Origin of the sequence: Stenotrophomonas sp. GZD-301 (assembly GCF_049310345.1) — a bacterium.
Lineage (GTDB): Bacteria > Pseudomonadota > Gammaproteobacteria > Xanthomonadales > Xanthomonadaceae > Stenotrophomonas.
In genome coordinates, this window is the sequence record NZ_JBMOWY010000058.1 from 1 (window position 1) to 54,715 (window position 54,715).

Genomic DNA, 54,715 nt, shown 5'->3' on the forward strand with positions numbered 1-54,715 from the left:
CCTCACCCCTTCCTTGGCTGGACGGCGGGGGGGGGGGGTGCCGTCCGTGGGCAGCCACCTGCCTCTACTGCCTTACTTCTTCTCGTTGGCCGACTCGACCACCATGTCCAGCACGTACGCGACAGAGGAACCGTCGGCCGGCGGGTTGGCGATCTTGTAGCGCTTCACGCGCACCACGTTGCGCACGCCATCTTCGTGGGTGTAGCCCTCGATGGTGCCGTAGAAGTTCTCGAACTCACCCGGCGTGCCCTGCTTGAGGCCCTTGTCGTCGAAGGCCACTTCGCGGGTCTGCAGGCACTGCATGTTCGGAATCAGCGGGTGCGAGCACGGCTTGGTCTGCGCAGCCACTTCCAGGAACACCGTTTCGCCCGGGCCGCCGTAGCGGGTTTCGGCGGTCGGCTCGGGGGTGAACACCAGCACGTCGCCGCTGGCGGTGCGCAGGGTCAGCTGGCCTTCGCCGGCCAGTTCGGTCTTCAGCGCGCCTTCCAGGCGGCTGCCGATGGCCTGGTCGAGTGCCATCAGCGCCTTGTCGGTGCAGGCCATCATGGTCGAGGCCATCGGCGACACCGTCAGCGTGCCGTCGGCCAGGGTGTAGCTGCCGCCCATGCGGTTGCAGGTGTTGCTCACCGCGATGCGGCCATCCTGGAAGTCCAGCGTGACCGGCTTGTCTTCGCGTGCGAACAGCGCATCCACGCGCTTGCCGCTGGCATCGGTGGCGCTGTCCAGGCGCCAGTGGTTGCCCTGCAGGCGCTGCGCGTCGAGTGCCGCGACGGCCTTCTGATCGGCGGCGGCGGTCGGGGCCGGGGCCAGGTCATCGCCGCCGGTACCGGCGGGGGCGGTGGCGGACGGGTTGCTGCAGGCGGCCAGCAGGGCCAGCGGCAGGATCAGCATCAGGTTGCGGTTGCGGTTCATGCACATCTCCTTGGGAACCAGGGGAAAAACGCCGAGGCGTGAAAAACGGGGTTGTCGCGCGGCGTGCGTGTTCAGTTGCCAGCAGGCAACCACAGCAGCAGCGCAGCGCCCAGCACGATCCGGTACAGCGCGAACGCGGTGAAACGGTGGCCCTTGATGTAGCCAAGCAGCCACTTCACTACGATGAAGCCGGTGATGACCGCGGCAACGAAGGCCACACCCACGTCGGTCCAGTTCTCGGTGGCCAGCTTGCCGTCCTTGGCCAGTTCCAGGAACGCATACGCGCTGGCGGCGAACATGGTGGGGATGCCGACCAGGAACACGAACTCGGTGGCCGCCGCGCGGCGGCTGAGCCCGAACAGCATGGCGATGAAGATCGCCGCGGCCGACCGCGAGGTGCCGGGGAACACGCCGGCCACCACCTGGGCCAGGCCCACCAGGATGGCCACTGTCCAGCTGACCGTAGCGCGGTCGGGCAGGCGCGCGGCACGCGCTTCCACCAGGAGCATCCAGATGCCGCCGATGATCAGCGCCCAGGCCACCGGCGTGACCGTCTCGGGCAGCTCCCAGCCGGCCAGGCGGACCGGCAGGCCGACCACGGCGGTGACCAGAAATGCGGTGCCGAGCTTGAGCACGTAATCGCGGTTGTCGCGTTCGTGCAGGCCAGTGGCCAGCGACCACAGGCGCTGGCGGAACACCAGGGTGATCGCCAGGATCGCACCGGCCTGGATCACGATGTTGAAGAAGTCCGAGCGTGCCCCGAGCCAGTGCTGGGCGATCAGCAGGTGGCCGGTGCTGGAGATCGGCAGGAATTCGGTAAGGCCTTCGAGAATGCCCAACAGGAGGGCGGAGAGCAGGTCGGACATCGGCGGGCTGGGGCTCGGAATGGGTGAAATCGCGGTAGAGCATAGAACATCAAACCGCGCACCAAATGTGTGCGTGGTGCGGCCATTGCACCGTTATGGTGCGCACGGTTCAGCCACCAGCAGGGCGCACGCTCAACGAAATCAGCGACTTACGCCAAGAAAAAAGTTGGCACGCCGATTGCTCTATCCACGTACGCAATCATCCATCCGAGGTTTCACCGATGTCCGTGGAAAATGTTGAGAAGCTGATCAAGGACAACCAGATCGAGTTCGTCGACCTGCGTTTCGTCGATATGCGCGGTATCGAGCAGCACGTCACCTTCCCGGTCGGCATCGTGGAGCCGGCCCTGTTTGAAGAAGGCAAGATGTTCGACGGCAGCTCGATCGCCGGCTGGAAGGGCATCAACGAGTCGGACATGGTCCTGCTGCCGGATCCGGCCAGCGCCTACGTCGACCCGTTCTACGCCGACCCGACCCTGGTCATCAGCTGCGACATTCTCGACCCGGCCACCATGCAGCCGTACGGCCGCTGCCCGCGCGGCATCGCCAAGCGCGCCGAGGCCTACCTGAAGTCCTCCGGCATTGCCGAGCAGGCCTTCTTCGGCCCGGAGCCGGAGTTCTTCATCTTCGACTCGGTGCGCTTCGCCAACGACATGGGCCACACCTTCTTCAAGATCGATTCCGAAGAAGCGGCCTGGAGCACCGGCGACAAGTACGACGGCGCCAACAGCGGCTACCGTCCGGCAGTGAAGGGCGGCTACTTCCCGGTTCCGCCGACCGACTCGCTGCACGACCTGCGCGCTGAAATGTGCAAGACGCTGGAACAGGTCGGCATCGAAGTGGAAGTGCAGCACCACGAAGTGGCCACCGCCGGCCAGTGCGAAATCGGCACCAAGTTCAGCACCCTGGTGCAGAAGGCCGATGAGCTGCTGCGCATGAAGCACGTGATCAAGAACGTCGCCCACCGCAACGGCAAGACCGCCACCTTCATGCCCAAGCCGATCGTCGGCGACAACGGCAGCGGCATGCACGTGCACCAGTCGCTGTCCAAGGGCGGCGTCAACCTGTTCTCCGGCGACGGCTACGGCGGCCTGTCGCAGATGGCGCTGTGGTACATCGGCGGCATCTTCAAGCACGCCAAGGCGATCAACGCCTTCGCCAACTCCGGCACCAACAGCTACAAGCGCCTGGTCCCGGGCTTCGAAGCGCCGGTGATGCTGGCCTATTCGGCCCGCAACCGTTCGGCCTCGTGCCGCATTCCGTGGGTGTCCAACCCGAAGGCGCGCCGCATTGAAATGCGCTTCCCCGATCCGATCCAGTCCGGCTACCTGACCTTCACCGTGCTGATGATGGCCGGCCTGGACGGCATCCGGAACCAGATCGACCCGGGCGCACCGAGCGACAAGGACCTGTACGACCTGCCGCCGGAAGAAGAGAAGCTGATCCCGCAGGTCTGCTCCTCGCTGGACCAGGCCCTGGAAGCGCTGGACAAGGACCGTGAGTTCCTCAAGGCCGGCGGCGTGATGAGCGACGACTTCATCGATGGCTACATCGCGCTGAAGATGCAGGAAGTGACCCGCTTCCGTGCGGCGACCCATCCGCTCGAGTACCAGATGTACTACGCCAACTGAGCACCTGGCGACGATGACGAAGGACTTCCCTCCCACCTTCGTCGTCGTCGCCGCTTTGCAGAACTGCGGCGTGGCTGGGGAGTCACACCGCACGCAACACGTTTCACCAGGGGCAAGAGAGACCGGACGCGCATGGGCCCTTCCTCCCTCCCGCGTCACCGCTGGCGCCGCCCTTCGTGGGTGTCGGCACTGGCGTGGCCCATGCAACGTTCGGCGCAACGACCGGCGGCCATGTGCAAGTGGCCGCCGGTCGACCTGACATCGGCCTGCACGCGCGGGCCGGTTCCATCCACCATCGGGATATGCGCATGAAACTGATCTCCGCCATCATCCGGCCGTTCAAGCTCGACGAGGTCCGCGAGGCCCTCTCCGATGCAGGCGTGTCGGGCATCACCGTGACCGAGGTCAAGGGTTTCGGTCGCCAGAAGGGCCACACCGAGTTGTATCGCGGCGCGGAGTACGTCGTGGATTTCCTGCCGAAGATCAAGATCGAAACCGTGGTCACCGACGACCGGCTGGACGCGGTGGTCGAAGCGATCCAGAACGCGGCCGGCACCGGCAAGATCGGCGACGGCAAGATCTTCGTCACCGCGGTCGAGCAGGTCGTCCGCATCCGCACCGGCGAAATCGGCGCCGACGCGCTCTAACCCCCTTCGGAGCCCACAATGAAGACTTCTCTGTTCACCGGGTGGCAAGCCCGGTTCCATGCCGTGTGCCTGATGATGCTGGTCAGCGCGCTGGCGGTTGGTGCGTTCTCCGGCAACGCGCATGCACAGGCACAGGTCACCCCGGCGCCGTCGGAAACCGTCGCCGTTGAGCCGCTCACGACCGCGCAGGCTGCGCCGGTCGCCGAGGTGGCCGCTGCGGCCGCGCCGGCCTTCGATCACGGCGACGTGGCCTGGATGCTCACCTCCACGCTGCTGGTGCTGCTGATGGTGGTGCCCGGCCTGGCCCTGTTCTACGGCGGCCTGGTGCGGTCCAAGAACGTCCTGTCGATCCTCAGCCAGATCCTGGTGGTGTTCTCGCTGGTGCTGATGCTGTGGGTGGCCTATGGCTACAGCGCGGTGTTCAGCCAGGGCAATGCCTTCTTCGGCTCGTTCACCGAGTTCGCCTTCCTCAAGGGCTTCGCACCGGATTCGGTGGGCAACACGCCGATCAAGGGCTTGCCGGACTATCTGTTCGTCGCCTTCCAGTCCACGTTTGCCGGCATCACCACCGCCCTGATCGTCGGTGCCTTCGCCGAACGCATCAAGTTCAAGGCGGTGCTGCTGTTCTCGGCGCTGTGGTTCACCCTGAGCTACATCCCGATGGCGCACATCGTGTGGGGCGGCGGCTATCTGGGTGAGATGGGCGCGATCGACTTCGCCGGCGGCACCGTGGTGCACATCAATGCCGGCGTGGCGGGCCTGGTCGGCGCGTACTTCGTCGGCAAGCGCATCGGCTACGGCCAGACCGCGTTGAAGCCGCACAACGTGCCGTTCACCTACATCGGCGCGATGCTGCTGTGGGTGGGCTGGTTCGGCTTCAACGCCGGCTCGGCCGCCGCCGCCGATACCGTCGCCTCGCTCGCCTTCATCAACACCATCCTCGCCACGGCCGCCGCAGTGCTCGGCTGGACGCTGGTGGAAGCGGTGAGCAAGGGCAAGCCCTCGGCACTGGGCGCGGCCTCCGGCGCGGTGGCCGGCCTGGTCGGCATCACCCCGGCCTGCGGCACCGTCGGCCCGCTCGGCGCGATCGTGATCGGCCTGGTCGCCGGCGTGGTCTGCGTGTGGGGCGTCACCGGTCTCAAGCGCCTGCTGCGCGTGGACGACACCGCCGACGTGTTCGGCGTGCACGGCATCGGCGGCATCGTCGGCGCCATCCTCACCGGCGTGTTCAGCGCGCAGTCCCTGGGCGGCACCAAGGCCGACCTCGACATCGGCCACCAGGTCTGGGTGCAGGTGGTCAGCGTCGGCTTCACCATCGTCTGGTGCGCGGTGGTGACCGTGGCGATCCTGCTGGTGGTGCGCCTGGTGTTCGGCCTGCGCGTGACCGAGGAGGCAGAACGCACCGGCCTGGACGTCACCTCGCACGGCGAATCCGCATACGAGGCCTGACGTAGTGCCGGGCTCTGCCCGGCAAACGAACCACCCCGTAGTGCCGGGCTCTGCCCGGCAACAACAAACCACCCCGTAGTGCCGGGCTCTGCCCGGCACCGGAAGAAACAAGAAACGAGAGAGAGACGTTGTCTTGGCCGGTGTCCCGAAAGGAACACCGGCCATTTTTCTGCATTCGCGCCCCACGTCCCGATCGGCCACAATCCCCCCATGCACCGAATCCGCCTTCCGCTCGTGCTGCTCGCCGCCCTCCTGCTCGCCGCCTGCGCCAGCACCGACCTGCGCAGCCCGCTCGCCACCTGGGTGCCATCGCCGAACCACAACGCACGCGGCCCGGTCATCATCGTTCTGCACCACACCGACCAGGACAATGTGCAGCAGAGCCTGCACACCCTGCGTACTGCCAACAGCGGCGGCAGGGTCAGTTCGCACTACCTGGTGGGCGCCGACGGCCACATCTACCAGCTCGTCGCCGACAACCGCCGCGCCTGGCATGCCGGCGGTGGACGCTGGGGCGGGCTCACCGACCTCAACTCGACCTCGATCGGCATCGAGATCGACAACGACGGCAGCAGCCCGTTCGCGCCCGACCAGATTGCGGCCCTGATCCGCCTGCTCGACGATCTGTGCACGCGCCTGGACATCCCGCGCAGCCAGATCATCGCGCACGCCGACCTGGCCCCCGCGCGCAAGCAGGACCCGAGCCGCTTCTTCCCGTGGCAGCAGCTGGCCGAGGCCGGTTTCGGCGTGTGGCCGCGCGACGCCGATGGCCCCGCGCCGGCCGGGTTCGATCCGTGGCTGGCGCTGCAGGCCTTCGGTTACCCGCTGGACGATCGCGCCGCAGCGGCGGGGGCATTCCATCGCCGCTTCCGCGGCCGCGACGACCTGCCGCCCACGCTGGATGCCGAGGACGCCCGCATCCTGCATTCGCTGCTGCAGCAGGCGCGGTAGAGCCGGCGCCCGGTCGGCCCTACACTTCACTCTCTGCAGTCGCCACACGAACACCGCCCATGAAGGCCCAGCGCCGCACCGCCGCACGCCTGTGTACCGCCACGATCCTGCTGGCCTCGGTTCTGCTGGGCGGCTGCGCCGTCCAGAACACCCGCCCGGACGCGGCACCCGCCCGCACCTACGCCAACGCGGACTGGAACGCGTTGCCGGCCGTTTCCGACGCCGACCTGCAGGCCGGTTTCGCGGCCTGGCGCAGTGCCTGCCCGCGGCTGAAGAGCGATGCCACCTGGGCGCCCGTCTGCGCTGCGGCGGGCAACGTGGCGGCCACGCCGGCCGCCATCCGTGCGTTCCTGCAGGGCGCCCTCGATGTCTACGCCCTGCGTGCCGCCAGCAACCGCGCCGAGGGCCTGATCACCGGCTACTACGAGCCGATCTATCCCGGCAGCCTGACCCGCACCGCGCGCGCCACGGTGCCGGTGTACGGCGTGCCCGCCGACATGGTCAGCGTGCAGCTGGACAGCGTGTATCCCGAGCTCAAGGGCAAGCGCCTGCGGGGCCGCGTCGAGGGGCGCGTGCTCAAACCCTACGACGACGCGGCGCGCATCGCCGCGCATGGCGTCAACGCGCCGATCCTGGCCTGGCTGACTGATCCGATGGACCTGCAGTTCCTGCAGATCCAGGGCTCCGGCCGGGTCCAGCTCGACGATGGGCGCCACCTGCGCCTGGCCTATGCCGACCAGAACGGCCATCCCTACCGGCCGATCGGCCGCTGGCTGGTAGAGCAGGGCGCGTTGAGCAAAGAGGCGGTCAGCATGGACGCGATCCGCGGCTGGGCCCGGGCGCATCCGGCGCGGGTGCCCGAGCTGCTGGCGAGCAACCCCAGCTACGTGTTCTTCGCCAAGGGCGCCGAGGGCGATGACGGCCCGCGCGGTTCGTTGAACGTGCCCCTCACCGCCGGCTACAGCGTCGCGGTGGACCGCAGCGTGGTGCCGCTGGGCAGCCTGGTGTGGCTGTCCACCACGCGTCCGGACGGGTCGGCGCTGGTGCGGCCGGTGGCCGCGCAGGATACCGGCGGCGCCATCACCGGCGAGGTGCGCGCCGACCTGTTCTGGGGCACCGGTGAGGCGGCCGGCACCCTGGCCGGGCACATGAAGCAGAGCGGCCGCCTGTGGCTGCTGTGGCCCAAGGGCGTGGCGCTTCCTGCGCCTGGCGGCGGCTGATCGCCGCGCCCCTGCGGCGCGGCGGGGTATGCTGGCCAGACAACGCCCACCGTCCCGGATGATCGATGGCCCTTGCCCTGATCGCACTGCTCCTGATCGAAGTCGTCCTTCAGCTTGCGTGGGTTCCCCGGTATTTCGGCTGCGGGATCGTCGCGTTCACCGCACGCGTTCCCGCGCCGGCAGCGCTGCGCTCCCGCCTTGCGCTCAACGCCCTCGAACGTGATGTCGCCAACGGAACGTGGCTGCCGCTGGTCTTCCGCGCGTTGCCCGATGGCCGCATCGCCTTCCGCGAGAGCTTCTTTGTTTCGTTTGCGCGCCGCTACTACCCGGTGATGCGTGGCCTGGTGGCGGTGGACACCCGGCGCAACGAGGTCCGCGTCGTCGGCCTGTACAACTGGAACGCGTTGTTCATCACACTGGCAATTCCGCTGGCGAGCGCCATGATTCCGCGGGCGGCGCCGATGCTGCTGGTGCTGCCGGTGTTCGTGGCGAGCTACCTGATCCAGCGGCGGCGGTTTGCCGCAGTGGCCGATGCGGTGCGCGCGCAGCTGACCGATGTGGAATCGGTGGAGGTGCTCATGGCCCGCCGCATGCCGGCCCGGAGCACGCCATGAAGGTGACCCGCATCGTGGCCAACCTGCCGGCGCCCGACCCTGCGCTGGCCGATACGTTCTATCGCGACATCCTCGGGCTGCACGTGGCGATGGACCACGGATGGATCCGCACCTACGCCGGCGACGGCGAGATGACGGTACAGCTCAGCATCGCGTCAGAGGGAGGCTCGGGCACCGCGGTGCCCGATCTCTCCATCGAAGTGGACGACCTGGACGAAGCGCTGCGCCGGGTGAACCGGGCCGGTATCCCGCTGGCGTACGGCCCGGCCAATGAAGCCTGGGGCGTGCGGCGGTTCCATGTCCGCGATCCGCTGGGGCGGCTGGTCAACATCCTTCAGCACCTGTGAGCACGCGACGCCCGCGTATTCAGCGCGACGGCGTGCGCTCATTGAGCTCGGCCAGGGCGGCCAGGGCGGCCAGCGCGCTCGCGCTGGTCGGCTCGATCGTCAATGCGGTCTGGTAACTGCGGCGCGCGTCGTTCACGCGTCCGGACGCGAGGTAGGCTTCGCCGAGGCTGTCGTGCGCATTGGCCGAGCCCGGGTACCGCGCCACGCCCCATTCGAGGACGCGTACCGCCTCCTCCTTCCGGCCGGCCCGCAGGAACCTGTAGCCCAGCGTGTTGAATGCGCCTTCGCTGTGGTCGTACTCCGCGAGGCGGGTGCCCAGTTGTTGATATGCACGGACCATCGCATCGAACCCATCGCGGTAGGCGATGGGGGTCAACAGATCATCCAGGCTGCGCGCTGCCGGTTGCATCGGCTTGCCGTTGAGCACCTCCATCAGGTCCTTGCCCATCGCCACGACCAGGGCGCCCTGCCAGTAGTTGCTGAGGATGATCACGCTGTCCTGGTGCGGCTCCGAGCGCAGGTAGTAGCTCTGGTAGCCCGGGATGCTGCCGGTATGGGAGACCACCGGCAGCGCGCTGCCATCGGCGAGCGTCCAGCGCTCCACGTTCCAGCCGAAACCGTAGGCCCCCGCCTGCACCTGCAGCATGCGCTGCCGCGACGCCGCGCTGAGCAGCTGCTCGCCGTACAGCGCCCGGTCGAACCGGTAGAGATCCTCGGCCGTGCTGTAGATGCCTGCAGCCGCGTAGGACACGGACGGGTCGATCCGCTGCGGATGCACCAGCGTTCCCTGCGGGGTCCGGGTATACCCGTCGGCCAGTCCGTCCAGCACGGCGGCGTCGGTGAACAGTCCGCTGGCGGTCATGCCGGCCGGCGCGAAGATGCGCGCCTGCAGGTTGTCCGCGAGCGACTGCCCGGTGACGTGTTCGATCAGCAGGCCGAGAAGGAAGTAGCCGTTGTTGTTGTAGCGCCACTGCCCGGCATCGTCCTGCCGGGTCGGCGGGATCCATTCGCGCGCGAAGTCCATCGGCGCGTAGCTGCGGCGGGCGGCGGTGTGCCACCACGGATCGGTGTAGCGGCCAGGCAGGTCGGCAAGGCCGGAGGTATGGCTGAGCAGCTGGGCGACGGTGACGGATGCGGCCGGCGTGTGCGCGTACAGATCCGGCAGGTAGTCGCCCAGGGTCCCGTCCAGCCGCAGCGTTCCCTGCTGCACCAGCTGCATCGTCAGCGTGGCCACCAGCGGCTTGGTCAGTGAGCCGATGCGGTAGCGCGCGTCGGTGCGGCTCGGCACGGACCATTCGACATTGGCCTTTCCATACGCGGCACGCAGCAGCACCTTGCCCTCCCGCGCGACCAGCACCGTGCCGTTGAACCCGCGCCGGTCCGCGTAGCTGTCCACCAGCTGCTGCAGCTCGGCGGTCGTGGCCACGGCGTTGGCCAGGCCGGGGGAACCGCAGAGAAGCACGACAACACCACACAGTAGGGCGAAGGGGCGCATACAGGTCCTGGCAAGGAGGGAGGAAGCGCATCCTTGAACGTGACTACAGGTGTAGTCAAGTGACCGATGGCACGTGTTGCCGCGCCGCGATGACGCCTACCGTGACGCGCCTGCGACGCCATCAACGGCGTGACCACGATCAGGCGCAACGACGCCGTTTTGCACTACATTGGTGCAATGACCGCCGCACTCGTTCCCCCCGCCCTCGACGCTCTCGGCACGCCGGTCGCCTGGGCCGACGCCGACGGCCGCGTGGCCGGCTGCAATCCCGCGTTTTCGCGCTGGCTGGGGGTCAGCGGGCGCCGCCTGGTCGGCCAGCCGCTGGCCTCGCTGGAAGTGCAGGGCGAGGCGCTGGCCCACTTCCTGGCCCGCGACGAGCGCGATGTCCTGCGCCTGCACCGGTTGGCGCTGGCCTTGCCCGGCGACGCGCCCCGTTTCGCCGAGGGCTGGCTCAGCCGCTGGGATGCGGGCGGGTGGCTGCTGGAGGCGCATCCGGTCGACGAGTTTCCCGGGCTGGACCCGACCCAGGCGCTGCCCAGCGCGCTCAGCGCCGCGCTCAAAGGCCTGGCGCACGAGCTGCGCAATCCGCTGGCCGGTCTCAAGGGCGCGGCCCAGCTGCTGGCCCGGCGCAATGCCCAGCGCGACCCCGACGAGCGCGAGCTGATCGACCTGATCAGTTCGGAGATCGAGCGCCTCAACGGCCTGCTCGAACAACTGCTGTCGCCCGCGCCGGCCGCGCCGCACGCCCCGTTGAACATCCACGCCTCGCTGGAGCGCGTGCTGCGCCTGGCCGAGAGCGAGGGCGGCTGGGCGGTGCGCGTACAGCGCGACTACGACCCGAGCATTCCCGAATTCGACGGCGACGCCGACCGCCTGACCCAGGCGGTGTGGAACCTGGTGCGCAACGCGATCCAGGCCGGCGCCGGTACGGTGACGCTGCGTACGCGTGTGGAACATGGCGTGCGCATCACCGACCACCTGCACCCGCTGGCGCTGCGGCTGGAGATCGCCGACGACGGCCGCGGCGTTCCCGAGGAACTGGCCGAGCATCTGTTTCTGCCCCTGGTCAGCGGCCGCGCCGAAGGCACCGGCCTGGGCCTGGCGCTGGCCCAGCAGGTCGCACGCGAACACCGCGGCAGCCTGACCTACCGCTCGCGCCCGGGCCACACCGTATTCACCGTGCTGCTGCCGATCGGCGGCAGCGCGCCTGACGAGGAGGCGGCCACGCATGGCTGATCCAGTACCGTCCACCGGCCAGCGTGTCTGGGTGGTCGACGATGACCGCGCGGTGCGCTTCGTGCTGTGCACCGCGCTGCGCGATGCCGGCTACCAGGTCGACGGCTTCGACGGGGCGGCCGCAGCGCTGTCGGCGCTGGAGGCGCAGGCGGTGCCGGACCTGCTGTTCACCGACGTGCGCATGCCCGGCGATGACGGCCTGGTGCTGCTCGACAAACTCAAGGCCGCGCACCCGCAGCTGCCGGTGATCGTGATGTCGGCCTACACCGATGTGGCCAGCACCGCTGGCGCGTTCCGCGGCGGCGCGCAGGAATTCCTGTCCAAGCCGTTCGACCTGGATGACGCGGTGGCGTTGGCGCAGCGCGTGCTGCCGGCACCGGATGCGGCGCTTGCCGCCCCCAGCGAACCCGCCGCGCCCTCCGCACCGGACCAGCGCCCGCAGCTGGTCGGTGACACCCCGGCGATGCGCGCGCTGTTCCGCGCGATCGGGCGGCTGGCGCAGGCGCCGTTGTCGGTATTGATCAATGGCGAAACCGGCACCGGCAAGGAGCTGGTGGCGCATGCGCTGCACCATGAATCGCCGCGCGCGGCCGGCCCGTTCGTGGCGCTCAACACCGCCGCGATCCCCGCCGAACTGCTGGAGAGCGAACTGTTCGGCCATGAGGCCGGCGCATTCACCGGCGCCCAGCGCCGCCACGTGGGACGCTTCGAACAGGCCCACGGCGGCACGCTGTTCCTGGATGAAATCGGCGACATGCCGTTGCCGCTGCAGACCCGCCTGCTGCGCGTGCTGGCCGAGGGCGAGTTCTTCCGCGTCGGCGGACGCGAACTGATCCGGGTCGATGTGCGCGTGATCGCCGCCACCCACCAGGATCTCGAATCGCTGGTCGCGCAGGGCCGCTTCCGTGCCGATCTGCTGCATCGTCTCGACGTGGTGCGGTTGCGCCTGCCGGCGCTGCGCGAACGCCGCGACGACATCGCCCAGCTCGCCGACACCTTCCTCGCCGCCGCCACGCGCAAGCTCGATACCCCGCCCAAACGCCTCACCGCCGCTGCCGTGCAGGCGCTGCGCGAACACGACTGGCCCGGCAACGTGCGCGAGCTGGAGAACGTGTGCTGGCGCATGGCGGCGCTGGCGGCGTCGGACACCATCGGCGTGGCCGATGTCGACAGCGCGCTGCATCGCGGTGGCAGTCCGCGCGCGCGCGCCTCCGGCGATCCCGGGCAATGGGAAACGCTGCTGTCGGCCTGGGCACGGCAACGCCTGGCCGAGGGCGCCGAAGGCCTGCATGCGCAGGTGCGCGAGCGGGTCGACCAGGCGTTGCTGGAGGCCGCCCTGCAGATCACCCACGGCCGCCGTGCCGAAGCCGCCGCGCGGCTGGGCATGGGCCGCAATACCCTCACCCGCAAGCTCGGCGCCGGCCGCCGCCGTGGCGCATGAACCGCGCGTCGCGGTCGCGTGTGCGGCGCGTGTCCCCTCTTTCATGGCCCGTGGACGACGCCACGGCTAGCTTGGCACCAAGGAGTTTTCCCATGCGCAGTTCCCGTCTCGTCCTGCTCGCGTCCACCACGCTGGTTCTGGCCGCGTGCGGCACCACCCCGCCGCCGCGCCCGAGCGCCCCGCCGGTACCGCTGGTCAGCACCGCCCAGCTGGCCGAAGCCAATCTGGCGCCGGCCTCGGCCAGCCTGGTCAGTGGCCGCCTGGCGCTGGTGCCCGACGCGCGCGGCGTGCACATCACCGGGGTGATCGGTGGCCTGCAGCCGCTGCAGACCGCCGCCTTCCATGTGCACGAGCGCGGCGATTGCAGCGCGGTGGATGCCAGCAGCGCCGGCCCGCACTTCAATCCCACCGGGCAGGCGCATGGCCGCAACAGCGCTGGCGCGCATCATGCCGGCGACATGGACAACCTGCGTGCCGATGCGCAGGGCCGGGTCAATGTGGATGTGCGGCTGCCAGCGGTTACGCTGGGCGGCGGCGCAGCCACCGATATCGCCGGACGTGCACTGGTCGTGCATGCCAATGCCGACGATTACCGCAGCCAGCCCGCCGGCAACGCCGGCGCCCGAATCGCCTGCGGCGTCATCCGCGTCACGCGCTGAGCGCACGACCGGCCGACGTCCGCACTTCCACCGCTACCTGCAAGGAGATCCACATGCGTCTGATCCATACCGCGTTGTTCGCCGCCATCGCCACGCTCGGCCTGAGCGCCTGCAACAAGCCGGCCGATACCACCCCCGAAGCCACCCCGGCTGCCGAAGCCACCGCCGCGCAGCCGACCGCCGAAGCCACCCCGGACGCACCGCCGGCGATGATGAGCAGCGATGCCCATGCCAACCACAGCGCCGTCGCCGATCTGGCGCCGACCCAGGGCAATGCCGTCAAGGGCAACGTCACCTTCAGCGTCATCGACGGCAAGGTCCACGTGAAGGGCGACGTCAGCGGCCTCAAGCCCAACAGCGAACACGGCTTCCATATCCATGAGACGGGCGACTGCAGCGCGCCGGACGGCGCCAGCGCCGGCGGCCACTTCAACCCGGGCAAGGAAGATCACGGCAGCGTGGCCGCCACCCCGCACCACGGTGGCGACATGCCCAACATCAAGGCCGATGCGCAGGGCAACGCCGTGGTCGACGCCGACGTGTCGACCAACGTCAACATCGGCAAGGGCGATGGTTTCGACATCATCGGCCGTGGCCTGATCGTTCATGCCGACGCCGACGACTACAAGACCCAGCCGACCGGCAACGCCGGCGCCCGCCTGGCCTGCGCGGTGATCAAGGCCGCGCCGTAACCGACACGACGCAGAACGAAAACCGCCGGCAAATGCCGGCGTTTTTTTTGGCTGGGCATCACCGGATGCCGGGCGCGGTCAGCCCGCCATCAACCCGCGGGCGTCCTGCCCGGCTTCGCAATGCACGAACAGCACCGGCAGCCCGTGGGCTTCCAGCACCGCGGCCATCTGCCGCTGGCGGATCAGGTACTGGTCGTAGATCCCCTGCAGGCGATCACAGTCGCCACTGCCGTGGTTGTAGTGCGCGCACCAGCCGGCGGGATCGAACAGCGCCATACGCACTTCGCCATCGGCGTATCGAAGCAGCGGTTCCGGGGCGGCATCCACCCATTCCTCGGCCTGCGGCGCCATCAACGCGGTCTCGATCAACGGCCACAGCACCGCCAGGCCCTGGTTGTCGTACTGCATCGACATCATCGCCGCGAGGTCGTTCACGGTGAAGAAGCGGGCGTGCTCGATCTGCGCGCCGAACGCGTTCTGCGCCAGCAGGGCGGTGTCCGGCTGGGCCATGCCCTGGGCCAGCAGCACGTCCTCCAGGGCCTCGGCCACGGCGGCGGTCTGCGCCACGTCGGTGCCGGTCAGCAGGAACGGCACCACCCGCAGCCCACCGCCGGTGAGGCTGGCATCGGCCTGGAACGGCAGCGGCACGTCGCCGTCGGCGCCGGCCCCGAAGGCCAGCAGGCGCGGGCCCTGGCTGCGGCCCGGCGCACGCATCTGCAGTTCTTCCAGGCGGCGGTGGATCGGCCAGCCCGGGCGGAGCACTTCGGCCGGGTCGAAATGGGCGCCGGCGAAGACAAAGTCCAGCGCACTGACGCCAGGCACCAGTTTGGCCAGGTCGCGGCCGATGCGGTCGGCCAGTTCACCGGCCTGTTCGGATGACAGCGCGGCATGGCGCGGCGCGTCGCCGCCGGCCAGTTCCAATGCCAGTACGCCAAGGGCATTCATGCCGTGGTCGGGTTTGCTCATGGTTTCACGGTTGGCCCATCACAGGGCGGCAGCTACACTTGCCCCCATTATGCCTGCTCCTTCGTGCAGGCCATGTTGCAGACACCCCTCCCATGCCAGGTATCTCCATGCCCAACGCCCGTCCCGTCGCCATCCTCGGTGGCGTCCGCATCCCGTTCTGCCGCCAGAACACGGCCTATTCGGACGTCGGCAACCTCGGCATGTCGGTGCGCACGCTCGGGGCGCTGGTGGAGCGCTTCGGCCTGCACGGCCAGCAGCTCGGCGAAGTGGCGATGGGCGCGGTGATCAAGCACTCCAGCGACTGGAACCTGGGCCGCGAGGCCACCCTGTCCTCGGGGCTGTCGCCGCTGACGCCGGGCATCACCATGCAGCGCGCCTGCGGCACCTCGCTGGACACCATCATCGCGGTGGCCAACAAGATCGCACTGGGCCAGATCGAATCGGGCATCGGCGGCGGGTCGGACACCACCTCCGACGTGCCGATCGTGTACGGCAAGAAGCTGCGCGCACGCCTGCTGGCCGCCAACCGCGCCAAGACCACCGGTGACAAGTTCAAGGCGCTTACCCGCGGTTTCAAGCTCAGCGAGCTCAAGCCCGAGTTCCCCGGCGTGGCCGAACCGCGCACCGGCAAGAGCATGGGCGACCACTGCGAGGACATGGCCAAGGAGTGGAACATCTCCCGCGACTCGCAGGACGAATGGGCGGTGTCCTCGCACAAGAAGCTGGCGGCCGCCTATGAGCGCGGTTTCTTCAACGACCTGATCGCCCCGTTCCGCGGCGTCGAGCGCGACAACATCCTGCGCGCCGACACCTCGCTGGAAAAGCTGGCCACGCTCAAGCCGGCGTTCGACAAGGTGTCCGGCCGCGGCACGCTGACCGCCGCCAACTCCACCCCGCTCACCGACGGCGCCTCGGCCGTGCTGCTGGCCAGCGAGGAATGGGCGCGCGCGCATGGCCACGAGCCGCTGGCCTACCTGCGCGATTCGCAGGTGGCCGCGGTCGATTTCGTGCACGGCGAAGGCCTGCTGATGGCGCCCACGATTGCCGTGCCGGAAATGCTCAAGCGCAATGGCCTGACCCTGCAGGATTTCGACATCTACGAAATCCACGAAGCGTTCGCCGCGCAGGTGCTGTGCACGCTGCGCGCGTGGGAAAGCGAAGACTACTGCCGCAACCGCCTGGGCCTGGACGCACCGCTGGGCAGGATCGACCCGGCCCGGATCAATCCGCTGGGCTCCTCGCTGGCCACCGGCCACCCGTTCGCCGCTACCGGCGCGCGCGTGATCGCCACGGCGGCCAAGCAGCTGGCCGAACGCGGCGGTGGCCGCGCGCTGGTGTCGATCTGTACCGCCGGCGGCATGGGCGTGGTGGCGATCGTCGAACGCTGACGGTGCCGATGCGCGCATGAAAAAGGCCGCCCTCGGGCGGCCTTTTTCGTTGCCGGGCAGCGCCCGGCGCTACGGCAGGCGGGGATTGCCGTAGTCGTCGCGCTCGTCGCGAACCACCACCACCGGGTCGACGGGCGTCACCGGCTGCGGCTGCGCCATCAACGACTGCTCCTCCACCGTGGCACGCTCGGTCACGGCGGGGGCCGGCTCGCTGGCGCGGGCCAGCGCCACACTGTCCTCGCCGCGCTGCTGGCGCAGCGCATTGGCGAAGCACTGCGCGGCCAGCGTGGCGTCGCCACGCTCAAGGAACACCTCGCCCAGCGCCTCCCAGGCGGCCGGGCCGGCACCGGCGGCGATCGCGCGGTGCAGGTAATCCTCCGCCGCTGCGTGCTGGCGCTGGCGCACGGCGATGCGGCCCAGCGCCAGCAGCAGTGCCGGGCTGGCCGGGTGGTTGGCCAGCCAGCGCTGCAGGTTGGCCTGGCGCGTGGCCAGCTTGTCCACCGGCATCTGCCCGTACAGCGTCACCAGCGATTCGTCCCAGCGCGTGTCGAGGGCCTGTTCCAGGGTCAGCAGGGCCGGTTCGTCCCAGTCCAGCGCCACCGCGCGCAGGGCGTAGCCGGCCACCACATCGGGATCGCTGCGCAGTGCCTTCGGCGTGGCTTCCCACTGCGCGGCCAGCGCATTGACGTCACCGGCTTCCAGCAGCGACTGCGCGGCCAGGCGGGCTTCCAGTTCGGCCACCGCGTCATCGGGCAGCACCTTCTGCTTGCGCAGCGCGCCGAGCTGCCCATAGGCCTCGTGCGCGCGTTCGGCACGCGCCAGCGCCTCGGTGCGCAGCCACAAACCGCGCGGCGGCAGCGGCTGGATCGCCGCCACGTCGAGCGCATTGATCGCATCCACCGGGCGTTCCTGGCCGAGCAGACGTTCGGCGAGCAGCAGCGCGTGGCTGGTGGCGTCTTCGCCAGCCAGACGCTGCAGGTACTGGTTGGCGGCGGCCTCGTCTTCGCGTGCCTGCGCACTGCGCACCGCCGTGGCCAGCGCCACCGCGCTGACCTCCTTGTCCTCGGCTGCGGCGCCGAGCAGCTTCTCCGCGCGCTGCCAGTGGCCGTACTCGTGCGCCTGCAGGCCTTCAGTCAGGCGCGCACGGCCCTGCTTGCGGCGGTAGCGGCCCCACGCCCGGAACGGCGCGGCCACCAGGCTCCACAGCAGCCACAGCAACAGCAGTGCCACCAGCACCGCCAGCGCCACCTGCGGCACCGTGGATCGGTAGTCGTTGCCGGCGTAGCGGTAGATCACTTCGCCGAACTGGCGCAGCGAGTCGGCGCCGAGCCACTGCGCGGCGATCACGCCGAGCGCAACAGCCAACAGAAGAACCACAAGGGACTGGAATGGCTTCATCGATCATCTCCCATCGCGCATGGCGCGCAGTTGCTGCAGGGTGCTGCCCAGTTCGGGCAGGGTGGGGCGCAGCGTGCGGGTGCGCAGATGCTGCAGTTCACCACGCCGCTCGCGCAGGGCGGGTGAATCCGGCCACAGCCGCGGCAGCCACAGCGCCACCCGGTCCAGTGCCTGTTCATAGCCGGCCTGGTCGCCGCGTTCGATCGCGGCACGGGCCAGGGTCAGTTCCAGCTGCAGGGAATCCCACGCCGCGACGCGCTCGGCATCGGTCAGCGGGCCCTGCGTGCGGGTCGGGGTAATGGTCACGAACGGGGCCAGCACCTGGTGCCACCACGGTGTGGCGGCGGTCGTGGCATCGCCGGCCACCGCGTCGGGCAGGGCGGTCAGCGCGCGGGCGAACGCGGCCAGCGCGGTACTGGCCTGCGCCCGCGCACCGGGGCCCTGCGCATCGAGCGCGTTGCGCTCCTGCATCAGCGCCTGGCGCAGGTTGAGGTAGTCACCGCCCTGGATGTCGCCCAGCGCATTGGCGGCCAGCGCATACAGGCGCCTGGCGCCGTCCACGTCGTCGGCGAAGGCCAGCCGCTGACCGGCCTGGCTCAGCAGCAGTTCGGCCTCTTCCAGCTGCAGCGCCTGCGCGCCATGCCGGGTGCTGTCGGCGAGCTTGGCCAGGTTGTCTTCCAGCAGGGCATTGCGCTGGCTCAGGCCGAGCATCTCATCGCGCAGCACGCGGTTGGTGGCCGCCGCATCCTGGACCCGCTGCGAGGTGGAGCGCTGGTCGCGGCGCAGGGCCTCCACGCTGTCGAGCAGCCCCTGCAACTGCAGGCTGGCGTTCTCGTCGCGCTGCCGGGCCTGCGCCTGCTGCGCCTGCCACTGCGTCCACCCCCAGGCGCCACCGCCGCCGACCACAAGCAGGCCCAGCACCGGAACGATCCAGCGCAGGGGACGACGGGCGGGAGGGGGCGAATCGGCTTCATTCATACAGGCATCCTTGTCGCGCGCGCCGGGCTGTCCGCTGGCTGGCGAGCGACGTGGTGCACAGCATCACCTGCCGCCCGCGCTGCCTGCAAGACCGTGGGAAACGCGGGTTCAGCAAGTTGCGCGTCGTGTGATCGCCGTGTGCGCCGCCTGTACCAGCTGCGCGGGGAGCGGGCCGTCGGCCTGCACCACGCGCATGAAGCCGGCGGCGCCGGCCTGCGTGGCCAGCCGCTCGCTGGCCGCCACCACCCAGGCCTGCCGCAGGGGCGCCTGCAGATCCTCAGGCAGGTGCGCCAGCAATCGCGTCAGCGCATCGGCGCTGCTCAACGCCAGCGCCCACGGTGGCGGCGCATGGCGCAGCCGCTGCAGAGTCCGGGCAGACAGTGTCAGCGGCTGCCGCAGGTAGACGTCGGCGCGCAGCAACTGCGCACCACGGGCCTGCAGCGTGGCGGCGATGATGCCGCGCCCGCCCGGCGCGGTGACCAGGCCGGCGCGCAGGCCGTCCAGGGTCGCCAGGGCCGGCAGTGCCAGCAGCCCTTCGCTGTCCATCCGCGCCGGGGCCTGGATGTCGCGCGCGCCGGCGCGCTGCAGTGCCGCTGCGGTGCCGCTGCCGACCGCCAGCCACTGCCCCGGATGCGGCGCATCGAGCCGGGCCAGGCGTGCGGCGGCCACCACGGCGGCCGGGCTGCTGAAGACCACCCGGTCGGCCCCCAGTGCCGCGTGCAGCGCGGCACGGGTGTCCGCGTCGCTGCGCGCGCGCAGCGCCCACGGCGAAAGCGCGAGAGTGGTGGCGCCCAGCGCCTGGGCGGCGCGCCGCATCGGTGCGTGCTGGCCGCGCGGGCGCAGCGACAGCAGGGTCCAGCGCGGTGGATTTGCTTCGGTGTCCATTGCGGGCATTATGCGAGCCCTTCGACGCCGTTGCCCTCCGATGTCCGTTTCCGATTCCCTGCCCGCGCAGCTGGCTGCGCTGCAACACGTGCTGGACCGCATGCCGCCGGTCGCGGCAATGCAGATCCGCGTCCACGACTACCGTGACGGCGTGTTGCGCCTGCAGGCGCCGCTGGCAGCCAATGTGAACGACAAGGGCAACGCCTTCGGCGGCAGTCTGGCCTCGGCCCTGACGCTGTCCGGCTGGGCACTGGTCACCCTGCGCCTGCGCCTGGCCGGCTTCGATGCCGATGTCTACGTGGCCGACAGCCACGTGCGCTACCTGTCGCCGGTGTACGGCGACCTCCAGGCCGAGGCCCAGGCCGACGCAGAGTCCGACTGGGACGGCTTCCTGGCCACCTTCGCCCAGCGCGGCAAGGCGCGGATCGGTCTCACCGCCCGCCAGCCGGGCAGCGCCGGCAAGCCGGCCGCCGAGCTCAGCGGGCGCTTCGTGGCCTTCGCGAGAGGGTAGGATGGGCGCCTTGCCTATTGGGGAATTCGCATGCGCCGCCTGGTCCAGATCCTGCTCCTGACATCGTTGCTGCTGACCGGCGTGGGGACGCTGGCCGCCGCCGATCTGAGCCGCAAGCAACGTACCGCGCTGGAGGAAGTCCAGAACCAGTACGGCTCCACCATCCGCTGGGGCAGCGCCGAAGATGCGCTGGGCTACCTGGACCCGGACTACCGCAAGGCCCACCCGCTGACCGACCTGCAGCTGCGCCGCTACGAGCAGATCCGGGTGTCGTCCTACCGCGAGCGCAGTACCGCAGCGCTGCCCGACGGCACCGTGGAGCGCCGGGTCGAGATTGGCGTGATCAACGTCAACACCCAGGCCGAGCGCACCGTGGTGGTCAAGGAACTCTGGCGCTGGGACCCGCAGGTCAAGCGCTGGTGGCAGGCCGGCGGCCTGCCGGACCTCTGGCAGGGCCAGTAATCCCGGCCCTCGTGGCCGCTGGACGCCGCTTCGCCCGCATGTGCGACAATCGGCGCCCGCTTATCGACCCGTGATCTGAGTGAATTACGAAGAGTTGCTGGCCTTTGCCGGCCGAAACCCGATGTTGTCGATGGCCCTGGTCGGCCTGACCGTGGCCATCATCGTGACCGAAGTGCGGCGTCTGTTCCGCGGCTACAGGTCGCTCAAGCCGGCCGAACTGACCCAGCTGATGAACGCCGGAAACGCGCTGGTGGTCGACCTGTCGTCCAGCAGCGACTTCGAAAAGGGCCACATCGCGGGCAGCCGCAATGCGCAGCCGAGCCAGTTTGGTCCCGAGCACAAGCTGGTGGCCAACGCCAAACAGCGCCCGGTGGTGCTGGTGTGCCGTACCGGCAATGCCTCGGAAACCGCGGCCAAGGCACTGAAGAAGGCCGGCTTTGAACAGGTCAACGTGCTCGATGGCGGCATCCCGTCGTGGCAGCAGGCCGACCTGCCGCTGGTCAAGGGTCGCAACTGATTCCACGTTGATGGCGTTGCCCGCCTTGTGCGCGGCGCCACACGCCCCCATCGCTGGGGATGCAACAATCCGTTTTTACAGCATTCATTCTGGAGCTACAGGAAATGTCCGAACAGAACACCAACGGCGCCATCGCGCCGGCCGACGCCGCCACCGGCCCCGCGTTCACCGTCGAGAAGATCTACGTCAAGGACGTTTCGTTCGAATCGCCGAATGCGCCGGCCGTCTTCAACGAAGCCGTGCAGCCGGAACTGCAGCTCAACCTGAACCAGCGCGTGCAGCGCCTGGGCGAGAACGCCTTTGAAGTCGTGCTGGCCGTCACCCTGACCTGCAAGGCCGGCGACAAGACCGCCTACGTGGCCGAAGTTCAGCAGGCCGGCGTGTTCGGCCTGATCGGCCTGGAGCCGCAGGCGATCGACGTGCTGCTCGGCACCCAGTGCCCGAACATCCTGTTCCCGTACGTGCGTTCGCTGGTCAGCGAGCTGATCCAGGCCGGCGGCTTCCCGCCGTTCTTCCTGCAGCCGATCAACTTCGAAGGCCTGTACGCCGAAACCCTGCGTCAGCGTCAGGAGCAGGGCGAAACCTCGCTGGCCGATTCCGAGCCGGCCGGCAACGCCTGATCGGCGCTGCGGTCGTTCCGATGAGCAGCCACGCAGACAAGATCGCCGTTCTCGGTGCCGGTTCCTGGGGCACCGCGCTGGCGAGCCTGCTGGCCCGGCACGGTCATCCGACCGTGCTGTGGGGCCGCGATGCCGGCATGGTCGAGGCCATCGACCAGCGCCACGAGAACACCCGTTACCTGCCGGGCATTCCCTTGCCCGCGTCGCTGCGCGCGACCACCGACCTGGCCGCTGCCGTGGACGGCGCCGCCTGGATCCTGGTGGTGGTGCCCTCGCACGCCTTCGGTGAAACGGTGCGCGCGCTGGCGCCGCTGCGTCCCGCTGCGGCGGGCGTGGCGTGGGCCACCAAGGGCTTTGAGCCCGGGTCCGGACGCTTCCTGCACGAAGTGGCGCGCGAGGTCCTCGGGCCGGACGTGCCGCTGGCGGTAGTGACCGGTCCGTCGTTCGCCAAGGAAGTCACCCAGGGCCTGCCCACCGCGATCACCGTGCACGGTGACGACGTGGACTTCGCCCAGCAGGTGGCCGAAGCGATGCACGGCCCGGCCTTCCGCGCCTACACCGGCGATGACATGGTCGGCGCCGAGCTGGGTGGCGCGATGAAGAACGTGCTGGCCGTGGCCACCGGCGTTGCCGATGGCATGCAGCTGGGCCTGAACGCGCGTGCCGGCCTGATCACCCGTGGGCTCAACGAGATGCTGCGGCTGGCCGCGGCGATCGGGGCCAAGCCGGAGACCCTGATGGGGCTGGCCGGGCTGGGCGATCTGGTGCTGACCTGCACCGGCGACCTCTCGCGCAACCGTCGCCTGGGCCTGGCCCTGGGACGGGGACAATCCCTGCCCGACGCGATCCGCGAGATCGGTCAGGTGGTGGAGTCGGTGCAGACCGCCGATGAAGTCATGCGCCAGGCACGCCGCCACGGCATCGACCTGCCCATCTCCGAACGTGTGCGCGCCGTGCTGCATGGCGAACAGACGCCCGAAGAAGGGCTGCGTGCGCTGCTGGCACGCGAACAGAAACCGGAATACCCGGACACGCTGTTCAAATGATCGCGAAAAACCCCGGCACTGCCGGGGTTTTTTTTGGTCACCGCCACAACGCAGAAACCCAGCATGCGCTGGGTTCTGCGTGGCGCACCGACGAGGTGGTTGCCAGAAAAAGTGAAGCCCGGCGTGGAGCCGGGCTTCGTGGCGCAGGGGAGAGAGACCGCGCCATCCAACACTGTGCTGCGTAACGCGTATTACCAGGTGAAGCGCGGGCCGACGAACCATTCCTTGTCGCCGCCCTTGGCCAGCTTCACTTCGCCGGACAGGCCCCAGTTCTGGTTGAACTTGGCCTGGGCGCCGACGCGGCCGTAGAACTCGCCGTCCGGGTTGATGCCGTGCTTCTTGCTGAAATCTTCGTAGCCGGCCAGCGCGTAGCCTTCGATCATCGGGGTGAACGCGGTGCGCACGCCCACTTCGGTGGCGTAGCCGTTGAAGTCCAGGCCGTGCTTCGGATCGAACTTCTGGTACGCGACGCGGGCCACCAGGTCGGTGGTCGGCGCGATGCCGTAGTTGTAGCCGACACCCACGCGCCACTGGTCGACGTCGGCGCTGCCGCGCTTGGTTTCCTGCGAGTTGTAATCGCCGAAGACATGGAAGTTCGGCGCGATCGCGACCGAGCCCTTGGCAGCCCAGCCGTCGGCGTCGCCGCCCTTGGCATCGGTGTTCACGTAGCCGCCTTCAACGTAGTTGTACGACAGGCCGTCGGTTGCCGAAGCAGCGAACGGCAGTGCAGCGAGCAGACCCAGGGCAAGCAGAGAAGACTTCATCATCGGGACACCTTTTTTATTTTGGTTTGATCGCCAGCAGCGCGGGGGAGGGGAGAAACAACGCTGCTGGCGACAGGTGTGAATTATCCGTTAGCCACCCCAATCGGCCCTGAATATTAAACTGACCAGTACATAAATGTACGAGCTATTCAGGGAACTTGGGTGAGGCAATGACGTCCCCGCTGAAAGCAGAAAGGCCGGGCATCTGCCCGGCCTTTCCGTACCCCGTTGCCGCACGCTGCCGTATCAGCTGCAGGAGCCGTCATCGCCCTGCAGCGACGCCTCGTCCAGCGGGCGCGTCGTCTCGATCAGCGCACGCTGCGCCTCGCTCGGATCGCCGAGCCAGCGCACCTTGCAGTCGGTCACCAGGCGGCCGACCATCTTCGCCTGCGTCGGGGCGTACAGCATGTCCAGTGCGGTGGTGCTGCACTGATGCGCCTGGCAGGCCGAGTAGTACCACCAGGTCTGGTCCTGCACGTGCAGCGGCCTGCCCGGTGCGCTGGGCCCGCTGAGCAGGCGCTCGCGCAGCGGCGGCACCTCGCGGTCGGCTGATTCGGCCGGCGCGGCCTCCTTCATCAGTGCATCGAACGCGGCCAGCACCTTGGGGTCCTTGCGACCGCAGTCGTCCACCGTGTTGCCGCCGACCAGGGTGAAGAAGTAGGTCGCCAACGGTGCGTCGGCGCAGGTGATGTCTTCGCCGGGGGTGACGTCTTCGGGCTCGCCTTCGTTGTCCCATACCGACGGATCAACGCCCTTCTCGATGTCGTTGTCGGTCTCGGTCGCCGTGGGCGTGGCGGGCGTCGTTTCTGCCGCCGGTGCGGGCGCTCCTGCTGCAGCCCCCGGCGACTCCGGTGTCTGGCCGCAGGCCGCCAGCAAGGCGACCATCAGTGATACCGACATGATGCGAATCTTCATTCCCTGTCCTGTTGCGTCCTGTTGGATGTCCCGCCCTCGACGATCCTGCAGCGCACGGCGGGGGCCTGATTGTAACCAGAGGGGATGGCAGGCGATCCCGCGGTCGTGCCCGGCCGGGCAGCGGCGGGGCACGCGCGTCCACTCAGCAGGCGTGACCGCTCAGAGGTGGCCGTCGCGCAGGTAGTCGAACAGTTCCGCGTCGCCCTTGAGGCCGAGCTTGAGCATCGCATCGCCCTTCTGGCGGCTGATCGTGCTCACGCTCTTGTGCAGCTGCAGGGCGATTTCCTTGACGGTAAGCCCGGTGCCGAGCAGGCGCAGCACTTCCACTTCGCGCGGCGAAAGCTGCTTGTTGCCCTCGTCATCGACATTCTGCGTGCCGATCGCGTCGATGCGTTCCTTCAGCGTGCGGCTCACGTATGGCGTGCCGCGCTGCACGGTCTGGATCGCCAGCGGCAGCTCTTCCATCGAGGACGCCTTGTCGACCAGGCCGAGCACGCCGGTGGACTTCACCATCCGCAGGATCGCCAGGTTGTTGGATACGCTGAGCATCAGCACCGGCAGGTCCGGAAAGCGACGGCGGATCATCCCGATCATGGCGAATCCGTCAGCCTGTTGTCCGCCGGGCATCGAGTAATCGGTGACCAGCACATCGCAGGGGAAAGACGACAATGCCCGCATCAGCTCTTCGACGGTACTGGCCTCGGCGACGACCCGACCGACGCCGCTGGTCTCGATCACTGCCTTGGTGCCGATCCGCACGACCGGGTGGTCGTCGGCGATGATTATGCGCAGGGTCATGGACTAGTATTGCCTCAAAGGCAGCCGCCCGTGGGGTCGTGCTGGGGTGGAAACTTCATTCTAGGGAGATCAGGCCGCATGCGTACCCGGATCGCCCGCTGGGTGCTGATGCTCGCCGGCGTGCTGGGCGTGCCGGCGTCGCTTTCCGCTGCAGGCAACCCGGCCCTGGCGCCGACGGTATCGCCGCGCCAGAGCGAGTGGCTTGGTCGGCACCCTACCATCATCCTTGGCCTGTACGACAGCGGCTGGCCGCCGTTCGAGGCCATCGAGGACGGCAAGCCGGTCGGCCTGGGCTACGACTACCTGCAGGCCGTGGCCGAACGCCTGGGCGTGACGGTGCAGGTCCGCCTGTATCGCAATTGGACCGAGGTGCTGGATGCGGCATGCCGGGGCGAGGTCGACGTGGTGATGAATGTCGCGCTGACCGCCGACCGCACCCGCTGCATGGTCTACACCCGCGCCTATCTGGATGCACCGCTGGCGCTGGTGGCACGCCCGGACGACACCCGCACCTCCACCGATCCGGATCTGCGCGGCCTGCGCGTGGTGACCGAGCAGGCATTCGTGACCAGCGACCAGGTGCGTGCCCGCTTTCCGGCGGCCCGCCAGGTAAGTGCGCCCAGTACCGCCGCCGCACTGGCGATGGTGACCAGCGGCCAGGCCGACGTATACATCGGTAACGCCTATGTAGCGGCGGCGGTGATCGAGCAGGAGCAGCTCAACGACATCAGCGTGCTACGCCCCAGCGATCTGCCGCCGGAGCGCCTGCACTTCGGTGTCCCGCATGCCAAGCAGCCGCTGGCCGAGGCGCTGGACACCGCCTTGGCCAGCCTCGGCCAGGCCGAACGCGACACGATCGCGCGGCGCTGGCTGCGTACCCCGCAATGGTCCACCCAGTCGCGCCTGATCCTGGGCAATGCCGAACGGCGCGTGCTGTCCACACCGCTGCGGATGGGATTCGCGCCGAATGCGACACCGCTGGGATTCATCGATGCCAACGGGCATGCCAGCGGCGTGGCCGGCGACTACCTCAAGCAACTGCGCATGGTCGGCGCCCACCTGATCCGGGTGCCGGCGCACGACTGGTTCGAGGTGCGCGAACAGGCGCGCCGTGGCGAAGTGGACGTGGTGCTGGGGATGCCTGCCGACTCGGCCTATCTCGGGCCGGACTGGGTGTTCAGCCAGCCCTTCATCACCGTGCCCAACGTGATCGTCACCGCCACCGGCAGCGCGTCGGTGCTGGACGTGGCCGACCTGGACCGGCGCAGCATCCTGCTGTCCGATCCGGACCGGCTGCGCGGCTACATCCTGCAGCACGCGCCCAACGCACGCATCATTCCGGCGCGCAGCGCCGAGCAGGCGCTGGCGCGGTTGGCCAATGGCGATGCCGATGCCTACGTTGGCAACCTGGCGCTGGTCGACCGCATCGTGCGCGAGCGCTACCCCGCCCAGCTGCACGTGGCCGCGCCGGCCGGCTTCAACGACCAGTTCTCGCTCGCGGTCAAACGCCAGTACGCCCCGCTGGCCACCACCTTCGACCGCGTGCTGGTGAACATGACCCCGCGCGAGCACGAGGCCATCCGCAACGACTGGCTGTCGGCCGAGTACCGCAGCGGGATCGACTGGCGCGACGCACTGCGCTGGGCGGTGCCGATCGCGCTGATCCTGCTCACCGCCCTGCTGGTGCATGGCTGGGGCTACCTGCGCCTGCGCCGCGAAGTGGCCACGCGCCGGCGCGTGGAGCAGCGGCTGGCCGAGGTGACCGACAACCTGCCCGCCATCGTCTACCAGGCGCGCCGCGGCACCGACGGCCGCCTGTCGCTGCCCTACATCGTGGGCGACATGGAAGCGATGTTCGGCTTGAGCGCGGCCGAGGCGATGGCCGATGAGAGCCGGGTGATGGCCCAGCTCGACGCGCAGGACCGCCCGCGCGTGCTGCAGGTGCTGGAGCGTGCCGCGCTCGACTTCACCGGCCTGGACATGGAGTTCCGCACCTACCCGCGCGGCGTGCTGCACTGGATCCGTGCCCGCGCGCTGCCGTATGCCGCCGAGGACGGCGCGGTGCTGTGGAGCGGGTACTGGGTGGACGTCACCGAGGCGCGTGCGCAGGCCGACGCCTTGGCCGAGGCCAAGGCCGGTGCCGAACGCGCCACCGCCGCCAAGGCCGACTTCCTGGCGACGATGAGCCACGAGATCCGCACGCCGATGAGCGGCGTGCTGGGCATGCTGGAGATGCTCTCGCACACGCAGCTGGATGCCGAGCAGCGCAAGGTGATCGAGGTGGTAGAGGACTCGGCGCAGATGCTGCGGCAGATCCTCGACGACATCCTGGTGTATTCGCGCATCGAAGCGGGCGCGCTGCCGCTGGAGCCGCGTCCGGTCGCCCTGCCAGCGCTGCTGGACAATGTGCAGCAGCTGCTGGCACCGCAGGCCTCGGCCAAGGGGCTGCAGCTGTCGCTGCGGGTGGACGACGCGGTGGCCGCGCTGCATCTGGCCGACGGCGTGCGCCTGCGCCAGATCGCCTTCAACCTGCTCAGCAATGCCATCAAGTTCACCGAGCAGGGCCAGGTCGCCATCACGCTGGACTGCGTGGACGATCTGGACGACGCACAGCGCTTGCGCCTGGTCGTGACCGACACCGGTATCGGCATCTCCGCCGAACAGCGCGAGCGGCTGTTCAAGCCGTTCGCGCAGGCTGAGGTGGGCACCAGCCGCAAGTACGGCGGGACCGGCCTGGGCCTGAGCATCTGCCAGCGGCTGGTGGCGCTCATGCATGGCCAGCTGGAGATGCACAGCGCACTCGGCGAGGGCACGCGGGTGACGGTGGAACTGACCCTGCCGCGCCTGCCCGGCGAGGGCCACGCCGACACCGGGCGGATGCCGGCACCGGAGGTGGAACCGCTGCCGGCGGCGCTGGCCGAGCGCCGCATCCTGGTGGTGGAGGACCACCCCACCAACCAGATGTTGATGCAGTGGCGGCTGCAGCAGCTGGGCATGACCCACGCGCTGGCCGAGGACGGTGAACAGGCCCTGGCGACGCTGGCGGCCACCGACTACCACCTGGTGATCACCGATTGCCGCATGCCGGTGATGGATGGGTACCAGATGACCCGCCGCCTGCGCGAATGGGAGCGCGACAGCGGACGCCCGCGGGTGCCGGTGATCGCCCTGACGGCCAGTACCCTGGAAGCGGACGTGCAACGCTGCCGTGAGGCCGGCATGGACGATGTGCTGGCCAAACCGGTGGCGCTGGCCACGCTGCGGCAGATATTGCTGCGCTGGTTGCCGGATGGCAGCGATGGCAGCGTGGATGCGGCAGGGCCGGCGCCGGTGCCGGTGCCGGCGGCGCTGCCCGGGGCGTTGCCCGGCCGCGCCGCCATCGAGGCCCGGTTCGGCTCCGGCCATGTCGCCCAGGTGCTCATCGACAGCATGTGCGAGGCGACCGAGGCCGATCTGCTGCGCGGCCAGGCGGCCGTGCAGGCGCAGGATGCGGCGGCGCTGGTGGATGTACTGCACCGCATTGCCGGTGGTCTGGGCACGCTCGGTGCCGACGCCTTGACCGTGCAGGCGCAGGCCCTGATGGCGCAGGTGGCACAGGCCGGAACGCCGGCAGTGGAGACATCGCTGGCAGCCTTCGAACAGCAGCTCCGCGCCTACCTGCAGGCGCTGCAGGCAGGATGACGCACGCGCCTCAGCGCTGTTGCTGCAGGTACTCGATCACCTGGCGGCGACGTAGCGGATCGGCGGTGGTGTTGACCATGCGCGTGCCGGGCACCACGTGCGTGGGCGAGCGCAGGAAGGCATCCAGGGTCTGCTCGTTCCAGGTCAGCCCGGCCTGCTGCATCGCCGGCGAATAGGGGTAGCCCTGCAGGCTGCCGGCGCGGCGGCCGATCACCCCATGCAGGTTCGGCCCGAAGCGGTGCACGCCGCCGGGGCTGGCGGTGTGGCAGCCCGCGCAGATCGCGAACGCGCGCTGCAGCTGCTGCTGGTGGGCCTGCTCGGGCGTCTGCGGCGCGCGCGCGCAGGCGGCCAGCCACAGGCTGGCCACGATCAGGCAGGACAGACGCAGCCGGTACACGCCCGGATCACATCGCCGGGTAGTTGGGGCCGCCGCCGCCCTGCGGGGTGACCCACACGATGTTCTGGGTCGGGTCCTTGATGTCGCAGGTTTTGCAGTGCACGCAGTTCTGCGCGTTGATCTGCAGCTGCTCCTGGCCCTCGGCACCGACGAACTCGTACACGCCGGCCGGACAGTAGCGCGCTTCCGGCCCGGCGTACTCGGCCAGATTGACCCGCACCGGCACGCTGGCGTCCTTCAACGTCAGGTGGCTGGGCTGGTCTTCCTCATGGTTGGTGCTGCTCAGGAACACCGAGCTGAGGCGGTCGAAGGTCAGCACGTTGTCCGGCTTGGGGTACACGATCCGGGTGTGCTGCGCGGCCGGTTCCAGGCACTCGTGGTCGGCCTTGCTGTGGCGCAGCGTCCACGGCGGGTTGCGGATGCCCAGCTTGGGCAGCAGCCATTGCTCGATGCCGGTCATCAGCGTGGCCACGGTGCGGCCCTTCTTGAACCACTGCTTGAAATTCTTGGACTGCTTGAGCTCGTCATGCAGCCAGCTGCTGTCGAACGCGGCCGGGTAGGCGCTGAGCTCGTCGCGCTGGCGGCCCGCGGCCAGCGCATCGAACGCGGCATCGGCGGCCAGCATGCCGGTCTTGATCGCCGCATGGCTGCCCTTGATGCGGCTCGCGTTGAGGTAACCCGCTTCGCAGCCCACCAGCGCGCCGCCGGGGAACACCGTCTTGGGCAGCGACAGCAGGCCGCCGGCGGTGATCGCACGCGCGCCGTAGGCGATGCGCTTGCCGCCTTCCAGGTGCTTGCGGATCGACGGATGGGTCTTGAAGCGCTGGAACTCCTCGAACGGGCTCATCCACGGATTGCGGTAGTCCAGCCCGACCACGAAACCGACCGCGACCTTGCCGCCGTCGGCGTGGTACAGGAACGAGCCGCCGTAGGTGTCGCTGTCCAGCGGCCAGCCGGCGGTGTGCACCACCAGGCCCGGCTCATGCCTGGCCGGGTCGATCTGCCACAGCTCCTTGATGCCGATGCCGTAAGCCTGCGGGTCCTTGCCTGCATCCAGCTGGTAACGCGTGATCAGCTGGCGGCCGAGGTGGCCGCGCGAGCCTTCGGCGAAGATCGTGTACCTGGCATGCAGTTCCATGCCGCGCTCGAAATTGGGACCGTGCGAGCCATCCTTGCGGATGCCCATGTCGCCGGTGGCCACGCCCATCACCGCGCCGGCGTCGTCGTACAGCACTTCGGCGGCGGCGAAGCCGGGGAAGATGGCCACTTCCAGCGCTTCGGCCTGCTGCGCCAGCCAGCGCGTCACCTCGCCCAGGCTGATGATGTAGTTGCCTTCGTTGTGGAAGCACTCGGGCAGCAGCGCGTTGGGCGTGCTGCGCGCGCCGTCCGGGCTGAGGAACAGGAATTCGTCGCGGGTGACCTTCTGCTTCAGCGGTGCGCCGCGCTCGGCCCAGTCCGGGAACAGTTCGGTCAGGGCGCGGGTATCCATGATCGCGCCGGACAGAATGTGCGCGCCGGGTTCGGAACCCTTCTCCAGCACGCACACGGACAGCTCGCGCCCGGCCTCGATGGCGCGCTGGCGCAGCCGGATCGCGGTGGCCAGGCCGGCGGGGCCGGCGCCGACGATCACCACGTCGAATTCCATGGCTTCACGCGGGGGCAGGGCGGGGGTGTCTTCGCTCATCGGGGTGCGTAACTCTTGGGTAGTGCCGGCCCGGCCAAAGCCGGCGGCGGTTGCCTGGGAATCGCGCGAGGCTGCACCGCGCAACTGCTGGATCAAGCTGTCAGGGTACCGGCACGCGGCGGTTCCGCCTAGATCGCCGCCCGGCGCGCGGCCGGCGTGCGCAGGACGCGGCGACGATGGTGCGTCGCATCAATTCAAGTGACGGTGGCGGCGTATGGAGCTTTGCCCGTCAGTCGGTGGCATCGAAACCGGCGTGGTAGCGCACGTCGGCATCGGGACTGTCACCGCGCAGCCGTCGCGACTGGAAGTACGCGGCGGGAATGCCGGGCAGCCGCAGTCGCGGATCGGCCTCGAAGCCGAAGCGCGCGTAATAGTCCGGATCGCCGAGCAGCACGCAGCCCGCGGCGCCGCGGGCCTGCAGCGCATCGATGGCGGCCTGCATCAGGGCGCTGCCGATGCCGCGCCCCTGCTGTGCGGGCAGCACCGAGATCGGGCCAAGTCCATACCACTCGGTGCTGCCGTCGCTGAGTTCGACCGGCGACAGCGCGACGTGGCCCAGCAGCGTGGCGTCCTCTTCGGCGACCAGCGAAACCGACAGCGCGCCGGCCCGGCGCAGCGCATCGACGATGAACGCCTCGGTGTGGCTGCTGTGGGGCGCGTCCTGGAAGGCCTCGCGGGTGAGGGCATGGATGGCGTCGACGTCCTCGGGGCGTTCCGCGCGGATCTGCATGTCCGGTTCCTCTGCTGTGACGCCGGCATTGTAGGCCGTGCTGCGGCATGCCTTGGCCTGCCCCTGCGCAGGGACCACAATGGGCGCCGTGTTCCACCGCCACGATGCCCCGGGTAGCCATGTCACTGAATCCGTACGACCTGTTTGATGTCCGCTCCCTGCTCAGCGAGGAGGAACGTGCCGTACAGGCCACGGTGGCGCGCTTCACCGATGAACGCGTGTTGCCGATCATCGGCGACGCGTTCGACCAGGGGCGCTTCCCCGACGAACTGATCGCCGAGATTGCGGCGCTGGGCCTGCTCGGCTCCAGCCTGCCCGAGCAGTACGGCGGTGGCGGGCTCAATGCGGTCAGCTACGGTCTGATCTGCCAGGAACTGGAACGCGGCGATTCCGGGCTGCGCAGCTTCGTGTCGGTGCAGAGCTCGCTGTGCATGTACCCGATCTTCGCCTACGGCACCGAGGAGCAGCGCCTGCGCTGGCTGCCCGACATGGCGGCCGGCAAGGTGATCGGCTGCTTCGGGCTGACCGAGGCGCACGGCGGTTCGGACCCGGCGGCGATGAAGACCCGGGCGGTGCGCGATGGCGGCGACTGGGTGGTGAACGGCAGCAAGATGTGGATCACCAGCGGGCCGGTGGCCGACATCGCCATTGTCTGGGCGCACACCGAGGACGGCATCCAGGGGTTCGTGCTGGAAAAGGGCATGCCCGGTTTCAGCAGCCAGGAAATCAAGCACAAGATGAGCCTGCGCGCGTCGCTCACCGGCGCGCTGTTCTTCGACAACGTCCGCGTGCCCGAGCGCAACCGCCTGCCCAACGTGCAGGGCTTGAAGGGCCCGCTGGGCTGCCTCAACCAGGCGCGCTACGGCATCAGCTGGGGCCCGATCGGCGCGGCAGTGGCGTGCCTGGACGAAGCGCTGAACTACACCAAGCAGCGCGTGCTGTTCGGCCGCCCGGTGGCCGCCACCCAGAGCGCACAGATCAAGCTGGCCGACATGGCGCGGCGGATCACCACCGCACAGCTGCTGTCGCTGCAGCTGGGCCGGTTGAAGGATGCCGGGCAGCTGCAGCCGCAGCAGGTCAGCCTGGCCAAGTGGAACAACTGCCGGATGGCGATCGACATTGCGCGTGAATGCCGCGACCTGCTCGGCGGCGCCGGCATCACCACCGAGCACGTGGCGATCCGGCATGCGCTGAATCTGGAATCGGTGATCACCTACGAGGGCACCGAGACCGTGCACCAGCTGGTGATCGGGCGCGAGCTGACCGGGATCAACGCGTTCTGAGGGGTGTGGGTGCCAACCTGAGGGGTGTGTAGGTGCCAACCGTTGGTTGGCACAGCCCTACTGGCCGCCGGCGAATCCGCTCTGGCGCCAGGCTTCGTACATCACCACCGCGACGGTGTTGGATAGATTGAGGCTGCGGTTGCCCGGCTGCATCGGCAGGCGCAGGCGGCGGCCGTGCGGCAGTGAATCGAGCAGGTCCTGGGGCAGGCCGCGGGTTTCCGGGCCGAACAGGAAGGCATCGCCGTCTTCAAACTGCTGGGTGTCGTAACGCACGCTGCCGCGGGTGCTGAGAGCGAACAGGCGCTTGGGTGCAATGGCCTGCAGGGCGGCATCCAGGTCGGGATGTACCTGCAGTCGAGCGTATTCGTGATAGTCCAGGCCGGCGCGCTTGAGCTGCTTGTCGCTCAGGTCGAAACCGAGCGGCTCGATCAGGTGCAGCCGCGCGCCGGTGTTGGCGCAGAGGCGGATCACATTGCCGGTGTTCGGCGGAATTTCGGGTTGGAACAGGACGACGTGGAACGTGGGCGAGTCAGTCATCGGCGCAGTGTACGCCGCGGCTGCGATGGTTCGCAGCCGGAATTCAGCGGACCAGCACCGAGGCGGCGGTTTCCAGGGCCAGGGCCTGCAGATCCGACGGGCTCGGGCGAACGTGCAGGGTCGGCAGGTTGACGATCACGTCGCGGGCAACGGCAGTGGCGGCGGCGGTCAGGGTGGCCACGTAGTCGCGGTTGCCGGCTTCTTCGGCGGCCAGGGCCTGGTACTGCTCGGCGGTCGGACGGACCTCGACGGCGGCCAGGGTGGTGACGCGGCGGTTGGCGGTCAGTTCGGCGCGGTAGTCGGCAATCATGCCGGCGGTCGGGCGGACTTCGACCACGGCCAGGGTCGGGATGGCGCTGTTGCGCTCGACGCCGGCCTGGGCGATCTGGTCGGCCGAGGGACGCACCTGCACGGTCTCCAGGGTGGTGATGGCCGAGGCGGCCTGCAGGTTGCCGGCGAAGGCGGCACCAGCGGCGATGGCGATGGCAATGGCGAGGGTCTTGGTGTTCATGGCGGGTCCTGTTTAGTGTGGGTGAGCAGTGGTGTGGTAGTAAGGTAGTACACCGAATCTGGGGATGCAAGAACAATCTGCGTTTTTCTTTGTTTGTTCAGCGTCCAGTCAGTTTTGGTTTGAAGCTACCGGGGCGCACCCAGAACAAAGCAGGCTTCGTGCCAACTTTTAGCCATTGATTTAAAAGGGATTTGTGGGTGGTTGAGGGTGTCCGCTGTCCGGACACCTGTCCGCTGCCGTCCCGTTATGTCCGCCCAATCGGGTCCGGACACCGCGTTGGGCGGCCTGCACACGGGCAATGACTGTTGGCGGATGCCTTTCGACGAGCGCTCGCGCTAGCATCGGCCTTCACTTTCATGACCAAGGAACAGGAATGACCGTCCAACTCCGCCCGCGCGCCGCGCTGCTGGCCGTTGCCCTCTCCGCCGCGCTGGGCGCGCTTGCCCCGGCACCGGTGCTGGCCAAGCCCGCCGCGGTGGCCAAGGTCGACATTCCGTTCGAAGAATTCACCCTGCCCAACGGGCTGCGGGTGGTCGTGCACACCGATCGCAAGGCGCCGATCGTGGCGGTCAACATCTGGTACCACGTCGGCAGCAAGGACGAACCGGCCGGCCGCACCGGCTTCGCGCACCTGTTTGAACACCTGATGTTCCAGGGCAGCGAGAACCATGCCGGCGAGTACTTCGAGCCCTTCAAGCAGGTCGGCGTGACCGGCCAGAACGGCACCACCAATACCGACCGCACCAATTACTTCGAGAACGTGCCGACCACCGCGCTGGACATGGCGCTCTGGATGGAATCGGACCGCATGGGCCACCTGCTCGGCGCGATCGACCAGGCCGCGCTCGACGAACAGCGCGGCGTGGTGCAGAACGAGAAGCGCCAGGGCGAGAACCAGCCCTATGGCCAGGTGTGGGAAAAGCTCAACCGCGCGCTGTATCCGGAAGGGCACCCGTACCACCACAGCGTGATCGGCTCGATGAACGATCTCAACGCCGCCTCGCTGGATGACGTCAAGACCTGGTTCCGCACCTGGTATGGCCCGAACAACGCCGTGCTGGTGCTGGCCGGCGACATCGACCTGGCCACGGCCAAGGAAAAGGTCGCCCGCTACTTTGGCGACATCCCGGCGGGCCCGAGCATGGCGCAGCCGAAGGTGGACGTGGCCAAGCGCCCGGCGTCCACCCGCGAAGTGATGAACGACAAGGTGCCGCAGGCGCGCATCTACCGCGCCTGGAACGTGGCCCAGGTCGGCACCACCGACATCGACCAGCTGCAGCTGCTGGCGCAGGTACTTGGCGGTGCCAAGTCCTCGCGTCTGGACCAGCGCCTGGTGCACCAGGACCAGCTGGTGGACAACATCAGCGCCGGTGCCTACAGCTCGCAGCTGGGCTCCAACTTCGTGATCATGGCCAGCGTCAAGCAGGGCGTGGACCCGGCCAAGGTCGAGGCGATCATCGATGAAGAGATCAAGCGCCTGCTCAAGGACGGCCCGACGGCCGACGAACTGAGCCGCGGCAAGACCGCCTTCCGCGCCGGCTTCATCCGCGGCATCGAGCGCATCGGCGGCTTCGGTGGCAAGGCCGATGCGCTGGCCGAATGCACCGTGTTCGAGGGCGACCCGGGCTGCTTCCGCAAGTCGCTGGCCAACATCGACGCGGCCACCGCCGCCGACGTGCGCGCCGTGGGCGCCAAGTGGCTGGGCACCGGCGACCACACCATCGTGGTCGAGCCGGGCGCGCGCGTGGCCCTGCCGGAACTGCCGTCGGCAACGCCGCAGCCGTTCACCGTGCCGGCCGTGGATGCCAAGTACACCACCCTGCCCAAGGGCGTGGACCGCAGCACCGGCGTGCCGCAGACCAAGACCTTCCCGGAACTGAAGTTCCCGCAGCTGCATCGCGCAACGCTGAAGAACGGCACCAAGGTGATCCTGGCCGAGCGCCACGACATCCCGGTGGTGCAGTTCAGCTATGAGTTCCCCGGTGGCTTCACCGCCGACCAGGGCCGCAAGTCCGGCACCGCCAACTTCACGATGGGCATGCTGACCGAAGGCGCCGGCGAGCGCGGCGCACTGCCGTTCGCCGATGCCGCCGATGCGCTGGGCGCCAAGCTGGATGCGTCGGCCTCGCTGGACAACACCAGCGTGTACCTGTCGGCCCTGAAGGAAAACCTGGCGCCGTCGCTGGCGCTGTATGCCGACATGCTGCGCCAGCCGCGCTTCGACCAGACCGAGATCGACCGCATCAAGGCCAGCTGGATCGCCGGCATCCGCCAGGAGAAGGTCAACCCGAGCGCCTCGGCGATGCGCGTGCTGCCGACGCTGCTGTACGGCGCCGGTCATCCGTACGCCATTCCGTTCACCGGCAGCGGCAACGAGGCCGACATCCAGGCCCTCACCCGCGCCGAGCTGGTGGACTTCCACAACCAGTGGCTGCGTCCGGAGCAGGGCACCCTGATCGTCGTGGGCGACACCACGCTCAAGGAAATCGTGCCGCTGCTGGAGCGCCAGCTCGGCGACTGGAAGGCCGAAGGCGCCGCCCCGCAGGTCAAGGCCCCGGTGGATGTGGCACGCCCGGCGCAGGCCCGCGTGTTCCTGATCGACCAGCCGGGTGCCGTGCAGGCCAACCTGTTCGCCGCCCAGGTGGTGCCGTCCTCGATGGACGCCGGCACCACCCGCTTCGACATCGCCAACGGCGTGCTCGGCGGTGACTTCACCTCGCGCCTGAACATGAACCTGCGCGAGCAGAAGCACTGGTCCTACGGCGCCGGCAGCAACGCCAGCAACACCCTGGGCCAGCGTCCGTGGACGGCCCGTGCCCCGGTCCAGATCGACAAGACCGCCCCGTCGATCGCCGAGATGCAGAAGGAAATCGCCGAGTTCGCCAGCGCCGCCAAGCCGGCCACCGCCGCCGAGGTCGAGCGCATCCGCAACATCCAGACCCTGAGCCTGCCGGGCGCCTATGAAACCGCCAGCGCGGTGCTGGGCACCATCAGCGGCATCGTCAGCTACAAGCGCCCGGACGACTACGTGTTCAAGCGCAAGGCCGAGATCGAGGCGATGACCCCGGCGCAGGTGCAGCAGGCTGCGGCCACGCTCGATCCCAAGACCCTGACCTGGATCGTGGTCGGCGACCTGAAGCAGACCGAGGCACCGGTCCGCGCGCTGAACCTGGGCGAGGTCACCGTGATCGACGCCGACGGCAAGCCGGTGCAGGCCACCGCACCGGCCGCTCCGGCGGCCAAGCCCACGGCCCGCTAAGCCGGTCTGGAGGATCACCGCCCTGGCGACAGGGCGGTGATCACAGCCGATTCAGCCGTTTCCCGCACAATCCCTTTCGTCGTCCTGCAAGGCCTCCCGCATGCGCCATCTGTTCCTGTCCGCCCTGATCCTCAGCGTCACCGCCTGCACCTGGGTGCCGATCGAACCGGTCGGCAAGACCGTCCGCGTGCTGCCGGCCGGGGCCGTGCCCAGCGGCTGCCAGAGCAAGGGCGAGGTGGTGGTGACGGTCAAGAGCAAGGTCGGCTTCTACAACCGCAACCCCCTGCGCGTGCAGGACGAGCTGGAAACCCTGGCCCGCAACGAAGCCCCCAGCGCCGGGGCCAATGCCGTCCAGGCGGCCGGCCTGCCGGCCGATGGCAGCCAGCGTTTCCTGACGTTCCAGTGCCCGCCACGCTGAACCCTTCACACCCGGCCCGGACCATACGCCCGGGCGTGAATTCGTAAAGGTGCGGTGAAGGCGGCGCCGGCTTACAATAGCGCCCCCTTTGCCTGAGCCTTGGCGCTAACTGATGCTCTTCAAGAATGTCTCTATCGCCGGCCTGGCGCACATCGACGCGCCGCACACGCTGACGTCCAAGGAAATCAACGAACGTCTGCAGCCGACGCTGGATCGTCTGGGCATCCGTACCGACGTGCTCGGCGATATCGCCGGCATCCATGCCCGTCGCCTGTGGGACGCGGACATGCTGGCCTCCGACGCGGCCACCCTGGCGGCGCGCAAGGCGCTGGAAGATGCCGGGATCGGTGCCGACAAGATCGGCCTGCTGGTCAACACCTCGGTCAGCCGCGACTACCTGGAGCCGTCCACCGCCAGCATCGTCTCGGGCAACCTGGGCGTGGGCGATGAATGCATGACCTTCGACGTCGCCAATGCCTGCCTGGCCTTCATCAACGGCATGGACATCGCTGCCCGCATGCTCGAGCGCGGCGAAATCGACTACGCGCTGATCGTCGATGGCGAAACCGCCAACCTGGTGTACGAGAAGACCCTCGAGCGCATGGCGCTGCCGGGCGTGACCGCCGATGACTTCCGCAATGAAATGGCCGCGCTGACGCTGGGCTGCGGTGCCGCTGCGATGGTGATGGCGCGTACCGAGCTGGTGCCCGATGCACCGCGTTACCGCGGTGGCGTGACGCGGTCGGCGACCGAGTGGAACCAGCTGTGCCGCGGCAACCTGGACCGCATGGTCACCGACACCCGCATGCTGCTGATCGAAGGCATCAAGCTGGCGCAGAAGACCTTCCTGGCCGCGCGCGAAGCGCTGGGCTGGGCGGTGGACGAGCTGGACCAGTTCGTCATCCACCAGGTCAGCCAGCCGCACACCGCCGCGTTCATCAAGAACTTCGGCATCGACCCGAAGAAGGTCATGACCATCTTCGGCGAGCACGGCAACATCGGCCCGGCCTCGGTGCCGATCGTGCTGAGCAAGCTCAAGCAGCTCGGCAAGCTGAAGAAGGGCGACCGCATCGCGCTGCTCGGCATCGGCTCGGGCCTGAACTGCTCGATGGCCGAAGTGGTCTGGTAAACAGACCCCTGCGTTGAATCCAAGGGCCGGTACTTCCGGCCCTTTTTACAGGTGCGACCCGATGTCCAAGCTTCCCGGTTACCCCGCCCATCCGCACCGTTTCGAGGTGCGCCCCGGCCTGTCGATGAACTACCTCGACGAAGGCCCGCGCGACGGCGAGGTGGTGGTGATGGTCCACGGCAATCCGTCGTGGAGCTACTACTGGCGCACGCTGGTGGCCGGGCTGTCGGACCGTTACCGCTGCATCGTGCCGGACCACATCGGCATGGGGCTGTCGGACAAGCCCGATGACGCCCACTACACCTACACCCTGCAGTCGCGGGTGGACGACCTGGATGCGCTGCTCCGCCACCTGGGCATCACCGGCCCGGTGACCCTGGCCGTGCACGACTGGGGCGGCATGATCGGCTTCGGCTGGGCGCTGTCGCACCATGACCAGGTCAAGCGCCTGGTGGTGCTCAACACCGCCGCCTTCCCGATGCCCGCCGCCAAGAAGATGCCCTGGCAGATCGCGCTGGGCCGGCACTGGTCGATCGGCGAGTGGATCATCCGCACCTTCAACGCGTTCTCCGCCGGGGCGTCGTGGCTGGGCGTGGAGCGGAAGATGCCGGCTGACGTGCGCCGTGCCTACGTGTCGCCGTACAACAGCTACGCCAACCGGATCAGCACCATCCGCTTCATGCAGGACATCCCGCTGGGGCCGGACGACACGGCCTGGTCGCTGCTCGAGCGTGCCGGCAAGGCCCTGCCGTCGTTCGCCGACCGCCCGGCCTTCATCGGCTGGGGCCTGCGCGATTTCGTGTTCGACCACCACTTCCTGGCCGGCTTCCAGGCCGCGCTGCCGAAGGCGCAGGTGCATGCCTTCAAGGATGCCGGGCATTACGTGCTGGAAGACAAGCACGAGGTGCTGGTCCCGGAGATCCGCGCGTTCCTGGACGCCAACCCGATCTGACCCGGGGGTGTGACGACCAACGGTCGTCACCTACCCATCAACCGGTAGGGATCGCCGGTTGGTCCGATCGGAACCCCTCACCGGGACCGCCGCTTGGTCGAATCGGACCCCTCACCGGTAGAGCCGACCGTTGGTCGGCTGCCCTTCGCTCCGGGCCATGCACCCGGACGCACGCCCTCACGCCGCGATCGGCGCCTGCGGCGACGGGGAATTGCCGTTGTCGTCCGGATGACCGTCGTCGTTGCCCGCCTCGTCGCGCCAACGCCAGTCGGCCAGCGTCAGCGCCGGCATCCCGTGTGCGATGCGCGCCTTGTCGCACTGCGGGCTGGCCTTGCCGTACTCCCATGACGCATCCACCTCGCGGCACACGCTGGGCCGGTTCGGATGGATGCTGCAGCGCGAGTACACGCCGATCTCCGCATCCAGCGCCACGCAGTAGACCGGCTTGGACAGCGTGCCGCGCATGCACAGCCGGTGCGGGTCCAGGACCTGGGTCAGCTCGTGGGGGACGCCGCCGGGGGTGACCTCGTCGGACTCCATCCAGTGGAAGGCCACGCGGTACTGGGTGCAGCAGGCGCCGCAGGTCAGGCAGGGATGGGGCATGGGGCGCCGGCCTTGGGCGGCAGGAAGCAGGAGGGAAGGGCGCGAATTTTCCACGCTGCCGCCCGGCGCGCAAGAATTTTCTGCAGCGGCGACAATGAACGGATGAACAGCGCCACCAACATCGCCGCCCGCCTGCCCGAGCTGGCCCGCGAGCGCCCCGACCAGATCGCCATCCGCTGCCCCGGCAAGCCCGGCCCCGGCGGCATGGCGCGATACGACGTGACCCTGGATTACCGCACCCTGGATGCCCGCAGCCACGCGATGGCCGCCGGGTTGGCTGCCTACGGCATCGGCCGCGGCGTGCGCGCGGTGGTCATGGTGCGGCCCTCCCCGGAGTTCTTCCTGCTGATGTTCGCGCTGTTCAGGAACGGCGCGGTGCCGGTGCTGGTCGACCCGGGCATCGACAGGCGCGCGCTGCGCCAGTGCCTGGACGAAGCGCAGCCGCAGGCCTTCATCGGCATCGGCCTGGCCCACGTGGCGCGCAAGGTGCTGCGCTGGTGCCCCTCGGCGACCACCCTGGTCACCGTCGGCCGGCGCTGGGGCTGGGGCGGCACCACCCTGGCCCGGCTGGAGGCCGCCGGCGCACGTGCGCCACAGCCGATGGCCGATACCGACGGCGAGGACGTGGCGGCGATCCTGTTCACCTCCGGCTCCACCGGCGTTCCCAAGGGCGTGGTCTACCGCCACCGCCATTTCGTCGGCCAGGTCGATCTGCTGCGCGCCGCGTTCGGCATGGAACCGGGGGGCGTGGACCTGCCCACCTTCCCGCCGTTTGCCCTGTTCGATCCGGCACTGGGGCTGACCTCGGTGATCCCGGACATGGACCCCACCCGACCGGCCAAGGCCGACCCGCGCAAGCTGCATGACGCGATCGCCCGTTTCGGGGTGACCCAGCTGTTCGGCTCGCCGGCACTGATGCGGGTGCTGGCCGACCACGGCCAGCCGCTGCCCACGGTGCGCCGCGTGACCTCGGCCGGTGCGCCGGTGCCGCCGGACGTGGTGGCGCGGATCCGCCGTCTGCTGCCGCCGGATGCGCAGTTCTGGACGCCCTACGGCGCCACCGAGTGCCTGCCCGTAGCGGTGATCGAAGGCCGCGAGCTGGAGAGCACGCGGGCGGCCACCGAGACCGGCGCCGGCACCTGCGTGGGCGCGGTGGTGGCGCCCAACGAGGTGCGCATCATCGCCATCGACGACGCCCCGCTGGCCGAGTGGTCGCAGGCGCGCGTGCTGCCGGCCGGCAGCGTCGGCGAGATCACGGTGGCCGGTCCCACCGCGACCGACAGCTACTTCAACCGGCCGCAGGCCACCGCCGCAGCCAAGATCGTCGAATCCCTGCCCGCGGGCGGCACGCGCGTGGTGCACCGCATGGGCGACGTCGGCTACTTCGACGCGCAGGGCCGGCTGTGGTTCTGCGGGCGCAAGACCCAGCGCGTGGAAACTGCGCAGGGTCCGCTCTACACCGAGCAGGTGGAGCCGGTGTTCAACGCGCTGCAGGACATTGCGCGTACCGCGCTGGTGGGCGTCGGCGCGGCCGGACGGCAGCGCCCGGTGCTGTGCTATGAACTGCAGCCCGGCGTTGCCGATTCGCCTGCCCTGCGCGAGCAGCTGCGGGTAGAAGCGGCCGCGCATGCGCATACCGCACGCATCGAGGTGTTCCTGCCGCACCCGGGCTTCCCGGTCGATATCCGCCACAACGCCAAGATCGGCCGCGAGAAGCTGGCGATCTGGGCCGCCACCCGAATGGAACAGCACGCATGAAGATCCTCGTCACCGGCGGCGGTGGTTTCCTTGGCCAGGCCCTGTGCCGCGGCCTGGTCGAGCGCGGCCACCAGGTGCTCGCCTTCAACCGCAGCCACTACCCGGCACTGCAGGCACTGGGGGTTGGCCAGATCCGTGGCGACCTCGCCGACCCCGATGCCGTGCGGCACGCGGTGGCCGGCGTCGATGCGGTATTCCACAACGGCGCCAAGGCCGGTGCATGGGGCAGCTACGACAGCTACTTCCAGGCCAACGTGGTCGGCACCGACAACGTGATCGCGGCCTGCCGCGCGCACGGCGTCGGCCGCCTGGTCTACACCTCCACGCCCAGCGTGACCCATCGTGCCACGCACCCGGTGGAAGGACTGGGCGCCGACGAAGTGCCGTACGGCGAAGACTTCCAGGCGCCGTACGCGGCCACCAAGACCATCGCCGAACAGCGCGTGCTCGCCGCCAACGACGCCACCCTGGCCACCGTGGCGCTGCGCCCGCGCCTGATCTGGGGACCGGGCGACCAGCAGCTGGTGCCGCGCCTGGCCGAGCGCGCGCGTGCCGGCCGCCTGCGCTTCGTCGGCGATGGCCTCAACAAGGTCGACACCACCTACATCGACAACGCCGCGCTCGCCCACTTCCTGGCCTTCGACGCGTTGGCGCCCGGCGCGGCGTGTGCCGGCAAGGCGTACTTCATTTCCAACGGCGAGCCGCTGCCGATGCGCGAGCTGCTCAACAAGCTGCTGGCCGCGGTTGGAGCACCGGCCGTGGAAAAGTCGATCAGCTTCAAGACCGCCTACCGCATCGGTGCGGTGGCCGAGCGGCTGTGGCCGCTGCTGCGGCTGCGTGGTGAGCCGCCGATGACGCGCTTCCTCGCCGAGCAGCTGTGCACGCCGCACTGGTACAGCATGGAACCGGCGCGACGCGACTTCGGTTACGTGCCGCTGGTGAGCATTGACGAAGGGCTCACGAGGCTGAAGGCTTCATCGCGCGGCGAACTTCCCGTCACTTGCTGAACACCGCCGGTCGGTAACGATGGCAGCACGCCAATCCGGCACGCATCACGCGAGGATAGACATGCTGCACTACGCCGTAATCTTTTTCGTCATCGCCATCATCGCGGCGGTGCTGGGCTTCTCCGGCATTGCCGGTACCGCCAGCAGCATCGCCTGGATCCTGTTCGTGGTGTTCCTGATCCTTGCCGTGGTGTCGATGTTCCGCAAGCGCGGATAGTGCGCCCCCCGGCCCGCGCCTTCTCTCCGGCGCGGGACCCGGGCAACGCGCCTGACCGCGCGTGACCGCGACGGCCTGGATCCTGCAAAGGGTTCAGGCCGTCGTCGCAAGGGCGTGCTGCAGCCCGCCCACCGACGAGCCCTGGGCAGCACCGCCACCGCGTGGCCGGAGGCGTGCAGCGCGATCAGGGTGACGTCAAAGCGATCCGTGTCCAGCGCATCGACGATGTTCTCCGCCGACTGCAGCGAGACGTCGTGTTCGGCCGAACGACCGCCGTTCAAGGGGGCGCGGTAGAATGCGGCGATGGCTCGTTCCCTGCTCTCCTCCCTCAAGCCCCTGGCCGGCCACGCGCTGGAAGTGGCGCTCAACCGCGCCGTGGCGCTGGACCCGGACACCGGCAGCGCGCTGGGCGCGCTGGATGGCCGCCATATCGCCCTGACCCTGGACGCGCCTGCGCTGGCGATGCGCATCGGCGTGGCCGGGCAGCGCCTGACGGTGGGGCCGGTGGATCCGGGCCAGGAACCGGATCTGGCCGTGCGCAGTTCGCTGGGCGGGGTGCTGGCGCAGCTGCCGTTCCTGGCCAACGCACGGCGCGGCGGCGATGCCCCGGCGGGGCGGGTCAAGGTGGCCGGCGATGCCGAACTGGCGCGCCGCCTGCAGCAGCTCGCCAGCCGCTACGACCCGGACTGGCAGTTGCCGTTCGTGCGGGTGTTTGGCGAGGTGCTCGGCGTGCAGATCGCCCTGGCGCTGCGCTCGGCCCTGCAGCATGCGCGCCGTGGCGCGTCCGACCTGGCGCACAGCGCCGCTGAATTTGTCACCGAGGAGTCCCGCGACGTGGTAGCGCGTGCTGAGCTGGAGGCCTTCCACGACGACGTGGATGTGCTGCGCGACGATGTGGAACGTTTGACCGTGCGCGTGCAGCGCGTCCGCCAGCGCCAGGTGCGCGCATGAAGGCGATGTTCCGCGCCAGCCGGATCGGCCGGGTGCTGCTGCGCTACCGCCTCGACGACCTGCTCGACGGCACCCCGGCCGAGCGCTGGCTGCGCCTGGCCAAGCCGTTCGTGCCGCGCGCCTCGGCCGACATCGCCGCACAGTCGCGCGGTGCGCGGCTGCGCCTGGCGCTGCAGGATCTGGGGCCGATCTTCGTCAAGTTCGGGCAGATCCTGTCCACCCGCCGCGACCTGATCCCGGCCGACGTGGCCAACGAACTGACCCTGCTGCAGGACCGGGTCAAACCGTTCGACGGCGATACCGCCCAGCGCATCGTCGAGGCAGCGCTCGGCCGCCCGGTCAGCGAGGCGTTCGCCAGTTTCGATCTGCAGCCGCTGGCCTCGGCCTCGATCGCGCAGGTGCACGCGGCCACGCTGGCCGATGGCCGCCAGGTGGTGGTCAAGGTGCTGCGCCCGGACATCGAAAAACAGATCGACGCCGACATCGCGCTGCTGAAATCGGCCGCCGCGCTGGTCGAACGCACCCACCCGCGCGCCGACAAGATCCGCCCGCGCGAAGTGGTGGCCGAGGTGGAGAACACCCTGGCAGCCGAGCTGGACCTGCAGCGCGAAGGCGCCAACGCCAGTGTCCTGCGCCGCAACTGGATCGACTCGGACGACCTGTACGTGCCCGAGGTGATCTGGAGCCACACCGCCGAGCGCGCGCTGACCCTGGAGCGTGTCTGGGGCATTCCGTCCGACGACATCGTCGCGCTGGACAAGGCCGGTATCGACCGCAAGGCGCTGGCCGCCAAGGGCGTGCGGGTGTTCTACACCCAGGTGTTCCGCGACAACTTCTTCCACGCCGATGCGCATGCCGGCAACATCTGGGTCGACCTGGATCCGGCGCGCCGCGACAACCCGCGTTTCATCGCGCTGGACTTCGGCATCATGGGGCAGCTCTCGCAGGAAGATCAGTACTACCTGGCCGAGAACTTCATGGCCATCTTCAACAAGGACTACCGGCGCATGGCCGAGCTTCACGTCGAAGCCGGCTGGATGCCCAACAACGTGCGCATCGACGAGCTGGAAGCCGCGGCGCGCTCGGTATGCGAGCCGTACTTCACCCGCCCGCTGTCGCAGATCTCGCTGGCCGAAGTGCTGATGAAGCTGTTCCGCGTCGCCCAGCGCTACCAGCTCACCCTGCAGCCGCAGCTGATCCTGCTGCAGAAAACCCTGCTCAACATCGAAGGCGTGGGCCGCCAGCTCGACCCGCAGCTGGACATCTGGGCGGTGGCGCGGCCGGTGCTCGAACGCATCCTGCGCGAGCGGTACAGCCCGCGCCGGGTGATGAAGGAACTGCGCAAGCGCCTGCCGGAAATCATGACCCACACCCCGGACATGCCGCGCCTGGTGCATGCCTGGCTGAAGCAGCAGGTCGAAGGCGGGCACGAACTGTCGATGCGTTCGCAGGACCTGGTGGCCTTGAACAGCAATCTGCAGAAACTGCAGAAGCGTGCGGTCGCCGCGATCGCCGGCGTCGGCCTGCTGATCGTCGCGGCCGTGCTGTACGGCATGCAGCCCGGCGGCTGGTATTTCGGCGATGCGCCGGTATGGAGCTGGGTGAGCGGCGCGGCGGGCCTGTTCTCGCTGGCCAGTGCCTGGTGGCGGCGCTGACCGGCGCGCACCGCACCGGGTGGAGTTCCGTTGACTGCGGATTCGGAGTGCGACGGGGATAGAGAGTCAGTGGGGTTGGCCTGTCGCACCCCACCCTTCGTGGTTTTTTGTGAGTTGTGCTCCCCCCCCGCGACGGGGATAATCGGTCAGTGAACGACACCGATACCGCCCCCCTGCAGCTGCTGCACCTCGACGACCGCCTGGCGGTGGTCAACAAACCCGCCGGCCTGATGGTCCATGACAGCAAGCTGGCCCGTGGCGAGGACGACTTCCTCGCCGACCGCCTGCGCGACCAGCTCGGCAAGCCCATCTTCCTTGTCCACCGGCTGGACCGCGCCACCAGCGGCTGCCTGCTGCTCGCCTTCGACCGCGAGAGCGCCAGTGCGCTCGGCAAGTCGTTGATGGGCGGCGATGTGGCCAAGGATTACCTGGCGATCTGCCGCGGCTGGCCGGGCGAGGAGGCGTTCACCGTCGACCACGACCTGGACGGTGGCCCCGGCAAGCCGGTCAAGAAGCAGGCCATCACCCACTTCCAGCGCGTGGCCGTGGGCGAGATCGCGGTGCCGGTCGGCGAGTTCGAGACCTCGCGTTATGCGCTGCTGCGCTGCCAGCCGCAGACCGGGCGCTTCCGCCAGATCCGCCGGCATCTCAAGCACCTGTCGCATCACCTGATCGGCGACACCAGCCACGGCGATGGTCGCCACAACCGCAGTTTCCGTATGCAGGGCATCCACCGCATGCTGCTGCACGCCGAGCGCCTGCGCTTCCCGCACCCCGATGGCACGCCGATGGATGTCAGCGCGCCGGTGGACGGCGAGTTCCGCAAGGCGATGGACCTGTTCGGCTGGTAAACCGCTACGGCCGCCGCCGTTGCGTCACTTCTTTGCCGGCGCGGTCTCTTCGTTGACGATCGCTTCCAGGTCCTTCTGCAGGTCCACGAACAGCGGCTGCATCTTGTCCTGGATGGCGACCATCACGTTCTGCATCAGCGCCGGGGTCTTGTCGAGCAGGCTCTGGCCGGCCGCGCTCTCGTAGAACTCCGCCATCGCCAGCACGTCTTCCTTGCTGAAGGTCTTCTTGTACAGGTCCACGTACATCGGCCGCAGCTGCTGCCACGACAGCGCCTGGCGGATGGTCTGGTTGGTGCGCTGCTCGATCCGCTGCAGCTGCGCCTTGCGGGCATCGTCGAGGTCGCGCTGCTGGGCCACCTGGGCGAACTGCTGGCGCTGCATCGCCTCGATCTGCGGCAGCATGGTGTCGAGCATGCTCTGCGCGCGCGAGGCGGCCAGCAGGCGGTTGATGTCGGCGTCCGACGGAGGGGCGGCGATGGCCGGGGCGATCGCAGCCAGCCCCAGCACCAGGGCCAGGGCGAAACGGGTCAGGCCACGGCGGGCCGGCGGGTGGATCGAAAGCATGTGCGGGGCATCCTGCAGTGCATGGAACCCCGAGCATACCTTCCAGGCCGTCATCAGGCGGTAGTTTGAGGACGTTATCGGCCTCATCGGAGATGTTGCAGTCGCCCCGCAGGCGTTGCCCCCCTTACAATGCGCCGCATGGGAACCGGGCCGATCACCGTCAGCGCGCACTTGTCGATTCCGGACACGGAGATCGTCGAGCGTTTCGTGCGCGCCAGCGGGGCCGGCGGGCAGAACGTCAACAAGGTCTCCACTGCGGTGGAACTGCGGTTCGACGTGGCCAATTCGCCGTCCCTGCCCGAACCGCTGCGCACGCGCCTGCTGGCGCGGCGTGACCGGCGCATGACCGGCGAGGGCGTGCTGGTCATCGACGCCCAGCGTTTCCGTACCCAGGACCGCAACCGCGAGGATGCGCGCGAGCGCCTGGCCGCCTTCATCCAGGCCAGCCTCAGCGTGCCCAAGCCACGGGTGGCCACCAAGCCCTCGTACGGCGCGAAGCTGCGTCGCCTGGATGAAAAAAAGGGCCGCGCGCAGATCAAGCGCGGGCGCACCACACGCAATTGGGAGTGATCGCTTGAACAACCGAAGTCCGCTGTTGCCGGCCGTTCCGCCCAACATGCCGCAGGTCAAACCCAACCGCTTCCTGCGCTGGCTGGCCCGCTGCACGCTGCGCCTGGGTGGCTGGAAAGTGGTCGGCACCTTCCCGGACGTGCCCAAGCTGGTCTTCATCGTGGCCCCGCATTCCTCCAACTGGGACGGGTTCTGGGGCATGGCCGCCAAGATCGCACTGGGCATGCAGGTCAAAGTGCTGGGCAAGGCCTCGCTGTTCTGGTGGCCGCTGTCGCCGCTGCTGCGCGCCCTGGGCGTGATTCCGCTGGACCGCAGTTCGCCGCAGGGCACCGTCGAGCAGGCCGTCAGCCTGATCAAGGGCTCCGAGCGCATGTGGTATGCCATCACCCCCGAGGGCACCCGCAAGGCGGTGACCCACTGGAAGGCCGGCTTCCTGAAGATCGCGCGGATGGCCGACGTGCCGGTGCTGGCCGCGTACTTCCACTACCCCGAGAAGACCATCGGGATCGGCCCGCTGTTCTACTCCAGCGGCGACGATGCCGCCGACATGGCGGCCATCCGTGAGTACTACCGCCCCTGGCAGGGCAAGAACCGCGGCACCGTCTGAGCGCCGCCCGGCCCCGCCCCCGCGGGTGCCGGGGCGTGCACAGCCAGACGCCACGTCCGGCACATGCTGCCCACGGGCAATCGGAGTAGGGTGACCGGCTGTGGTTTTCCGCAGCCGCACCCCCTTCCAAGGAGCCCGTTTCATGTCGCGTACCGTAGTTTTGGCCGCTGCCATCAGCCTGGCGCTGGCGGCTTGTTCCGGCAAGGAGTCCACCCCCGTGACCGATACCCAGAGCCCCGCCGCGCAGCAGCCGGCCGAGGCCTCCACCAATCCCCTGTTGAGCGCCAGCACGCTGCCGTACCAGGCGCCGCCGTTCGACAGGATCAAGGACAGCGATTACCTGCCTGCCTTCAATGAAGGCATGAAGCAGCACCTGGCCGAGGTCCGCAAGATCGCCGACAACCCCGAGCCGGCCACCTTCGACAACACCATCGAAGCGCTGGAGCGCAGCGGCGAAACCCTGAACCGCGTGTCGCGCATCTTCTTCGGCCTGGTCCAGGCCGATACCAACGACGCGCGCCAGAAGATCCAGGAAGAAGTGGCGCCCAAGCTGGCCGAGCACCAGGACGAGATCAACCTCGACCCGAAGCTGTTTGCCCGCATCAAGACCGTGTACGACCAGCGCGACGCCCTGGGCCTGGACCCTGTGCAGAAGCGCCTGGTCGAGCGTGATTACCAGGAATTCGTCCGCGCCGGCGCGCAGCTCAACGATGCCGACAAGGCCTCCCTGCGCAAGCTCAACGTGGAAGAAACCACGCTGGCCACGCAGTTCCACACCCGTCTGGTGGCCGCGACCGCCGCCGGTGCCGTGGTTGTCGATGACAAGGCCAAGCTGGCCGGCCTGGACGAGGGTGCGATCAACACCGCCGCCGCCGACGCCAAGGACCGCAAGCTGGACGGCAAGTACGTGCTGCCGCTGCAGAACACCACCCAGCAGCCGGTGCTGGCCTCGCTGAGCGACCGCGACCAGCGCGCCGCTGTGCTCAAGGCGTCGGAAACCCGCGCCGAGAAGGGCGATGCCAACGACACCCGGCAGACCGTGCAGCGTCTGGCCCAGCTGCGTGCGCAGAAGGCCAAGCTGCTTGGCTTCGAGAACTACGCCGCCTACAGCCTGGCCGATCAGATGGCCAAGACCCCGGCCGCCGCGCTCAAGCTGCTGACCGATACCGTGCCCGCCGCCACCGCCAAGGCACGCGGCGAAATCGCCGAGATGCAGAAGGTCATCGACGCACAGAAGGGCGGCTTCAAGCTGGCTGCCTCCGATTGGGACTTCTACGCCGAGCAGGTGCGCAAGGCCCAGTATGATCTGGACGAATCGCAGATCAAGCCGTACTTCGAGATGGACAACGTGCTGCAGAACGGCGTCTTCTACGCCGCCACCCAGCTCTACGGCATCACCTTCAAGCCGCGTACCGACATCCCGACCTACCACCCGGACATGAAGGTCTACGAAGTGTTCGACAAGGACGGCACCTCGCTGGCCCTGTTCTACACCGACTACTTCAAGCGCGACAGCAAGTCCGGTGGCGCCTGGATGGACGTGTTCGTCGAACAGGACGGCCTGACCGGCGCCAAGCCGGTGGTCTACAACGTGTGCAACTTCACCAAGCCCGCCGCCGGCCAGCCCGCGCTGCTCAGCTTCGATGACGTGACCACCATGTTCCATGAGTTCGGCCATGCGCTGCACGGCATGTTCTCGAAGGTGAAGTACCCGTCGATTGCCGGCACCAGCACCTCGCGCGACTTCGTCGAGTTCCCCTCGCAGTTCAACGAGCACTGGGCGCTGGACCCCAAGGTGTTCGCCAACTACGCCAAGAACTACAAGACCGGCGAACCGATGCCGCAGGCCCTGGTCGACAAGATCCTCAAGGCACGCACCTTCAACCAGGGCTACGCGACCACCGAGTACCTCTCGGCCGCGCTGCTCGACCTGGCCTGGCACACCCAGCCGGCCGACGCGCCGCTGCAGGACGTGGCACCGTTTGAAGCGGCCGCGCTGAAGAAGTACAAGGTCGACCTGGCCCAGGTGCCGCCGCGTTACCGCACCACCTACTTCGACCACATCTGGGGCGGCGGCTATTCGGCCGGCTACTACGCCTACTTCTGGGCCGAAGTGCTCGACCATGACACCTTCGAGTGGTTCAAGGAACACGGCGGCCTGACCCCGGAGAACGGGCAGGTGTTCCGCGACAAGATCCTCTCGCGCGGCAACAGCGTGGAACTGGCCGACCTCTACCGCGAGTTCCGCGGCAAGGACCCGTCGGTGGAACCGCTGCTGGTCAACCGCGGCCTGAAGTAACGCGGCAGGTACCTGCCGTTGGTCGGTACTCCGATTGGTTCGACGCGAACGGCAGGGGAAACCCTGCCGTTCGTGCGTCCGGCATCACCCCCGCGCGATCACGTTCCCACGTGCACGCCTTCGCGCAGTTCGCTGCAGCCCAGGTGGTCCAGCGCGATCTCCAGTGCGTGCACGTAACTCTGCGCGCAGTAGCCGTGTGCCACACCGATGCGCTGGCCGGCATCGGCCGGCAGACAGGCTTCCGGCGTGCGCGCATCGTCGTCGTGCACCTCCACATACGGATTGCGCAGGTGCGGCAGCAGCCGCTGCAGGCGCACGCTGCCCACACACGCGCCCGGATCGAGCAGGGTGACTTCCCCCCGGCTGTGGTCGGCCACGCGCAGCGCGTCCAGCAGTTCCTGTTCCGACCCGCAGGCGCGGATCGCCACGGTGGTACCGGCGTCGATCGCGCGGTGCACCAGCGATTTGAGCACCAGCGCCGGCAGCGGCACCGCGGTGCGGATCAGCGCGCCACTGGCTTCCGGGCCACGGATGATGAAGATCGACATGGCTCAGGCACTCCCCACGGCGGGCTGCAGGCGGCGCGCGGCGATCGCCAGCGACAGCCGGCAGGCTTCCTCGCGGCTGCGGCCACACACCACCCGTGCCGCCGGCGCGTGCTGCGGGTGCAGGCGGTCATCCAGGGCGTCATCGTCGTTGCTGGCCATCTCGATGTACGGCGCCGGCAGCGCGTCCAGCGCCGCGCGCACGGCTGCACCGTACCGGGCCCACTGCGGGGCCGCCACGGCGGTGGTGGCGATCAGCACCCAGGCCGGGCGGCTGCGTCGTGCGGCCTGCAGGCAGCGCACCAGCGCCGGCAGCGAGTCGCAGTCATGGCAGGCCAGGCGGTGCCCGGCGACCCGGGCAGGCAGCGGCGCGGCATCCGGCGCCGCGCTCGGCGGCGTGTGCCGGATCAGCAGGATGGTCATGGAACACCTCGTTGGAGCGCCCTGCGGCGCGGTGGTGCCACGATGCGGCCGCAGGCCGTAAAACTGCCATGCCGGGCACGCCGTGGCCACGTAAAGACCGCGTAGCTTTCGGTGCGGTGCCGGGAACTTGCCGGCTGCCGTCGCGGTCACACCGCCACTACCCACCGAGCGCTGACATGGACACCCACGCCGCCACCCCCGAAGGGCACAACCGCGTACTGCACTGGCTGAAGAAGGAAGCCGTGCCGCTGCTGGTGATGCTGGGCCTGCTCGCGGCCGCGCGCGACACCCTGGCCAACCACTACCAGGTGCCCAGCGGTTCGATGCAGCACACCCTGATGCCGGGCGACCGCGTGGTGGTGGACATGCGCGCCTATGGCCTGCGCCTGCCGTTCACCGACCTGCAGCTGATGGCCACCGGCACGCCGCAGCGCGGCGATGTGGCCGTGTTCGATTCGCCGCGCGACGGCGTCCGCCTGATCAAGCGCATCGCCGCCGTCGGTGGCGACCGGGTTGAACTGCGCGATGGCCACCTGAGCATCAACGACCGCCCGCTGGCCGACGCCAGCCAGGGCGAGGTCGAGGACTTCGGGACCCATCTGGCCCAGCTCGACCTCGGTCAGGGCGGCGGCCCCGACATCGCTGGCCTGACCGTGCCGGCCGGCAAGGTGCTGATGCTGGGCGACCACCGCGGCAACAGCCTGGACGGCCGCTTCTTCGGCCTGGTCGATGCCTCGGCGCTGTACGGCAAGGCGTCCCGCGTCTATTGGCGCCGTGGCGACGGGTTCACCTGGCAGGCGCTGTAACGGGCCCAACGGCATTCCGCACCTGTCCCCACTGCAGTGGGGGCACGTGCCGAACCTGTATCGATATCTAAAACGTCTCAATCAAGACAGTTCAGGTTATGGATCGTCCTGTAACGGCTGCCTATCCTGACCGCTGATTCCTACGCACCGGCCCGCCCCCAGGGCCCTGACGCAATGAACGGCGACACCGCAGCCCTGACGCCCACCTCCCGCATCGAGCAGGGCACCCCCGCGTTCCGACGCACCGCAGCAGCGCTGTTCCTGGCCGGTTTCTCCACCTTCGGCCTGCTCTACACCGTGCAGCCGCTGCTGCCCGAGTTCAGCCGGCACTTCGGCGTGTCTGCGGCCAGCAGCGCGTTGACGCTGTCGCTCAGCACGGGCCTGCTGGCGGTGTCGATGCTGATCGCCGGGCTGGTCTCCGACCGCATCGGCCGTCGCAGCGTGATGGTGGCCGCGCTGCTGGCGTCCAGCGTGCTCTCCCTGGCCACCGCGATGGTGGATGACTGGTCCACCCTGCTGGTGCTGCGGACATTGCTCGGCATCGCGCTGAGCGGCGTACCGGCGGTGGGCATGACCTACCTCGCCGAGGAAATGGACAGCCGCGCGCTCGGCCTGGCGATGGGCCTGTACATCGGCGGCAACGCCATCGGCGGCATGAGTGGGCGCCTCATCGCCGGCATCGTCGCCGACCACTGGGGCTGGCGCTGGGGCATCGGCGTGGTCTCGCTGATCGCGGTGGCGAGCACGCTGCTGCTGTGGGTCCAGCTGCCGCCGTCGCGCCATTTCCAGAGCCGCCGCAGCGGCCTGCGTGAACTGCCGGCGCGCTGGCGCAGCCTGTTTGCCGACCCCGGCCTGCCGTTGCTGTTCGCCACCGCCTTCGTGCTGATGGGCGTGTTCGTCACCCTCTACAACTACCTCGGCTACCACCTGATGGCGCCCCCGTACGGCCTGAGCCAGACCGTGGTCGGCCTGATCTTCAGCGTGTACCTGGTCGGCACCTTCAGCTCGGCGTGGATGGGCCAGCAGGCCAACCGCTACGGCCGCAGCCGCGTGCTGGCCATCTGCTACGCGCTGATCGCGCTGGGCATCGCGCTGCTGGCGCTGCCGTGGCTGGGCTGCATGGCCGCGGGCATCGCGCTGGTGACCTTCGGCTTCTTCGGCGGGCACTCGGTGGCCAGCAGCTGGGTGGGCAGCCGCGCCGGTGCGATGCGCGCCGACGCATCGGCGCTGTACCTGTTCGCCTACTACCTCGGCTCCAGCGTGGCCGGCGTACTCGGCGGGGTGTTCTACACGCACTGGGACTGGCTGGGCGTGTGCGGCTTCGTCGGCGTGCTGACCGTGGCCGGCAGTATCGTCGCCTGGCGGCTGGGGCGGCGCGTGCAACCGGCCGCCGCCGCACTGGCGCTCAGCCGCTGACGGCAGCGTCGTCCGGACCGCCTAGCGTGGATCGGCTACGTGGCGCTCGTCCAGCAGCACGACGTCGTCGGCCAGCACGTGGAACGCCACGTTTTCAGCCATGAACTGAATGCTGAAGTGTCTCAACGACGGCGGGGCATGGGACGAGATCGCCCGCGACGCCGCCAGGCTGTCCGCGACCCAGTCGGACTGCAGGAATTCGGTCAGCTCACCGAGCGGGAACGCTCCTGATCCCGCATCGAACCGGAACAGTGCGCTGCCCGGAAACGGAAGCCTGATCAGTGAATGCACATGGCGGAAGCATATCTCCCGCGTCAGCATCACCATCGCCTCGTCGCCGGGCATTTCTCTTTCGTAGACCACCTTGAGCACGACATCCAGGCCCTGCGAGCGGAAGGAGACCTTCGATTCGCCATACCCGGCAACCACGCGTAGGGATTGAAGATGGAACGTG

Annotated in this window: 54 protein-coding genes and 1 pseudogene; 34 read left to right on the forward strand and 21 right to left on the reverse strand. The window is 68.9% G+C overall.

From position 1 onward, the window contains the following. Positions 1-72: 72 nt before the first annotated feature. Both ACO6VK_RS15850 and ACO6VK_RS15855 read right to left on the reverse strand, forming a co-directional pair. Positions 73-918 (reverse strand): META and DUF4377 domain-containing protein, encoded by an 846-nt coding sequence (locus ACO6VK_RS15850; RefSeq protein ID WP_017357052.1) that lies wholly within the window; start codon positions 916-918, stop codon positions 73-75. 65 nt (positions 919-983) lie between these two features. Further along, on the reverse strand, positions 984-1,778 hold the full coding sequence (locus ACO6VK_RS15855) for an undecaprenyl-diphosphate phosphatase (RefSeq protein ID WP_422508774.1): 795 nt from the start codon (positions 1,776-1,778) through the stop codon (positions 984-986). Between the two features lie 221 nt (positions 1,779-1,999). Between ACO6VK_RS15855 and glnA the strand changes: the two genes are divergently transcribed. From glnA to ACO6VK_RS15890, 7 genes are all read left to right on the forward strand, one after another. Continuing rightward, positions 2,000-3,409: a type I glutamate--ammonia ligase gene (glnA, locus tag ACO6VK_RS15860; RefSeq protein ID WP_411849443.1), complete on the forward strand. Its 1,410-nt coding sequence runs from the start codon at positions 2,000-2,002 to the stop codon at positions 3,407-3,409. 308 nt (positions 3,410-3,717) lie between these two features. After that, positions 3,718-4,056, forward strand: a complete 339-nt coding sequence (locus ACO6VK_RS15865) for a P-II family nitrogen regulator (RefSeq protein ID WP_026070924.1) — start codon at positions 3,718-3,720, stop codon at positions 4,054-4,056. An 18-nt stretch (positions 4,057-4,074) separates the two neighbouring features. Then, the gene (locus ACO6VK_RS15870) at positions 4,075-5,505 is read left to right on the forward strand and encodes an ammonium transporter (protein WP_422508776.1); all 1,431 of its coding nucleotides are present in this window, start codon (positions 4,075-4,077) and stop codon (positions 5,503-5,505) included. A 210-nt stretch (positions 5,506-5,715) separates the two neighbouring features. Next, positions 5,716-6,456: an N-acetylmuramoyl-L-alanine amidase gene (locus tag ACO6VK_RS15875; protein ID WP_422508778.1), complete on the forward strand. Its 741-nt coding sequence runs from the start codon at positions 5,716-5,718 to the stop codon at positions 6,454-6,456. 59 nt (positions 6,457-6,515) lie between these two features. Next, positions 6,516-7,676, forward strand: a complete 1,161-nt coding sequence (locus ACO6VK_RS15880) for a murein transglycosylase A (RefSeq protein WP_422508779.1) — start codon at positions 6,516-6,518, stop codon at positions 7,674-7,676. A gap of 65 nt (positions 7,677-7,741) precedes the next feature. Then, positions 7,742-8,290, forward strand: a complete 549-nt coding sequence (locus ACO6VK_RS15885; protein WP_422508781.1) for a hypothetical protein — start codon at positions 7,742-7,744, stop codon at positions 8,288-8,290. Next, positions 8,287-8,637: a VOC family protein gene (locus ACO6VK_RS15890; protein WP_422508783.1), complete on the forward strand. Its 351-nt coding sequence runs from the start codon at positions 8,287-8,289 to the stop codon at positions 8,635-8,637. The genes ACO6VK_RS15885 and ACO6VK_RS15890 overlap by 4 nt, the downstream gene beginning before the upstream one ends. Positions 8,638-8,656: 19 nt before the next feature. On the opposite strand, the gene ACO6VK_RS15895 is transcribed toward ACO6VK_RS15890, so the two are convergent. Then, positions 8,657-10,099 carry a serine hydrolase gene (locus tag ACO6VK_RS15895; protein WP_422508785.1) on the reverse strand — a complete coding sequence of 481 codons (1,443 nt, stop codon included), beginning with the start codon at positions 10,097-10,099 and terminating at the stop codon, positions 8,657-8,659. Positions 10,100-10,309: 210 nt separating this feature from the next. Between ACO6VK_RS15895 and ACO6VK_RS15900 the strand changes: the two genes are divergently transcribed. The 4 genes from ACO6VK_RS15900 (at position 10,310) to ACO6VK_RS15915 (ending at position 14,160) form a co-directional block, all read left to right on the forward strand. After that, on the forward strand, positions 10,310-11,368 hold the full coding sequence (locus tag ACO6VK_RS15900; RefSeq protein WP_422508787.1) for a two-component system sensor histidine kinase NtrB: 1,059 nt from the start codon (positions 10,310-10,312) through the stop codon (positions 11,366-11,368). Then, the gene (gene ntrC / locus ACO6VK_RS15905) at positions 11,361-12,809 is read left to right on the forward strand and encodes a nitrogen regulation protein NR(I) (RefSeq protein ID WP_422508789.1); all 1,449 of its coding nucleotides are present in this window, start codon (positions 11,361-11,363) and stop codon (positions 12,807-12,809) included. Before ACO6VK_RS15900 ends, ntrC begins: the two co-directional genes overlap by 8 nt. Before the next feature lie 92 nt (positions 12,810-12,901). Then, positions 12,902-13,468 (forward strand): superoxide dismutase family protein, encoded by a 567-nt coding sequence (locus ACO6VK_RS15910; protein WP_422508791.1) that lies wholly within the window; start codon positions 12,902-12,904, stop codon positions 13,466-13,468. A gap of 53 nt (positions 13,469-13,521) precedes the next feature. Then, positions 13,522-14,160 (forward strand): superoxide dismutase family protein, encoded by a 639-nt coding sequence (locus tag ACO6VK_RS15915; RefSeq protein WP_422508793.1) that lies wholly within the window; start codon positions 13,522-13,524, stop codon positions 14,158-14,160. 78 nt (positions 14,161-14,238) lie between these two features. Here the strand turns inward: ACO6VK_RS15915 and ACO6VK_RS15920 are convergent, their stop codons facing one another. Next, positions 14,239-15,126 (reverse strand): hypothetical protein, encoded by an 888-nt coding sequence (locus tag ACO6VK_RS15920; RefSeq protein WP_422508795.1) that lies wholly within the window; start codon positions 15,124-15,126, stop codon positions 14,239-14,241. Positions 15,127-15,218: 92 nt separating this feature from the next. Between ACO6VK_RS15920 and ACO6VK_RS15925 the strand changes: the two genes are divergently transcribed. Further along, positions 15,219-16,514, forward strand: coding sequence for an acetyl-CoA C-acetyltransferase (locus ACO6VK_RS15925; RefSeq protein ID WP_026070665.1), 1,296 nt, complete (start codon positions 15,219-15,221; stop codon positions 16,512-16,514). 69 nt (positions 16,515-16,583) lie between these two features. On the opposite strand, the gene ACO6VK_RS15930 is transcribed toward ACO6VK_RS15925, so the two are convergent. The 3 genes from ACO6VK_RS15930 to ACO6VK_RS15940 form a co-directional block, all read right to left on the reverse strand. Continuing rightward, a complete protein-coding gene (locus tag ACO6VK_RS15930) occupies positions 16,584-17,912 on the reverse strand; it encodes a heme biosynthesis protein HemY (RefSeq protein WP_422508797.1) in 1,329 nt (442 codons plus the stop codon). Between the two features lie 3 nt (positions 17,913-17,915). After that, entirely contained in the window at positions 17,916-18,890 is a 975-nt protein-coding gene (locus ACO6VK_RS15935; protein WP_422508799.1) for a hypothetical protein, read from the reverse strand. 108 nt (positions 18,891-18,998) lie between these two features. After that, a complete protein-coding gene (locus tag ACO6VK_RS15940) occupies positions 18,999-19,775 on the reverse strand; it encodes a uroporphyrinogen-III synthase (protein WP_422508801.1) in 777 nt (258 codons plus the stop codon). Between the two features lie 40 nt (positions 19,776-19,815). Between ACO6VK_RS15940 and ACO6VK_RS15945 the strand changes: the two genes are divergently transcribed. From ACO6VK_RS15945 to ACO6VK_RS15965, 5 genes are all read left to right on the forward strand, one after another. Then, positions 19,816-20,286: a YiiD C-terminal domain-containing protein gene (locus tag ACO6VK_RS15945; protein WP_422508803.1), complete on the forward strand. Its 471-nt coding sequence runs from the start codon at positions 19,816-19,818 to the stop codon at positions 20,284-20,286. 30 nt (positions 20,287-20,316) lie between these two features. Continuing rightward, complete coding sequence (locus ACO6VK_RS15950) at positions 20,317-20,748, forward strand: hypothetical protein (RefSeq protein ID WP_422508805.1); 432 nt, start codon at positions 20,317-20,319, stop codon at positions 20,746-20,748. A 79-nt stretch (positions 20,749-20,827) separates the two neighbouring features. Further along, the gene (locus tag ACO6VK_RS15955; RefSeq protein WP_422508807.1) at positions 20,828-21,265 is read left to right on the forward strand and encodes a rhodanese-like domain-containing protein; all 438 of its coding nucleotides are present in this window, start codon (positions 20,828-20,830) and stop codon (positions 21,263-21,265) included. A 104-nt stretch (positions 21,266-21,369) separates the two neighbouring features. Then, entirely contained in the window at positions 21,370-21,885 is a 516-nt protein-coding gene (gene secB / locus ACO6VK_RS15960; protein WP_422508809.1) for a protein-export chaperone SecB, read from the forward strand. 20 nt (positions 21,886-21,905) lie between these two features. After that, positions 21,906-22,931: an NAD(P)H-dependent glycerol-3-phosphate dehydrogenase gene (locus ACO6VK_RS15965; RefSeq protein ID WP_422508811.1), complete on the forward strand. Its 1,026-nt coding sequence runs from the start codon at positions 21,906-21,908 to the stop codon at positions 22,929-22,931. 191 nt (positions 22,932-23,122) lie between these two features. On the opposite strand, the gene ACO6VK_RS15970 is transcribed toward ACO6VK_RS15965, so the two are convergent. The 3 genes from ACO6VK_RS15970 to ACO6VK_RS15980 form a co-directional block, all read right to left on the reverse strand. Continuing rightward, positions 23,123-23,695, reverse strand: coding sequence for an Ax21 family protein (locus tag ACO6VK_RS15970; protein ID WP_026070692.1), 573 nt, complete (start codon positions 23,693-23,695; stop codon positions 23,123-23,125). 246 nt (positions 23,696-23,941) lie between these two features. Continuing rightward, positions 23,942-24,610, reverse strand: coding sequence for a hypothetical protein (locus ACO6VK_RS15975; protein ID WP_422508813.1), 669 nt, complete (start codon positions 24,608-24,610; stop codon positions 23,942-23,944). A gap of 159 nt (positions 24,611-24,769) precedes the next feature. Further along, the gene (locus ACO6VK_RS15980) at positions 24,770-25,408 is read right to left on the reverse strand and encodes a response regulator (RefSeq protein WP_411849464.1); all 639 of its coding nucleotides are present in this window, start codon (positions 25,406-25,408) and stop codon (positions 24,770-24,772) included. Positions 25,409-25,486: 78 nt separating this feature from the next. On the opposite strand from ACO6VK_RS15980, the gene ACO6VK_RS15985 reads away from it, so the two are divergent. Further along, positions 25,487-29,089, forward strand: coding sequence for an ATP-binding protein (locus tag ACO6VK_RS15985; RefSeq protein ID WP_422508815.1), 3,603 nt, complete (start codon positions 25,487-25,489; stop codon positions 29,087-29,089). A gap of 10 nt (positions 29,090-29,099) precedes the next feature. On the opposite strand, the gene ACO6VK_RS15990 is transcribed toward ACO6VK_RS15985, so the two are convergent. The 3 genes from ACO6VK_RS15990 to ACO6VK_RS16000 form a co-directional block, all read right to left on the reverse strand. After that, the gene (locus ACO6VK_RS15990; protein ID WP_422508817.1) at positions 29,100-29,486 is read right to left on the reverse strand and encodes a c-type cytochrome; all 387 of its coding nucleotides are present in this window, start codon (positions 29,484-29,486) and stop codon (positions 29,100-29,102) included. A gap of 7 nt (positions 29,487-29,493) precedes the next feature. Further along, positions 29,494-31,170 carry an electron transfer flavoprotein-ubiquinone oxidoreductase gene (locus tag ACO6VK_RS15995; RefSeq protein WP_422508819.1) on the reverse strand — a complete coding sequence of 559 codons (1,677 nt, stop codon included), beginning with the start codon at positions 31,168-31,170 and terminating at the stop codon, positions 29,494-29,496. Between the two features lie 229 nt (positions 31,171-31,399). After that, complete coding sequence (locus ACO6VK_RS16000; RefSeq protein WP_422508821.1) at positions 31,400-31,900, reverse strand: GNAT family N-acetyltransferase; 501 nt, start codon at positions 31,898-31,900, stop codon at positions 31,400-31,402. Positions 31,901-32,019: 119 nt separating this feature from the next. Between ACO6VK_RS16000 and ACO6VK_RS16005 the strand changes: the two genes are divergently transcribed. After that, positions 32,020-33,183, forward strand: coding sequence for an acyl-CoA dehydrogenase family protein (locus tag ACO6VK_RS16005; RefSeq protein ID WP_422508823.1), 1,164 nt, complete (start codon positions 32,020-32,022; stop codon positions 33,181-33,183). Between the two features lie 57 nt (positions 33,184-33,240). On the opposite strand, the gene trmL is transcribed toward ACO6VK_RS16005, so the two are convergent. Together trmL and ACO6VK_RS16015 are read right to left on the reverse strand one after the other, a co-directional pair. Then, the gene (gene trmL, locus ACO6VK_RS16010) at positions 33,241-33,720 is read right to left on the reverse strand and encodes a tRNA (uridine(34)/cytosine(34)/5-carboxymethylaminomethyluridine(34)-2'-O)-methyltransferase TrmL (RefSeq protein WP_422508825.1); all 480 of its coding nucleotides are present in this window, start codon (positions 33,718-33,720) and stop codon (positions 33,241-33,243) included. A gap of 43 nt (positions 33,721-33,763) precedes the next feature. Further along, complete coding sequence (locus ACO6VK_RS16015; protein WP_422508827.1) at positions 33,764-34,231, reverse strand: hypothetical protein; 468 nt, start codon at positions 34,229-34,231, stop codon at positions 33,764-33,766. 373 nt (positions 34,232-34,604) lie between these two features. On the opposite strand from ACO6VK_RS16015, the gene ACO6VK_RS16020 reads away from it, so the two are divergent. From ACO6VK_RS16020 to ACO6VK_RS16035, 4 genes are all read left to right on the forward strand, one after another. Continuing rightward, positions 34,605-37,490 (forward strand): M16 family metallopeptidase, encoded by a 2,886-nt coding sequence (locus ACO6VK_RS16020; protein ID WP_422508829.1) that lies wholly within the window; start codon positions 34,605-34,607, stop codon positions 37,488-37,490. A gap of 100 nt (positions 37,491-37,590) precedes the next feature. Then, the gene (locus ACO6VK_RS16025) at positions 37,591-37,908 is read left to right on the forward strand and encodes a DUF4156 domain-containing protein (protein WP_422508831.1); all 318 of its coding nucleotides are present in this window, start codon (positions 37,591-37,593) and stop codon (positions 37,906-37,908) included. A 112-nt stretch (positions 37,909-38,020) separates the two neighbouring features. After that, a complete protein-coding gene (locus tag ACO6VK_RS16030; protein WP_422508833.1) occupies positions 38,021-39,037 on the forward strand; it encodes a 3-oxoacyl-ACP synthase III in 1,017 nt (338 codons plus the stop codon). Positions 39,038-39,098: 61 nt separating this feature from the next. Then, entirely contained in the window at positions 39,099-39,989 is an 891-nt protein-coding gene (locus tag ACO6VK_RS16035) for an alpha/beta fold hydrolase (protein WP_422508835.1), read from the forward strand. 177 nt (positions 39,990-40,166) lie between these two features. Here the strand turns inward: ACO6VK_RS16035 and ACO6VK_RS16040 are convergent, their stop codons facing one another. Further along, the gene (locus tag ACO6VK_RS16040) at positions 40,167-40,592 is read right to left on the reverse strand and encodes a YkgJ family cysteine cluster protein (protein WP_422508837.1); all 426 of its coding nucleotides are present in this window, start codon (positions 40,590-40,592) and stop codon (positions 40,167-40,169) included. A 102-nt stretch (positions 40,593-40,694) separates the two neighbouring features. Here ACO6VK_RS16040 and oleC point away from each other — a divergent pair, with 102 nt between their 5' ends. The 3 genes from oleC to ACO6VK_RS16055 all read left to right on the forward strand — a co-directional run bounded on the left by oleC (position 40,695) and on the right by ACO6VK_RS16055 (position 43,574). Further along, positions 40,695-42,350, forward strand: a complete 1,656-nt coding sequence (gene oleC, locus ACO6VK_RS16045) for an olefin beta-lactone synthetase (RefSeq protein ID WP_422508839.1) — start codon at positions 40,695-40,697, stop codon at positions 42,348-42,350. After that, positions 42,347-43,357, forward strand: a complete 1,011-nt coding sequence (gene oleD, locus ACO6VK_RS16050) for a 2-alkyl-3-oxoalkanoate reductase (protein WP_422508841.1) — start codon at positions 42,347-42,349, stop codon at positions 43,355-43,357. Before oleC ends, oleD begins: the two co-directional genes overlap by 4 nt. Before the next feature lie 61 nt (positions 43,358-43,418). Next, positions 43,419-43,574, forward strand: coding sequence for a DUF1328 domain-containing protein (locus tag ACO6VK_RS16055; protein WP_411849477.1), 156 nt, complete (start codon positions 43,419-43,421; stop codon positions 43,572-43,574). A 131-nt stretch (positions 43,575-43,705) separates the two neighbouring features. On the opposite strand, the pseudogene ACO6VK_RS16060 reads toward ACO6VK_RS16055, so the two are convergent. Further along, positions 43,706-43,879, reverse strand: a pseudogene (locus ACO6VK_RS16060) (hypothetical protein); the annotation flags it as partial. Between ACO6VK_RS16060 and ACO6VK_RS16065 the strand changes: the two are divergent. From ACO6VK_RS16065 to ACO6VK_RS16075, 3 genes are all read left to right on the forward strand, one after another. Beyond that, entirely contained in the window at positions 43,878-44,525 is a 648-nt protein-coding gene (locus ACO6VK_RS16065; protein ID WP_422508843.1) for a ubiquinone biosynthesis accessory factor UbiJ, read from the forward strand. The pseudogene ACO6VK_RS16060 and the gene ACO6VK_RS16065 sit on opposite strands and share 2 nt — an antisense overlap. After that, complete coding sequence (gene ubiB, locus ACO6VK_RS16070) at positions 44,522-46,180, forward strand: ubiquinone biosynthesis regulatory protein kinase UbiB (RefSeq protein WP_422508845.1); 1,659 nt, start codon at positions 44,522-44,524, stop codon at positions 46,178-46,180. Before ACO6VK_RS16065 ends, ubiB begins: the two co-directional genes overlap by 4 nt. Positions 46,181-46,329: 149 nt before the next feature. Next, positions 46,330-47,031, forward strand: coding sequence for a pseudouridine synthase (locus ACO6VK_RS16075; protein ID WP_422508847.1), 702 nt, complete (start codon positions 46,330-46,332; stop codon positions 47,029-47,031). 24 nt (positions 47,032-47,055) lie between these two features. Here the strand turns inward: ACO6VK_RS16075 and ACO6VK_RS16080 are convergent, their stop codons facing one another. Continuing rightward, on the reverse strand, positions 47,056-47,595 hold the full coding sequence (locus ACO6VK_RS16080; RefSeq protein WP_422508849.1) for a DUF2059 domain-containing protein: 540 nt from the start codon (positions 47,593-47,595) through the stop codon (positions 47,056-47,058). Positions 47,596-47,733: 138 nt separating this feature from the next. Here ACO6VK_RS16080 and arfB point away from each other — a divergent pair, with 138 nt between their 5' ends. The 3 genes from arfB (at position 47,734) to dcp (ending at position 51,071) form a co-directional block, all read left to right on the forward strand. Then, positions 47,734-48,165 carry an alternative ribosome rescue aminoacyl-tRNA hydrolase ArfB gene (gene arfB, locus ACO6VK_RS16085; RefSeq protein ID WP_026070967.1) on the forward strand — a complete coding sequence of 144 codons (432 nt, stop codon included), beginning with the start codon at positions 47,734-47,736 and terminating at the stop codon, positions 48,163-48,165. A 46-nt stretch (positions 48,166-48,211) separates the two neighbouring features. Next, entirely contained in the window at positions 48,212-48,772 is a 561-nt protein-coding gene (locus ACO6VK_RS16090; RefSeq protein ID WP_422508870.1) for a lysophospholipid acyltransferase family protein, read from the forward strand. A gap of 142 nt (positions 48,773-48,914) precedes the next feature. Continuing rightward, on the forward strand, positions 48,915-51,071 hold the full coding sequence (gene dcp / locus ACO6VK_RS16095; protein WP_422508852.1) for a peptidyl-dipeptidase Dcp: 2,157 nt from the start codon (positions 48,915-48,917) through the stop codon (positions 51,069-51,071). A gap of 98 nt (positions 51,072-51,169) precedes the next feature. Here dcp and ACO6VK_RS16100 read toward each other — a convergent pair whose 3' ends face one another. Both ACO6VK_RS16100 and ACO6VK_RS16105 read right to left on the reverse strand, forming a co-directional pair. Then, the gene (locus tag ACO6VK_RS16100) at positions 51,170-51,619 is read right to left on the reverse strand and encodes a 3-dehydroquinate dehydratase (protein WP_422508854.1); all 450 of its coding nucleotides are present in this window, start codon (positions 51,617-51,619) and stop codon (positions 51,170-51,172) included. A gap of 3 nt (positions 51,620-51,622) precedes the next feature. After that, positions 51,623-52,039, reverse strand: a complete 417-nt coding sequence (locus ACO6VK_RS16105; protein ID WP_136006694.1) for a hypothetical protein — start codon at positions 52,037-52,039, stop codon at positions 51,623-51,625. A gap of 176 nt (positions 52,040-52,215) precedes the next feature. Here ACO6VK_RS16105 and lepB point away from each other — a divergent pair, with 176 nt between their 5' ends. Together lepB and ACO6VK_RS16115 are read left to right on the forward strand one after the other, a co-directional pair. Next, positions 52,216-52,845, forward strand: coding sequence for a signal peptidase I (gene lepB, locus ACO6VK_RS16110; RefSeq protein WP_422508856.1), 630 nt, complete (start codon positions 52,216-52,218; stop codon positions 52,843-52,845). A 174-nt stretch (positions 52,846-53,019) separates the two neighbouring features. Continuing rightward, complete coding sequence (locus ACO6VK_RS16115; protein WP_422508858.1) at positions 53,020-54,261, forward strand: MFS transporter; 1,242 nt, start codon at positions 53,020-53,022, stop codon at positions 54,259-54,261. Between the two features lie 21 nt (positions 54,262-54,282). Here the strand turns inward: ACO6VK_RS16115 and ACO6VK_RS16120 are convergent, their stop codons facing one another. Beyond that, positions 54,283-54,633, reverse strand: coding sequence for a hypothetical protein (locus ACO6VK_RS16120; protein ID WP_422508860.1), 351 nt, complete (start codon positions 54,631-54,633; stop codon positions 54,283-54,285). Positions 54,634-54,715 lie beyond the last annotated feature (82 nt).

What these genes read in the sequence shown, in the direction of transcription:
- oleC (WP_422508839.1), top strand. Translation starts at nt 40,695, where the DNA reads ATGAACAGCGCCACCAACATCGCCGCCCGCCTGCCCGAGCTGGCCCGC.
- ACO6VK_RS16000 (WP_422508821.1), bottom strand. Translation starts at nt 31,900, where the DNA reads ATGCAGATCCGCGCGGAACGCCCCGAGGACGTCGACGCCATCCATGCC.
- glnA (WP_411849443.1), top strand. Translation starts at nt 2,000, where the DNA reads ATGTCCGTGGAAAATGTTGAGAAGCTGATCAAGGACAACCAGATCGAG.
- ACO6VK_RS16030 (WP_422508833.1), top strand. Translation starts at nt 38,021, where the DNA reads ATGCTCTTCAAGAATGTCTCTATCGCCGGCCTGGCGCACATCGACGCG.
- ACO6VK_RS16090 (WP_422508870.1), top strand. Translation starts at nt 48,212, where the DNA reads ATGCCGCAGGTCAAACCCAACCGCTTCCTGCGCTGGCTGGCCCGCTGC.
- ACO6VK_RS15880 (WP_422508779.1), top strand. Translation starts at nt 6,516, where the DNA reads ATGAAGGCCCAGCGCCGCACCGCCGCACGCCTGTGTACCGCCACGATC.
- trmL (WP_422508825.1), bottom strand. Translation starts at nt 33,720, where the DNA reads ATGACTGACTCGCCCACGTTCCACGTCGTCCTGTTCCAACCCGAAATT.
- dcp (WP_422508852.1), top strand. Translation starts at nt 48,915, where the DNA reads ATGTCGCGTACCGTAGTTTTGGCCGCTGCCATCAGCCTGGCGCTGGCG.
- ACO6VK_RS15885 (WP_422508781.1), top strand. Translation starts at nt 7,742, where the DNA reads ATGGCCCTTGCCCTGATCGCACTGCTCCTGATCGAAGTCGTCCTTCAG.
- ACO6VK_RS15855 (WP_422508774.1), bottom strand. Translation starts at nt 1,778, where the DNA reads ATGTCCGACCTGCTCTCCGCCCTCCTGTTGGGCATTCTCGAAGGCCTT.
- ACO6VK_RS15910 (WP_422508791.1), top strand. Translation starts at nt 12,902, where the DNA reads ATGCGCAGTTCCCGTCTCGTCCTGCTCGCGTCCACCACGCTGGTTCTG.
- ACO6VK_RS15945 (WP_422508803.1), top strand. Translation starts at nt 19,816, where the DNA reads ATGTCCGTTTCCGATTCCCTGCCCGCGCAGCTGGCTGCGCTGCAACAC.
- ACO6VK_RS15890 (WP_422508783.1), top strand. Translation starts at nt 8,287, where the DNA reads ATGAAGGTGACCCGCATCGTGGCCAACCTGCCGGCGCCCGACCCTGCG.
- ACO6VK_RS15920 (WP_422508795.1), bottom strand. Translation starts at nt 15,126, where the DNA reads ATGAGCAAACCCGACCACGGCATGAATGCCCTTGGCGTACTGGCATTG.
- ACO6VK_RS15950 (WP_422508805.1), top strand. Translation starts at nt 20,317, where the DNA reads ATGCGCCGCCTGGTCCAGATCCTGCTCCTGACATCGTTGCTGCTGACC.
- ACO6VK_RS16040 (WP_422508837.1), bottom strand. Translation starts at nt 40,592, where the DNA reads ATGCCCCATCCCTGCCTGACCTGCGGCGCCTGCTGCACCCAGTACCGC.
- ACO6VK_RS15995 (WP_422508819.1), bottom strand. Translation starts at nt 31,170, where the DNA reads ATGAGCGAAGACACCCCCGCCCTGCCCCCGCGTGAAGCCATGGAATTC.
- ACO6VK_RS15935 (WP_422508799.1), bottom strand. Translation starts at nt 18,890, where the DNA reads ATGAATGAAGCCGATTCGCCCCCTCCCGCCCGTCGTCCCCTGCGCTGG.
- arfB (WP_026070967.1), top strand. Translation starts at nt 47,734, where the DNA reads ATGGGAACCGGGCCGATCACCGTCAGCGCGCACTTGTCGATTCCGGAC.
- ACO6VK_RS15970 (WP_026070692.1), bottom strand. Translation starts at nt 23,695, where the DNA reads ATGAAGTCTTCTCTGCTTGCCCTGGGTCTGCTCGCTGCACTGCCGTTC.
- ACO6VK_RS15965 (WP_422508811.1), top strand. Translation starts at nt 21,906, where the DNA reads ATGAGCAGCCACGCAGACAAGATCGCCGTTCTCGGTGCCGGTTCCTGG.
- ACO6VK_RS15850 (WP_017357052.1), bottom strand. Translation starts at nt 918, where the DNA reads ATGTGCATGAACCGCAACCGCAACCTGATGCTGATCCTGCCGCTGGCC.
- ACO6VK_RS15925 (WP_026070665.1), top strand. Translation starts at nt 15,219, where the DNA reads ATGCCAGGTATCTCCATGCCCAACGCCCGTCCCGTCGCCATCCTCGGT.
- ACO6VK_RS16035 (WP_422508835.1), top strand. Translation starts at nt 39,099, where the DNA reads ATGTCCAAGCTTCCCGGTTACCCCGCCCATCCGCACCGTTTCGAGGTG.
- ACO6VK_RS16105 (WP_136006694.1), bottom strand. Translation starts at nt 52,039, where the DNA reads ATGACCATCCTGCTGATCCGGCACACGCCGCCGAGCGCGGCGCCGGAT.
- ACO6VK_RS16115 (WP_422508858.1), top strand. Translation starts at nt 53,020, where the DNA reads ATGAACGGCGACACCGCAGCCCTGACGCCCACCTCCCGCATCGAGCAG.
- ACO6VK_RS15975 (WP_422508813.1), bottom strand. Translation starts at nt 24,610, where the DNA reads ATGAAGATTCGCATCATGTCGGTATCACTGATGGTCGCCTTGCTGGCG.
- ACO6VK_RS15870 (WP_422508776.1), top strand. Translation starts at nt 4,075, where the DNA reads ATGAAGACTTCTCTGTTCACCGGGTGGCAAGCCCGGTTCCATGCCGTG.
- ACO6VK_RS15865 (WP_026070924.1), top strand. Translation starts at nt 3,718, where the DNA reads ATGAAACTGATCTCCGCCATCATCCGGCCGTTCAAGCTCGACGAGGTC.
- secB (WP_422508809.1), top strand. Translation starts at nt 21,370, where the DNA reads ATGTCCGAACAGAACACCAACGGCGCCATCGCGCCGGCCGACGCCGCC.
- ACO6VK_RS15930 (WP_422508797.1), bottom strand. Translation starts at nt 17,912, where the DNA reads ATGAAGCCATTCCAGTCCCTTGTGGTTCTTCTGTTGGCTGTTGCGCTC.
- ACO6VK_RS16025 (WP_422508831.1), top strand. Translation starts at nt 37,591, where the DNA reads ATGCGCCATCTGTTCCTGTCCGCCCTGATCCTCAGCGTCACCGCCTGC.
- ACO6VK_RS15940 (WP_422508801.1), bottom strand. Translation starts at nt 19,775, where the DNA reads ATGGACACCGAAGCAAATCCACCGCGCTGGACCCTGCTGTCGCTGCGC.
- lepB (WP_422508856.1), top strand. Translation starts at nt 52,216, where the DNA reads ATGGACACCCACGCCGCCACCCCCGAAGGGCACAACCGCGTACTGCAC.
- ACO6VK_RS15915 (WP_422508793.1), top strand. Translation starts at nt 13,522, where the DNA reads ATGCGTCTGATCCATACCGCGTTGTTCGCCGCCATCGCCACGCTCGGC.
- ACO6VK_RS16015 (WP_422508827.1), bottom strand. Translation starts at nt 34,231, where the DNA reads ATGAACACCAAGACCCTCGCCATTGCCATCGCCATCGCCGCTGGTGCC.
- ACO6VK_RS16055 (WP_411849477.1), top strand. Translation starts at nt 43,419, where the DNA reads ATGCTGCACTACGCCGTAATCTTTTTCGTCATCGCCATCATCGCGGCG.
- ACO6VK_RS15875 (WP_422508778.1), top strand. Translation starts at nt 5,716, where the DNA reads ATGCACCGAATCCGCCTTCCGCTCGTGCTGCTCGCCGCCCTCCTGCTC.
- ntrC (WP_422508789.1), top strand. Translation starts at nt 11,361, where the DNA reads ATGGCTGATCCAGTACCGTCCACCGGCCAGCGTGTCTGGGTGGTCGAC.
- ACO6VK_RS16100 (WP_422508854.1), bottom strand. Translation starts at nt 51,619, where the DNA reads ATGTCGATCTTCATCATCCGTGGCCCGGAAGCCAGTGGCGCGCTGATC.
- ACO6VK_RS15980 (WP_411849464.1), bottom strand. Translation starts at nt 25,408, where the DNA reads ATGACCCTGCGCATAATCATCGCCGACGACCACCCGGTCGTGCGGATC.
- ACO6VK_RS16005 (WP_422508823.1), top strand. Translation starts at nt 32,020, where the DNA reads ATGTCACTGAATCCGTACGACCTGTTTGATGTCCGCTCCCTGCTCAGC.
- ACO6VK_RS16065 (WP_422508843.1), top strand. Translation starts at nt 43,878, where the DNA reads ATGGCTCGTTCCCTGCTCTCCTCCCTCAAGCCCCTGGCCGGCCACGCG.
- ubiB (WP_422508845.1), top strand. Translation starts at nt 44,522, where the DNA reads ATGAAGGCGATGTTCCGCGCCAGCCGGATCGGCCGGGTGCTGCTGCGC.
- ACO6VK_RS16080 (WP_422508849.1), bottom strand. Translation starts at nt 47,595, where the DNA reads ATGCTTTCGATCCACCCGCCGGCCCGCCGTGGCCTGACCCGTTTCGCC.
- ACO6VK_RS16020 (WP_422508829.1), top strand. Translation starts at nt 34,605, where the DNA reads ATGACCGTCCAACTCCGCCCGCGCGCCGCGCTGCTGGCCGTTGCCCTC.
- oleD (WP_422508841.1), top strand. Translation starts at nt 42,347, where the DNA reads ATGAAGATCCTCGTCACCGGCGGCGGTGGTTTCCTTGGCCAGGCCCTG.
- ACO6VK_RS15900 (WP_422508787.1), top strand. Translation starts at nt 10,310, where the DNA reads ATGACCGCCGCACTCGTTCCCCCCGCCCTCGACGCTCTCGGCACGCCG.
- ACO6VK_RS15985 (WP_422508815.1), top strand. Translation starts at nt 25,487, where the DNA reads ATGCGTACCCGGATCGCCCGCTGGGTGCTGATGCTCGCCGGCGTGCTG.